This is a genomic window from Nostoc sp., assembly GCF_036917195.1.
Classification (GTDB): Bacteria; Cyanobacteriota; Cyanobacteriia; order Cyanobacteriales; family Nostocaceae; genus Nostoc.
Genome location: NZ_JBALDG010000068.1, coordinates 57,672 through 115,342 on the forward strand (window position 1 = coordinate 57,672; position 57,671 = coordinate 115,342).

Here is a 57,671-nt window from a genome sequence, read left to right on the forward strand (position 1 = left end):
AAAAACCGCAGAAACTCAGAAAAGTCAGGTAGAGAGTGAGCTAAACCAAGCAAGAATTGCCCAAGCAAAAGCACAACAAGACTTGCAGGTAATCAATCAATATTTGCAGGCGGCGAATGCCAAACAACGCCAAACACAAGCTCAGTTGAATCGCACCATTAATCAACAAGCTCAAACCCAAACTCAACTCCAACGGACTCAAGGTCAGCTAGAACAAGTTGTAACTCAGTACCAAAAAGCCATAACTGAACTCCAAAGCGTTTACAATCAGAGAAAGGAGCTACAGGCGGCAGTAGAACTACTGAAGACAGAACGTCAACGATTGTACGCTGAAGCTAAAAAAGCGATTGACGAAGCTAAAACAGCTATTGAAAAACGCGATCGCGAACTTGCTAACCGTCAAGAAGCGATAGAAGTGCGCGATCAAAAAATCGTCCAGCTCGATCAACTAATTCAAAAGCGGAATGTAGAAATTACGGCGCGAGAGCAAGTGATTGCCAAACGGGAATCGCGCCTCAAAGAATTGGAAGCGCAACAGGACCAACTAGAACTGGAAGTTGCAAGGCTGGAAAAATATTATCAGTCCTACCGCGACCTGCGTCTAGGTAAGCTAGCCTTAGTTCGCGGTCAAGTTCTGTCTGCTGGTGTAGTTCGTGTTACCCAACCTGCTGCTGCTCATCAGGCAGTGGTAGAACTTTTACAAGAAGCCAATCGCAACGCCAACCTCGAATTAAGTGAGCCTGGTACAAATCCGGCAAATGTAGAGCTACTACGCGTCACCCAGGAAAGGGTTGAGCAATTGAGCAAGCAGATTGAGGATGGTCGAGAATACGTGGTACGAATTTTCTCGGCTGGTAATTACGTCAGGGGAGAAAAGCAGATAGAATTTTTTGCCGATACAGCCCGGAACCAATTGGTTTTTTCGGGAGGCGCAGTGCTGGCCACAACTACTACCGATTCCAAAACCATGACATCCTATCAGTTACAGCAGCGGCTGGAAATACTGATTTCTGCTTCCCAATTTCGGGCCCGGAATGCCGGAATTGTGGAAAATGTCCAAGTAGAAGGGACTTTTCTGCGCTTTGTAACCCAATTAAGACAGTATAATCAACCATTGGAAGTCAAAGCGATTGCAGCAGAGGACACTTATACAGCCGGGCCATTGAGAGTAAAATTAGTGGCAATAGTAAACGGACAAATCATTTTTAGTACTTAAAAAATAAAAAAATATTTGCACACTGTTATTAGTAAGATTTAAACATATTTGAACAGCAGCTAAAATACTTCCTGTGATTGCATTTCTTCTCTACGAAATGCTATGCAAACGTTTCTAATTCTTAATTTTTAATTTTTAATTTATTATGATTTTCCGTAAATTTTCACCAACGCAACCAGTTATTTTGGGGTTTGATCCAGGTCGAGATAAGTGTGGTTTAGCGGTGATGGGACTGGATCGACAACTGCATTATCATCAGGTCGTACTAGCAAAAGAGGCGATCACTACCATTGAGACACTGCGTCAAAAGTTTCCGATTTCCTTGATGGTCATCGGAGACCAAACTACAGCCAAGCAGTGGAGACAGAAATTATATCAGGAATTGACAGAACCGCTGAATATCATTTTAGTGGATGAGCGCTACACAACCTTAGAAGCACGCGATCGCTATTGGCAAATGTTCCCGCCCAAAGGGCTAATAAAGCTATTGCCGCAGGGTCTGCGACAGCCACCAAGGCCGATAGATGACATTGTTGCCATCCTCCTAATTGAAAGATACTTAAATCGCCTCACGGAATCAGCACTCAGCAGTCAGGAGTGAGGAATTACATCATGAACTCCAAACTCGTAACTTTTAAAGTTCCGCCCGAATAGTAAAGGCATAATCTCCTCCAGGCTCTAACTGATAATCTTGTTGCTCCAAAAATCGACCGAGGGGTTCTTTGATTAAGGCGCGGCCTTGGGAAGGCTTGACGGCAAGTTCTCCCCGGCGAAAATGCCACTGGAAATGCCACTCGAACTCACCTGCACTCACTTCACCCTCAAGGAAGCCGTGTTGCCAGGATTGGCGAGTAATTCTGACATGGGCAATGGTTTCTGGCAGACGTTTTGCACTCACAATGCTTTATAAGAACTTTCAATAGGACTACATCTTTGCTTTGAAAAGACGGGGATGTAGCACCAATGGCAAATTTATTCGTCTGATTTATCTTACCCTGATCACACATCTTATGTAATCTACGGTAACATAATATTGTGCTAAACAAAGGTCGAGCCATGATAGTTTACGAGTTTAAATGCAAAGGGAAAGACAAGCAGTATAGTGCGATTGACAATGCTATTCTGACATCGCAATTTATCCCAAATAAGTGCTTACGTTACTGGATAGATAACAAAAATGTGGGCAGATACGACCTCAATAAATACTGTGCAGTATTAGCTCAGAAATTACTTTTGCCTAATGAACTTAACTCAATGGCTCGACAGTCTGTTGCTTGTCAATTACCAAACATAGCTTAAATAGACATCTCAAAGAAGTCGGTTATCTGTGACTTCAGTCTCAGGGCACAGCGGCACGTCCTGAGAATAATCTTGCTTAATATTTTATGAATGAGTATATCCTAGAAACTGCATATTTGATGCAATTTTCATCAGTGTATTGTGGATTAATTGGGATTTACTTAAATGATTTCAGCACAATTACAGCCCGATAAAGCTTGGAGTATTTATATTGCTTTTCTTGGATATCAAAACGCAGAATATATTCTAATGGATGTTCAATAATTTGGTTACCACGCAGACTTTTTCGTTCGATAAATACCTTATTGATACTCTTATAGAAGGTGCAGATAGTTACAGGTGATGTGACGAAAAAAGTAGCGCTCATCATAATAATCAATGTAAATAAATTTAAGAAAAATAGATAATTTCGCTGATTCTGCTGCACTAATAGGGAAGTTTGCCCAGAGTTGATAAAATCGTTAATTTTAAAGACAACTTCTTGATTCTCTTGATATAACATGTGAGAGCAGAGCAAAGTCTCCAAATAAAGTCACAATCATAACTTGATGAGTTTTCGCTTTTTTGCTACCAGTCTTTGTCAGAATGTATGCTTCCTGGAGATCAAACATTTTGATCTCCATACTTCCCAGCAAATTAAACCGCTTCAATTCACAGTTAATTTGGTTTGGTGAGAAGCGCTCGCAAGTTAGTTTAACTGAAGCAAAATCAAAAACTAAGCAGTAAATCAAAAAGCTTAAACAGATAGTAAAAATGCACCAGCCGCTGAACCAATATCTGAGTGGTCGATGCTTTAGCTGCAATCTGGTACGAGTTTCCTCTACAATTTTCATCAGCGCCTGTGTATAGAATACTTAATCCCTAAGTAGAGTATTCCCTTCGTAGCCCATTCACTTATCGCCAAATCTAAGTACTAGGGAAGATTTCTGATGAATCGCTAAAAAAGCTTTGGCTAGCTGGTAGATAATTGGGGCAGAAAGCTATAGCTAGAAGCATGGAAACCAAACAGCTAGGAAAAACTGGTATCTTTGTGAGTGCGATCGGTTTGGGTGGTATGCCCATGTCAATTTCTAATCGCCCTCCCGAATCGCAATCAATCCAAGTTATTCATCGGGCCTTGGATCTGGGTATTACATTTATTGATACTGCCGACTCTTACTGCAAAGATGAGTCAGAAAAGCACCACAACGAGCAATTAATTCACAAGGCACTTAGTAGTTACAAAGGCGATGTTAGCCAAGTAGTTGTGGCAACTAAGGGCGGTTTGATGCGTCCTAATGGCAACTGGACAAGCAACGGCAACCCAGAACATTTGCGCGAAACAATTCGAGTCAGTTTTGAGGCGTTGGGTGGTGCTAAACCCATCGATGTTTGGCAATACCATTCTCCCGATTCTAATTACACCATTGAAGAATCCCTTACACCAGTTAAAGAAGCAGTGGAGGCTGGTTTGATTCGGTTTGTAGGAGTTTCTAACTTTTCCGTTGAACAAATTAAGCGGGCGCGGGATGTAGTAGATATTGTCTCGGTACAGAATCAATACAGTCCTTGGCAACGACAGCCAGAAAAAGATGGCGTGTTGAAGTATTGCGAACAGCAAGGATTGAGCTTCTTGCCTTGGAGTCCCTTTGGTGGTAGGCGTCGCCATCAGGACTTGCAAGATATCCCCGCGATCGCTCAGTTAGCTAAAGAAAAAGGCGTGTCTGTGTATAATATCGTTTTGGCGTGGTTGCGTTCCAAATCGCCTGCTATTTTGCCAATTCCTGGTGCTAGCAAGATTTCCAGTATCGAAGACTCAGCACAAGCTATAAATGTGAAACTATCTGATCAAGAAGTGCAAAAAATTGATCAGGCAACTTAATCATTCCACTAGCTTACGTAGATTTAACAGGGTGCAAAATGTAAAAGTTAAAATTCTTAGATTGCCTGCACTCAGCGCATAGAGAAAAGACATGATCTTAGAAACACACCGCTTGCTAATGCGTGACTTTATAGAGGCAGACTGGCAGGCGGTTTTTGCATATCAATCTGATCCTTTGTACTTGCGTTACAACGATTGGACGCACCGGACACAAAAGGATGTTTGCGAGTTTATTGAGATATTTATTGATCAGCAAAAAGAGCAACCACGAACAAAGTTTCAGTTAGCTGTTGTCCTTAAGGAAGAAAATCGGCTTATTGGCAATTGTGGTATTCGTGTAAACGACCGGGAAATGCGGGAAGCAAATATCGGCTATGAACTAAATACTCAATATTGGGGACAAGGTTATGCAACAGAAGCAGCACAGGCAATTTTAAAGTTCGGCTTTGAAGAACTGGGAATGCATCGTATCTGGTCTTGGTGTGTTGTGGAGAATATTGCTTCTATAAGGGTATTAGAAAAAATTGGTATGCTTCGTGAGGGTCATCTACGGGAAAAAGAGTTAATTAAAGGTAGATGGTACGACAATTTTATTTATGCTATCCTTGACCACGAGTGGAAAGCATCGCGGCTTTATGTTTAGTTCTAGTTGTCACTGCATGGGAACAAATAAAATTGTAAATGTAGCCTGAGAAAACATTAGAGGATTTACATCCGTGACACTCAAAGACTTAGAACAACAACTTCTTGCCCTCAGTCCTGGTGAAAAAGTGCAGGCTATTCAGTTACTTGCTCAAAGTCTCAGTAGCAATTGGCCAGGAATAGAGAAAACCCCCAGAGTCTGTGGTGGAGATGCTCGCATCATTAAAACTCGTATTCCCGTCTGGGTACTTGTGGAAGCTCGTCGTCTTGGATATAGTGATGCTGACCTTTTGACGAGCTATCCAACCATTACATCTACAGATTTAGCTAATGCTTGGGGATATGCAGAAGCTTATCCCGATGAAATCGAACTAGCCATCGAACGAAATCAGGTAGCCTAGTTAATGGCACGCTTTTATGCAGATGAGCAGTTTCCGCTTCCAGTTGTGGAATTATTACGCACTTTGGGGCATGATGTTTTGACAGTTCAGCAAGCAGGAAATGCACAACGAGGCATACTAGATGAGGAAGTGCTGGGATTTGCAACTAGCCAGGAACGCTCGATTTTAACTATCAACAGGGATGATTTTATTCGCTTGCATCGTCGAAATTACAATCATTTTGGTATTATTGTTTGCACTAACAATCCTAATTGGCAGCAGTTTGCAGCCCGAATAAATGAGGCTGTGACAGCAGAAGAATCGTTGCAAGGAAAACTAATTCGTGTGGTACGTCCAGTCACTTAAAAAGGTTTTACTGGAACCGCGCAAACTTGAGAGATTTATCTGTATTGTCTTGTAGTTTTTTATAAAAATCTAACCGAATTCCTATAGAGCAGATTATTTAATATGTTCAGGTAGTATTGTACCAGAAGCGATCGCATCCAATTTCTCAGCATCAAGGATTATAATCGTCCCACCCCGACGATAGGCAATTACTGACTTCAAACTTTTAATTAACCGCACACATTCTTCGTAAGTAATGCCGCAACTCCGAGCCATGCGATAATAAGATAATTTAACTTTTAAACACTCGCCTTGTGGACTTGATTCAATTCCTGATTCAGCAGCAAAATATTGAATTAATCTGGCAAGACGAACAATAGCTCTTTCAGAAACTAATCCGTGGACTGTTTCATGCAATTGCTGAATCCGACTGTTAAAAACCATCAGCATTCGTAATGCAATTTCTGGATTTTGCCCAATAGCTTTTAATAAAGCATCTCGCTCTACAGTCAGAATCTCACAATCAGATTCAGCAGTCACAGTTGCCGGAGAAATTCCATTTCCTAATAAAGCAGGAGCCGCAAAAATTTCTCCAGCAGTTAAGGCGCGGAGAATCGTTTCTTTGCCCGTTATTGCTGTTTTGGTAACTTGAATTACTCCACTAATAACAGCATAGAGTTTTGCTGGTAAGTGATCGCTCTCATGCAGAATAATCTCTCCTTTGCGATAGAGTTGCACTTGAGTATAAGGTTGCAGATTTATTTTGTCTGCTGTTTCTAAACCTGAAAACACAATAATTTGTGAAAGTTGTTCCAAGGATGCCCGCATAATTAGCCTGATATTGCAAAGGCTGGACGATGATCAATCCAAGGATTAGCCGCTTCTAATTGTGCTGCTAGGCTGATCAGGGTAGCTTCAGCCGCAGGTTTGCCAATTAGCTGCACACTGATGGGTAAACCCTTACTGTCAAAGCCTACAGGAATTGCGATCGCAGGTTGTCCAGTTGCATTAGCAGGTGGACAAGGGGCAACCCATTCAATAATATTTTGGAATGTCTCTTCTGGACTCAGCGAAGCCCATTCCCCAACGCGGATAGGTGAATGTAGATAAACTGGCAATACCAGCACATCCACGGTATCGAAAAACGCCACAATCTGCCGTACCACTATCTGCATTTGGGAAACTGCTTGCAGGTATTCTGCAACAGAACCTGTACGGGCAAATAGCCAGCGATTCACTGGCTGCAAGGCTTCAACAGGAAGTCCTGACGCAGCCACCCCAGCTTGCCAGACGATTTGAAATGGTTCAACTAAACCGCTAAAATCTGGGGATTTCTGTTCGACTTGGTGGCCAAGTTGTTCTAATAACTCGACTGTTTGCCGGACACCTTGCTGACAGTTGGCGTCAGCTTCTCCCAAAGGAGAAATGCTAGTGTCAAAGGCAATTCGCAAAGCACCGAGTTTTGTCTGAGTGGCGGCGAGAAATGATGGTTCGGGATCGGGCAACCAGTAAGGATCGCCTGTGACATAGCCAGATATGGCATCCAAAAGGGCAGCAGCATCAGCGACAGTCCGAGCTATTGGGCCGTTGGCGGCAATTCCAGCCAGGCGCTCGCCTACGGGTGCTTTACTCACTCTGCCCCTGGATGGTTTTAGTCCCACCAAACCACAACAAGCCGCAGGCCCCCGAATTGAACCACCGCCATCAGAACCTTGAGCGATCGCACATAATCCCGCTGCTACCGCCGCTGCTGCGCCACCACTAGAACCGCCAGGGGTGTATTCTAAATTCCACGGATTTCTGGCTGCGGGAAAACCCGTAGGTTCACTGTATGGGAATGAACCTAATTCGGAAGTGGCTGTTTTACCAAGAATAGTAAACCCAGCTTGCTTAATCCGTGTCACAACGCCATCATCATAGTTAGGAATATTGTTCAGTAATGCCGGATTTCCAAAAGTACAGGTAACACCTGCTACAGCATTGAGGTCTTTAATGGAAATCGGTACCCCAAAAAATGGCGGGAGTTCTGAGGTAGTTGTCAATAATTCTGTTTTAGCTTTGGCATCTGCGATCGCTAATTCTGCCGTCACCGTAAAATAACTTCCTAATTGGGGATTTAACTGCCCAATCCGTTCTAAATATATTTCCACCAACTCTAGCGGTGATACTTCCCGGCGACGAATTAATTGCGCCAACTCTAGTGCTGGGGTAAACGCTAAATCAACTTCATTCATAAGTTAGTGAATGGGTAATTTTGGCTTTCTCTGGAATTTTGAAACTTCAATTGTTACTTTAGCAGGATTTCCGGGAACTATACATTTTATAACTCCTGAGATATGTCACTCACTTAGGATGCTCAGATGCAACAGGCGTGGTTATATTGTTACTCAAGCCATTTTAATTGTTTCGTATAAACTTTCAACAAATCCCTAAGGGGTATTTATGGCTAACCTAGAAATACTTGTTAGTGAATTGCCAACACTGATTCCGAGTCTCAAACTGACTATTGGCGATTCTAATGAAATAATGGAGCAAATTATCCTGATTAATAACGCTCAAAAACAACTACGGAATATTCAAAAATTAATTGCTGAAGAATTGAAATTTGAGAACATCAACAATTCTGCGATCGCTACACTTCCTCGAATAGGTACTGTAACTAGTTTGTTTATACCTAGTGCTGGGTTAGTAGATCCAGCTATAGCAGCAAAATTTGGCAACTCAAAAACTAAAATTTCATTAACTGATTTACAATCAAAAATTGATGGTTGGATTGAATGGGGTTATTTTTTGCAGGCAATAGCCACTGATATTCTCAGTGATGTTCAGTTGGTCAATCAACTAAATTATGATATTAATCATCTCAGCCTTCGCGCCAATTTTCAGGTAATTGCTGAAAGCTTAAAGATTAACTTATATTTGGAAAATTCTCAGTTGTTAGAGCATCAAATTCAAAATATAAACAATTCTCTCAATGAATTATTACAGTTGCAACAGAAGTTAAATTATATTTTTAATACTATTATAAATAGTTGTAGCTTATTAAATATTTTATTAGGGGTGTCTGCTTTTTGTGGTAAATCGGGCTTCGTCTTAGAGTGGTTAGATGATGACCACGAATTAATTATATCGAGTGATGGCAAATTTCAAGAATTGACAGATATTCTGAATGATTGTGATTTTTTCCAAGAACAAATTGTTGCTTTAATTATTCAGGGCGACACTTTAAGGAAACAGGCAGAACAAGCCCTAAAAAAGATTGAACAGGAAAGTAGTAAACAAGCAATTATTAGCCAGCATGTAGAAATAGTACCATCTTCGACACAAAAAATAGTTCGTTCGGCTTTGCTCGTCGCCTCAAGTTTATTAATCTTAGGTTTTGCTAGTTGGAAAATTCAAAAGCAAAGTCTAAGTTTAACTCAAGAAGGAAGTGCGATCGTCCCAGAGGTTGGCGCAGCCATTGCTAACTTTAAATCTGCTCAAAAACTCGGTATGGAGGCTGCTTCTCTGGTTCAAAATCCACCGCATCCTCTAAAAGTATGGCAACAAGCACAAAACAAATGGCGTCAGGCAATAAATTTGTTAGATAGTATTCCTGATGAAACATCAGTTTATGACCAGGCAAAGAATAAATTGGCTTACTATCGGATTAACTATAAATTTATCAGTCAAAGAGTCTTAATTGAAAAGAAAGCCTTAGCAAACTTAGAATCGGCTCAAAAACTAGCAATAGAAGCTAATTTATTTGGACAAAATTCATCTCATTCGCTACTAATTCGGCAGCAAGCACAAGATAAATGGCAACAAGCAATCAATTTATTAGAAACTATTCCAGAGAATACGTCTGTCTCTATACAAGCTAAAGAAACACTTAGTATTTATAAAACTAACTATGCAGCTATCAGTCAAATAAGTAGGTAGGCGGGAAAATTTATAACTATGTGATTGCGTTGGCGTAATACCATTTCTTTGTGAGGCTGTGCCAAATTTTCTTGGCTTCTTATTTCTTTCTTTCTTTGTGTTTTTTGCGTCCTTTGCGGTTCGTTCCTCATGTAGTTTGGCGCATCTTCATACAGAATTGGTATAAGCCTTCCCGTCGGGTACGTTATGAAATGAAGTGAAGCAATCACAAGAGCTTCTAGCTTTTTACATTTTGTTATATAGGACTTACGCAAAATTATGAAAAAACGAACCGCAAAGGACACAAAGGACACAAAGTAAAGAGGGTTTTAGAGAGTTCTTGCGTAAGTCCTAACATAGTTAGGTTTATTTGTGCTTATCTACTTAATCCAAAATTAAAAAATAGACTATAGTAATCTTATTTTATTTGTAAGAATTGCAAGTTGCAGATCCCCAACTTCGTAAAAGTTGTCGGGGATCTGGTTTCTCGTAATACTGACACGACTACAGCTTAGAACGGTCAGTCAAAATCTCATAACCAGTCTCTGTAACCAGCACTGTATGCTCAAACTGAGCCGACAAAGAATTATCCACAGTGACTGCTGTCCAACGGTCAGATAATGTCCGGGTGTGTCTAGAACCCGCATTTAAAATTGGCTCAATTGCCAGCGTCATCCCCGCACGGAGTTTAACATTTGGCATCTCGCGGGTACGGTAGTTGAATACTGAAGGTTCTTCATGCAGGTTACGACCGACACCGTGTCCAGTGAATTCTTCGACTATACTAAAGCCGTTAACTTTCACATGGTCTTCAATTGCTCCAGCTAGGTCAAGCAGGTAGACGCCAGCCTTTACTTGTTCAATGCCTTTATATAATGCTTCTTCTGCTACACGAATTAATTTAGCAGCTTCTTGCGTCACTTCACCGACAGCAATTGAAATGCAAGAATCACCATGAAAGCCTTGATAATAAGCGCCCGTATCTACTTTTAATACATCCCCCACACGAATCACTTTCTTCTGACTAGGAATGCCATGCACTGCTTCATTGTTAATACTGGAGCAGATAGAACCTGGAAAACCGTGATATCCTTTAAAACTTGGTGTTGCACCCATTTGGCGGATGCGTTTTTCTGCATAAGCATCCAAATCAGCCGTGGTCATTCCTGGCTTTACTAGCTGAGAAATTTCTTTGAGGACAGTTGCCACAATTGTCGCTGATTGCCGCATGATTTCAATTTCACGCGGCGATTTAATTTCAATTCCTCGGCGCTGTTTTTTCGATGTTGTAGGCTGAGTTGTTTGAGGAAGTAAGTTACTGAAAATGTTCATAGGAAATTAATAATTACTGGTGGTTTTGCCGCTGAAGTATCAATGCTTTCTCTTTCTTTATTATCCATGCTTAGTGCCCATTTCTACCTAATGCTTTTTTCTGCCAACACAGATGGCCCAGCAGTAACGACTACGATTTGATCTGGGTGGAGTAACTCACGAGCCGTTTGATTAACTTGGTCAAGAGTGACTTTCTGGATTTTATCGGTAAAGGAGTGTAATTCTCCTTTATCTAGTCTATACACCTCATTCATCAAAATCTTATCTGTTAATTCTTCTGGGTTTGCCAGAGAAACATTGTAGTTGCTGATGAGGGTGCGTTTAGCTGTTTCTACTTCCAGTGCAGTGACACCTTGTTGATGGATTTGCTGTAATATTTGGCGGGTACTAGCGATCGCTTTGATGCTATCTCCTGGACTAGTTTGCATCTCAATCACAAATGTCCCTGCATTTTTCCCGGCTTGGAAAGAGCTATAAATTCCATAACTCAAACCTTGGCGATCGCGCACTTCTGCACCTAGTCTACTAGATAGGGTATCGCCTCCCAAAATTTGGTTCAATACTAAGGCTGCGTCAAACCGAGGATCATAACGGTTAATACCTGTGTAACCCATATAAGTAACAGCTTGGGTTTTACCTGATAAAATTGGGTTGACACTGACTATTTTCTCCGGCATTGATACCGGAGGATATTCTAATGTGGGTGCTTGGCCGCGAACTTCCCAATCACCAAACTCATTTTTAATCAGCGATCGCACAATGTCTAGATCAAAATCTCCCACCAGCGCTAGCACTGTCGTGTCTGGACGGTAATGTTTGGCTTTGAAATCAATCACATCTCGGCGCTGAATCTGCTGTAAACTCTCCTCTGTAGGAAAAGTATGTAAGGGATGTTTTTTCGGGTAAATTGACTGAACAAATATTCTTCTAGCTACTTCTGATGGCTCATCTAATTCCTGTTGCAGATCAGTTAAAGTTTGTTGGCGATGCAATTCCAATTCTTGGACTGGAAAGGTACTATTTTTTACAACATCAGCCAATATCTCCAGGATTATCGGCAAATCAAGAGCTAAACTATCACCTTCGATATGTACACCTTCGCGGTAGGTTTGAAAGTTTAGACTCACTCCTCGTTCTCCCAAGACTTTGGCAATAGTCAAGACATCCTTGCTCTTAGTACCATTGAGCAAATTATCTGCTACAAAAGCAGCCAGTCCAGCTTTATTCTCTGGATCAAATTCCGTCCCAGCTTGAATGTATCCGCTCAGGGTAACGGTGGGAGTACTATTATCGGGTAACAGTAATATCCGCAGTCCGTTAGTAAATTTGAATTCTTGTGGTAATACTCGTGAGATTGTATCTGTTACTAAATCCACAGGTGGTAAGTATTTCGCTACCTCAGAAGGAAGCACGGGTACGCCAGGAGAGAAATTCTCTTTAGTTTGGGCTGAGTCTGGTTTGTCACCAACTCCTGTTGTCCGCTTCTGGGTTGGTTCAAAAAAGCCTGCTATCCGGGCTTCTTTTGTCAGGTATTTGTTAATAACAGCAACAACATCCGTCGGCTTCACCAGACGGACAGCTGCCAAATAGCGGTCTGTGTAGCGATAATCACCAGCAGTTGTCTGATCATTGCCCAATCGCATTGCTTGAGAAGTGATATCACGGTTACTCAAAATTACGTCTGCTGTTAATTGAGTTTTAGCTCGTTTTACTTCTTCTGAGGTCACACCTTTTTCTGCTACATTAGCGATCGCACTACTCAACACTGAGTCAATTTTTTTCAAATCTTGTTTAGAACCAGCCGTCACCACCACCTCATACCAGCCAGATTCTCGCAAACTGGTAACCGATGCTGTGACTTCACTAGCTAAACCTGATTCCACTAATGCCTGATAAAGCCGAGAATTTCGTCCCTCTGTCAAGATGTAATCCATTACATCTAGCGCCGGCACATCCGGTTGATTTGCATCCGGTAGCGGATACACTGCTTGCAATAGCCTCCCTGCTCCCGGTTCTCGCAATACTATGGGAGTGCTATTAGCGGGGCGTTTAGCCCGTGCTGTTAGCGGGGCGTTTAGCCCGTGCTGAGTGCTAAGTGTTGGGAGGGTTGAGTGTTGAGTGTTGAGTGAGGCTTTTGACTCAGCACTGTTCTTTGCTAGTTTGCCAAATACTTCTTTAATTGTTTCCAGGGTATTTGCGGTTTGAAAATCTCCAACAATCACTAAGACGGCATTATCAGGACTATAAAAATTGCGGTAATATTTTTGTACCTGCTCAACTTCAAATTTCTCGACATCAGCTTTGGTACCACCTACAGGCAACCCATAGGCGTGATTGGGAAACACCGCCTGCATGACGGCACGGTTGAGGCGATATTCTGGACTATTTTCGTAACCCTGCAACTCGGAAATTACTACCCGCTTTTCATTCGCTAATTGCTCTGGCTCAATCTGGGAATTTTGCATTCTGTCTGCTTCTAGCACCAAGAGCGCTTTCAGCTTGTTTCGTTCTACAGTACCGTAATATGCAGTTTGGTCATAGCTGGTGAAAGCATTAGAATCACTACCTAAAGCACTAAACAAACGTCCAAATTGAATCGGACGATTTTTTGTACCTTTAAACATCATGTGTTCCAACTGGTGGGCAATGCCATTCACGCCCGGTTCTTCGTTGCGTGAGCCAACCTTGTACCACACCTGCACCGTCACTACTGGCGCAGTATGTACTTCCTTTGTCAGAACAGTTAAACCATTCTCCAGCACTGTCTTGCGGACGTTTTCTGTCAGTGTTGAGGGCATTATTGTTTTTGCTAGCAAGGTTGACTGGTATTTTTCTTTGTTAGATATAGCTGCATGTTGGCTATGAGCAGGTTGATCGCTTAACAAAAAAACTGCTACTAGCCATAAGCTTAAAAGTAATAGCGGCAAGGGATATTTATAAAATCTGGAAAATCCATACATTTATTTAGCAGATATATCTGTAAATTAAGTTACATAATTATTTTGGAGAGTGACCATAGTTTAATCTGACAACAAAATCTGTTACTTCGGTAACAATACAGAAAAACAGTATATTAGCAATAAAGGTAATAAAAAAGCTAAATCATGGGAGTTTTGCTAAAACCCGAATGAATTCCAGAGGTAAACCATCGGTATCGGCGATGAAAGCCACTTCGTAAATGCGATCGCCTATTTGCTGTTGTGTCGGTTCTAAAAGTACCTTCAACGGTTCTAATACTTCGGGTTGACTCTCAGCGGTTAGTGCTACACGTTCTTGTAAATTTGTCAACCAGCTAGGTAAATCTGGTGTAATCTCAGTTAAATCGAACGAGAGATGATAGTATCCCACATAATGTTCGTCAGCAAAAGCATCTGGGGCTGGCTTTGGTTCGGGTATTTGGATCAGTTCAATTCTGCCGCCTAATCCTTGCATCCAGCAAGCTAAGGTGTAGCCTGTAGTAAAGCGTTCCGAAATTGTAAACCCTAAATGTTCGTAGAAAGCGATCGCTCGATGAATATTTGCAGTCCGAATAGAAACGTGGTGCATAACAAAAGTTAGGAGTTGTGAGTAAAGTTATGAGTTATGAGTTATGAATTGAATTTAACTCCTAACAGACGCGATTAATCGCGTCTCTACTCCTAACTCCTAACTTTTAACCCCTAACTTTACTCAAATAACCTGAAATAGGGGTAGCGTACAGGGACGCCAGGCTCTTTTTCCAAGTCAAAATTAATCACTTCCCAACAGGCATCTTCTGAGGTATCAGGGCTAAACTCCACGGGTAAGCCGTATAGTCGAGCAGCAGTAGCTTCCGGTTGTCCAGAACGCCAAGGTGTACTGCGTTCCAAGTAGCCACTCATCAATTCCTGATAGCGTTGAGCAATTATCACTTTTGTTGCTCGATAGCCTTGGGTATAAAGCTTGTCTAATGCTTCGTGAATTTCAAAGCGAATACCATCGGGATGAGTATGCTGTCTATACCATTCATTATTCCACCTTCGCCAATGACGTCCCGATTGCAAATGGATTAACTCTCCATTTTTAGGATTAGCTTCAAACGCGCCATGACGCGGACACAAATAGGTATCTGTTAATGTCAGCGCCGGAATAGTCTGGCGACAATGGGGACACTGTATTTCAGGTCCAAACATCGGGTACTGCAAGCCTGGATTCATCATCAAGTGCGTACAAACATAATTTTGTCTTCACCAGCACTAGTAGGTTGGATTATACACTTCGGCTTCGCCACTTTGGGTTACTTGCTCACTTCTGCAAAGACACGGGCTTGCAGCAGTAACATTGCTAACTAGTGTTTTCCTCAGCGTAGAGGCTTGACGCTGTGATATCCTGGTTGTGAAACTAGCCTCAAAAGTTGGATTTTCTCCAGTATTCCTGGGTACCATATTCATATTCTATCGTGTCTACCGCTTCTTACTGGACATCTGTCGATTTTTCTCAAGCTGCTTTTATCGCAGCCAATGCTGTTGTTATGGGTTCGGTAAATATAGCAGCAGGGGCGAGCATCTGGTATGGAGCAGTGGTTAGAGGAGATGTAGAACGGATTGAAATTGGCGAATGTACAAATATTCAAGATGGGGCAATTCTACATGGTGATCCTGGTTTTCCGACAATTTTAGAAGATCATGTTACCGTAGGGCATCGCGCTGTGATACATTCCGCTTACATTGAGCGTGGAAGTTTGATTGGCATTGGCGCGGTGATTTTAGACGGGGTACGAGTGGGTGCTGGTAGCATTATCGGTGCTGGCGCAGTCGTAACTAAGGATGTACCTCCGTTGTCCCTAGTTGTGGGCATTCCTGGCAAAGTGTTACGGCAAGTAACAGAAGCTGAAGCCGCAGAACTCATTGAACACGCTAAACGTTACCAAAAGTTAGCTTTAGTTCATGCTGGTAAGGGTACTGATATCGGGTTTAAGAAGTCTTAGGGAGTGGGGAGAAATCAATTCAAAATTCAAAATGACGCTCGCGGACTCGCTAACGCTGCGCTAACAAAATTCAAAATTGTTCGCGCAGCGTCTCGTAAACAAGAAAAGACTGGGGCAGAGGTAGCTAGAATTTAAACATTCTTTACATATGTAGTTGGAAAAGTTGCCCACTTCAGCTAAAAATAAAAATGAGAGCAGTTGACAAAACTTTAATTTTTACTTAAAAGAGGGGTTCTAGATATGGATATCGATTTCCGTATAGCGATCGTTTTAGCACCAATTGCCATTGCCGCTGGCTGGGCAGTGTTTAATATTGGCGCTGCGGCTTTAAGACAAATTCAAGGCTTTTTTGATCGGGAAGCTTAAATTCGGCTCAATATCATCACTCTTCAACCGACTGTTTCTCTTCACAGGGGCAGTCAGTTCCTCTTTTCCGAGTTCTGAGTAAAGAATAGGACTTAGGCACACTCTCCGAATTCTTCTCTGCCAGACGCTGTGCGATCGCAAAGTGTCTGGTAGAGTTGGCTCTATTGGCGTCTTTTCTGTGAGACTAGAGGCGTTCGCGTAGTGTCTGGTAGAGTTGGCGGTAGCCTGCGGCAAGCCACCACATGTCTACGATAAATTAAGCTTTTTAGCAATTCTTGCGTAAGTCCTAAACAAGTAAGATTCCCGACTCCCCACTCCCCCTTCCTTGAATATCGATTCTGTAATACAACCCCTTCAACGCTTTGGTGTCCATTTGGGACTTGATCGCATTGTCAACCTATTGGCAAATCTCGGTAATCCTCATTACCAAATGCCAGTAATTCACGTTGCTGGTACCAATGGCAAAGGTTCGGTCTGTGCCTATCTTTCCTCAGTACTTACTGAGGCTGGTTATCGTACAGGACGCTACACTTCCCCCCATTTAGTTGATTGGACGGAACGTATTTGTTTAAATGAACAGCCAATTTCCTCTGAGGAATTGAGCCAATTATTAGAAAGAGTCCAAGCTGCTATTCGTCCTCAGGAAGAATCGGCAACTCAGTTTGAGGTAATTACGGCGGCTGCTTGGTTGTATTTTGCCCAGCAGCAAGTGGATGTGGCTGTGGTAGAAGTCGGATTAGGAGGGCGCTTGGATGCTACCAATGTTTGCTTGGAACCGCTGGTTACGATTATCACTTCCATCAGCCGGGAACACTGGCAGCAACTTGGTCCCACCGTCGCCGATATTGCTAGAGAAAAAGCAGGTATTCTCAAACCTGGATGTCCGGTTGTGGTTGGGCCATTGCCACCGGATGCAGAGAAAGTTGTGCGATCGCGTGCTTTAGAATTACAATGTCCGATTTTTACGCCTCAACCCGCCCGTCAACTAGCGTCAGGATGGGTAGAATATCAAACTATTCAAAATTCTAAATCAATTAAATATCCTTTACCATTAGCCGGACAAATTCAATTAACTAATTCAGTTTTGGCTTTAACTGCTTTAGAAATTCTCCAACAACAGAGTTGGCAGATTTCAAACGAAGCCATAATTAACGGCATGGCAAAAACTAAGTGGCCGGGGCGGATGCAATGGACTACCTGGAACAACCATAAATTATTAATTGATGGTGCTCATAATACAGCTGCTGCCCAAGTTCTTCGTCAGTATGTTGATAGCTTAGACGCAGTTAACCACAAGCCCGTTAATTGGGTTATGGGAATGTTTTCCGATAAGGATCATGCAGATATTTTTGCCGCCCTGCTGCAACCAGGCGATCGCCTTTATTTAGTACCAATACCAGTAGAACCTTGGCCCGGTAGAACTTCCGCTGACCTAGACTACTTATCAAACCTAGCTTACAGCCTCTGTCCCCAATTAAGCGATCGCCAAATCTATCCAGATTTATTCACAGCATTAGAAGCAGCAACCTCAACTGCTACCACAGACAATTTAATCGTTTTGTGTGGTTCCCTTTATTTAGTAGGCGATTTTTTATCTACAACCAATATAATTCGTAAATCATAATTACGAATTACAAAATTTATCTTTGATTCCACTGTTGTGCCGCATCTTCTACAGCTTTATCCACACTCTTCTCGCCTAACATTGCTGCTTGCAAGTTTTCATAAACTGCTTTTTGCAAAAGGTTGAAATCCTTCAAAGTCGGGGTTAATATTTCTGCTTGTTGTAGTTCTTTAGCACTAATAACTCGCGCTTTTTCTACTGTTGAAGCATTAGGTGGAATATCTTTAAAGTAACTATCAGACAATGCTTTGACTGTAGAAGGTAGGACATTTGCAGCTTTAGCAAAGACTAACTGATTTTCGTCATTGGTAACAAATAAAGCAAACTTCACAGCACCGTCTGGTTGTTTAGTGTCGCGGGGAATAACTATGTTCATCACCGCGACATTTTTCTTGCCTGTCTCACCAGTGAGTTGAGGGGCTATTCCCGAAGCTTGAGCAATTTTCGGGGCATTATTAGCGATCGTTTTCAGAAACTCTGGTCCAGAAGCAAGAAACACAGTCTCTCCAGATTGGTATAAATCGATCGCGTGGCGATGTCCTTGCGTCAAAGCTTCTTTTGGAAGCAACCCTTTTTTATACAAGTCTACCCAATACTGAAACGCTGCTTTACCTTGTGCTGAATTAAACGCTGCTTTCCCCTCAGCATCAACTAGGGTGACTCCCATTTGCACAAAAGATTCCAGCACTTCACCAGAATCTTGTGGTACAAAAGTCACAAAAAAGGCATATTTGCCAGTCTTATCTTTAATTTGTTGAGCTGCTTGTGCCAATTCTCTGTAGGTTGCAGGTGGTTTATTGATACCTGCCTGTTTTAATAAATCGGTGTTATAAATGGTTAACCGTGTGGTGAGATACCAGGGAATCCCAAAACTCTTGCCATTAAGCGTGCTTGCTTTCCAGATATTTGGTAGATAGGAGGAACGTACATCGTTTGAGACTTTTGCATCTAAATCTAACCAGGCATTTCGTCCCGCAAGTTGGGAAGCGAAACCCGGATTGAGGTTAACTACATCAGGTGGCGTTTTTGCTGAGACAGCAGTTAAAATTTTGTTCTCCATCGCCGCCCAAGGTACATCAACCCAGTTAATCTTTATACCTGGATTTTGCGATTCAAAACTCGCAATTAGGCTTTTGAAGTAGTCGGTAAATTGAGGTTGGAGTTGCATCGTCCAAAACTCAACAGTTGCCGCTCCTGAACTAGCTTGTTTTGTACTTGTACTAACATTACCTGTGCTGCAACTTACAATCCAACTGGTTAATAAGCCAAGCAGTACAAAAGCAACAAGTTGTTTAAATTTTCGCAATTGAATCATTTTCCCAGTATTTTTACGCTTGCTCAGTGTGAAAAGCTTAGACAAAATTGTCGAGATTATAGGCTAAATAAATTACCTAGAACACCAATTCAGTAATCCTGGAAGAACTTTTCCCCTAACCCCTCTTTGCTTTGGAGAGTGGAGTTTAGCTCCCCCAACCCTTGTAGGGAAGGGGGCTGGGGGCTTAGGTTTTTCATTAATGACTCTAGCACCAAGTCCGTTTTTAGTATCATTTAAATTTTCAATTTAGCAGTCCAGCGGGCACAACTGTGGTACAAAGCTTCAATCGTCTGTTTGGCAAATCGAATAAAGGGGTCGGTATTGAACTTGCTCCCGAACGGGTAAATGTAGTTCAGCTACGCAAGCAGCGTCAAGTCTTGAAACTAGAAACCTTTACATCAGTAGCAGTTCCAGAAGGCGTAGTTACCGATGGTCAAATCACCGACCCCGCAGCAATGCCGCAATTAATCCAGCAGGCGCTAGCTGAGAGCAAAATCAAAACTTCTCGCGTCGCCACTGGTGTACCAGGGCGAGATTCCATCGTTCGGATCATCCCTGTGCCAGCAGAGTTAGATGACAAAGAATTGCGGGAAATGGTGCTAAACCATGAAGCAGGTTTATATTTACCCTATCCTCGGGAAGAGGCTGATGTAGATTATCAGAAACTTGGGTACTTTGTAGATGAAGATGGCATTGAAAAAGTACATGTACTCCTAGTAGCCACCCGCAAAGAGATAACGGATACCTATATAAGTACATTCGAGCAAGCAGGATTAGAAATCGATGTTTTAGAAATTAACAGTTTTGCTCTGATTCGGACTATTCGCGAGCAATTGCGACAGTTTGGGCCGCAAGAAGCAGCAGTATTAGTTGATATAGAGTTCGACAGTACAGAAATCGCCATCATCGTTAACGGAGTGCCGCAATTTTCACGCACAGTCCCAATCGGGACTTATCAAATGCAAACTGCCTTAGCAAGGACAATGAGCTTACCCACATCACGAGATATGGAACTCTTACACGGAATGATTATTCCCCCAACTCCCATAGACGGTGGGAAAACCGGCGTGACCGAACTCGATCCTGGGATGGCAGCCATATTGAGAGTATTGGGAGAACTAACGGATGAACTGCGCCGTTCCATCGATTTTTACCTTAATCAAAGTGAAAATTTGGAGGTAGCGCAGATTTTATTAGCTGGCCCAGGAGGTGGACTGCAACAGCTAGATGAATTCTTTACCCAACGATTGAGCTTACCAACTACCCAAATAGATCCAATTGGGGCTTTGTCCTTGGAAGTTGACACTGATAAATATCCACAGGTGCAACGCTCTGGCTTGGCGATTGTACTTGGTCTAGGAATGCGGGAGGTGTAATACCAATTTTAGATTTTGGATTTTAAATTTTGGTGAAGCAGCGCGCTCTTCTCCCTACAGCCCTTTTCCTAAAGGAGACGCACTCGCGTTTGGGCATCCTACGGCAGGCGATCGCCTCTCCCTTTGAGAGAAGGGGAGCCACTCGCTCAGAGGGGTTTCCCCAAGTAGAGGAGCCAGCCGTGTGGTGTTAGCGCAGCGTTAGCGTTAGCGAAGCGGTAGCGAGGAACGAGCGTCCGTAGGAGCGTCGGCAGTCCGGTCTTCTCCTAAAGGGAGACGCCAAGGGCGATGGGGGTTTCCCCCAGGAGGAACTGCCGTGCATGGTCTCCCGACTTGAGCGGACTGGCGTCAAGTGGCGTGAGACGATGCCGCGCATAGCGCAGCGTTAAAGTCCGCGTCCCTTGCGCGTCTGGTAGAGAGCGTGTGGGGGTTTCCACGCCACTTGACGGCAGTTGCTTCTCCTAAGGGAGACGCGCAAGGGACAAGTCGGGAAACCGCTTGGGCGCACTGCCTCCTTTATGCCTCTTAACCCGTCCACCACAGTGGCTCCTCATGAGCGACTGCACCAAGCCGAAGGGATTGTCTGTTTTGACTAATCACGCTGTTTGAGAATTCTCAAACCATAATATTTATCTCTAGTTGGTGTGAGAAAATGTATAGTTTGGATGTTAACTTTCTTAAAGACCGCCCAGCATACCAGGAAAAGCCTCAGAGAAAGGGAGGTATATCCCTAAACCTGCCTACGGGGAATTTAACACCAGTATATGTGGGAGTTGCAGTGTGTCTAGGTCTTCCAGCTTTATTGGGAGTTGGTTGGTGGTTTTTGCAAGGGAAGATTGTTGAATTAGATGGTCAGATTGCACAACTTGACCAAGAAAGCAAGAGATTAGATACAGAAATAGGAAATATTAACAAAATCAAAGCCGAGACGAATGCAATTAAAGGGGAAACCCAAGCTTTGGTCAGTGTATTTGACCAGATTCGACCTTGGTCAGCAATGCTGCAAGATTTGCGCGATCGCACCCCAGCAGCAGTGCAAATCGAGAATATCAAGCAAATCCCACCAATTGCAGCAGCGGTAGGTCAGCCAGCAAACAATCCCGCCGGAGGATTAGAAATTACTGGATTGGCTCGTTCTTTTAACGATGTCAATGATTTCTTATTAATTTTACAACAGTCTCAGTTCTTGAAGTCCACAGAAAGCAGAATTCTGACGGCAACGTTAGTAGATGCTCCCTTAACACCAGGTGTGGATCAACCTATTACTAGTGTAATAATTAAGCCACCCCAACTAGTTAAATACACTATTCAATCGAGCATGAACGATGTTCCAGCTTCGGAATTAATCCGGGAGTTAGAAAAAAAAGGCACAGTGGGGTTAGTGACTCGAATTCGTAGTATGCAACAAACAGGAGTCATTTCAAAATGACGCTGAGTGATGATTTAAATTTTGCCGAACATGGTGGGGAATTTGATTCTGCAGCGCCAGCATCCCTCGTGATCTTTGGCGTTACCTTCACACCACAAATTATTGGGATCTTGCTGGGGGTAATTGGTTTAGCGGGAGCAGCTTATATATTGTTAAACCTGCTAATGCCAGCTTGGGAAAGCTATCAGCAGCAGCAAGCAAAAAGCTTGGAACTGCAAGCGCAAGTTGCCCAAAAAAAAGCCAATATCAAACAGATTGACAAAGTTAAAGACGAACTAGCACAGGCAAAACAGCAAAAAGTTCAAGTTTTAGGTTTATTTGCTAACGAAAAAACTTCGGATACATTGCTGTTGGATATGAACCGTTTAGTTGAGTCTGGCAATACTCCAACTTCTATAAATGCAGTAAGAGCTAAACTGAATAAATTTGTACCAGTTTCTCAAAAACCAGAACCAATTATCGATGGAAGTCTAGGACCACTGGTTGACGGCAAGCTGCAACGTAGCAGCATCAATGCCGAAATTACAGGAACTTATGAACAAACGCAATCAATAATCCGTAACATTGAGCGTTTACAGCCTTTGTTAATAATTAAAGATTATCAAGCAACTTTGGCTCCAGTAGAGTCAAGATCCCCATTAGATAAAACGCCTGTGCAGGTAGGCCCAGCAGCGATTAATACATCATTCCAGTTACAGATATTGATGCCACTTAGTCCAGAAGAAATAGCAGCGGCTGCGGCTGCGGCTGCTAAAACTGCCCCGAAAAAGTAATTAGGAGTTAGGAGACGCGATTAATCGCGTCTGTACAGGAGTTAGGAATTATGAGTTATCATTCCTGACTATTTACTCCTCACTCCTAACTATTCACAATTGTTTGTAAACAAGGTTTTATTAAGTGAGGAATGAACTGTGAAACAGCTTCACGGTAATAGCTTTATATTAGGTACTGCCGCTTTTGTATTTTTGGCAGCTCAACCAGTTTGGGCACAAATTAGTCAAGTTACTAATGTACAGTTAAATCCAGTTAATGGTGGAATTAGTGTTGCTTTGAAAACTTCTTCAGGGTCGCGCTCGCAAGTTTTCACGACAAAAAGAGGTAAGGCTTTAGTCGCAGATGTTATCAATACTCAATTACGATTACCACAAGGCAATAGTTTTCGTCAAGATAGCCCAGCACCAGGAATTGCCTCCGTGGAGGTTAGTCAGCTTGATGCCAATAGCATCCGGGTGACGGTAACTGGCAGCAACAACGTACCTAGCAGTCAACCTGTGGTGCGATCGCCAAATGGAATTACACTCAGGTTTAGCCCATCCGCAGGCACTATAGCATCAGCACCAACGCCAACAGCGCCAACATCCACAGCACCGCCTGCTACTACTCCAGTCCAACCGGGTCAAAAGCCAGGTGTTCTGGTTCCCAACCCGGAAATCACCATTGACGGAAAACCTGCACAAGCTTCTGGGACAGGTCAACCTGTGAGTCAGGCGCCACCTTTTTTACCGAGAGCCGTTGCCCCACCTGTAGGAGATATTGCCATCTCCAATACTGATGCTTCTCCTAGTGCCATTGACTTAGGAACTCAGGAACGTGTACCCCGCCTAGTACTGCGAGATGCGCCGGTGCGTGAGGTTTTGTCACTGCTTGCTCGTGCTGCTAATTTGAACCTGGCTTATGTTGGAGGTGAGCAAGCTGCTGGTGCTGGAAGTCAGGCAACTTCTCAAACAATCTCCCTGGATATAGAAAACGAGCCAGTGCAAGATGTGTTTAATTACGTCTTGCGCTTGAGTGGTTTGGAAGCTAACCGCAGTAATCGCACAATTTTTGTTGGACCTAAACTACCTAATTCCACCCGTGACATGGTTATGCGTAGCCTGCGACTCAATCAGGTAACAGTGGGAGTTGCTTTGAATTTTTTGGTCGGCTTGGGAGCAGAAAGTGCCGTCAGCCGCGAACGACAAGTTACTAGCGTTAATGCTGTACCCGTGGGTACTGGAGTTGCGCCTATCACCCAAACTCAGACGACCACAGAAACCAGAGTTGAAACTCAACGCGTTACTTTTACAGACTCTAACCCATTACTGAGAGGTTTACAGGCATTAGGAGATGAGCGCACTAATTCTCTAACCTTGATTGGCCCTCCCCGGCTAGTTGAGATGGCGATGGCTCAACTAACTCAGCTTGATATCCGTCGTCGTCAAGTGGTAGTCAATGTCAAGATTGTCGATGTTAACCTCTTGAACACCCAGGACTACAACACCAGCTTTTCTTTTGGCATCGGCAACAACTACTTTACAAATGATGGCGGTGCAGCATCTCTGAATTTTGGCGGTTCCAGACCAGCTACAAGAGCTGAAGCATCAACTAGTGTGACTAGTACACCTACAACTGCTAATCCACTTCAAAGCTCAAATGTTTTTCTTAACCCAAATGCAGGAACAGCTAGCGCTGGCGTAAACTCTAATCCAGTACAACCAGGTATAACAGCATTTACACCAGGAACAAGTACAACTTCAATTGTGCCAACTGCGATTGATCCTGCTACTGGTACACCGACTCAGTTTCAGCAGCAAACCACGACAACCCCTTCAACAACCACATACAGCTTGCCCAGCATATTCCAGTTTCCTAAGCGTCTTCTCGCTAGCTTGCAGGCTCAAGTGCAAAATGGTAACGCCAAGATTTTGACAGACCCGACCTTAATTGTCCAAGAAGGTCAAACCGCTAATGTCAACCTGACTCAGGAAGTGGTAGGCAATATTAAAAGGGAAATCGTTCGCGATACGAATCTTGCTACAGAAACGATTTCAGCGGAAAAAGACCGAGTAGGTTTAACCCTAGCTGTCAAAATTGAGCGGATTGACGATAACGGTTTTGTCTCTCTATCGGTAGCTCCCGTTGTCAAAGCACCCCAAGCTCCAGCTACCATCAATGTTGGCGGGGGTGGTAGCCAACAAATATTCTTGGTATCTGAACGCTCTCTTAATTCTGGCTCGATTCGCCTGCGAGATGGTCAAACGTTAATTCTCTCAGGCATCATTCAAGATGCAGACCGGACAACTGTTTCCAAGATTCCTATTTTGGGTGATCTTCCGCTGATTGGTTCACTCTTTAGAAGTACAAACAGACAGAATCAGCGCAATGAGGTGATTGTGTTACTCACACCTCAAATCATGGACGACTCTGAAAACTCCTCCTACGGCTATAACTACACCCCCAGTCCAGAAGTGCGCCAAATCCTTGAGCGTCGGGGATTGAAGCTTCCTAGTAAGTAATAAAGATAATGGGTAGGTGAGTCACCTCTGGCTCAAATCCTCAAACCTCTCCCTGCCTTGAACTAAAGTTCAAGTCTGTCCCTCTCCGAGTCGGAGAGGGACGATTTTGCGTAGTAAAACCTCTTAGAGGTCTTTTGTATTTAGCTAAAAAGTCAGGACAGGGAGAGGCTTTGATTTTTCCAGATGAGGTGAAAAGTCAACAAGATCCCCGACTTCGTAAAAGTTGTCGGGGATCTAAGGCTTCGATTTTCAATAACTCTTCAAATCCTTAATTAATCTCAACAAATACTAAGCATCTCCTACCTTCCCACTCCCCTGCTCCCTTAGCGAACGCAGTTTTAATAAGTATTTTTTCCTAGTTTTGGGGTGGTTTTTAGTGAAATAAGTACCCTAAAATGACAAAACATCCTGAAATCTATATAAATTAATGGTTTCATCTATCCACATCAGGCTACAACACCTTAGAATGATTCATTGAAAAGTCGAGCCGATGGGATGTACAGCCATTTTGAGTAAAAATACTCCCAAAGGATGATTTTTGTATTTCTGCGAACAAAGATTTTAGTACAGATGCACCAGGGTGCATCTGTAAAGAATCTCAAGTAAACCTTCAGGAGTTTGACATGAACAAAGGTGAATTAGTTGATGCCGTAGCTGAAAAGGCTAGTGTTACCAAGAAACAAGCGGATGCAGTCTTAACTGCCGCTTTGGAAACGATTATTGAAGCAGTTTCCTCTGGTGATAAGGTAACGCTGGTAGGATTTGGCTCATTTGAATCACGGGAACGTAAAGCCCGCGAAGGTCGCAACCCGAAAACAAATGAAAAAATGGAAATTCCAGCGACGAGGGTTCCTGCTTTCTCGGCAGGAAAACTGTTTAGAGAAAAGGTAGCACCCCCAAAATCATAGGTTCTATCTTCTGGAACCCTTTTTTAATGCGGCAACCTGCACACGGGGGAAATTTAGCCTGGGCAGCAGCACTGGCTGGCTGTCCCCCTGACGCTATTCTGGATTTTTCTGCTAGTATCAGCCCGTTGGGGCCTCCAAACAGCGCGATCGCTGCTATCCTGTCCCAAATTGGTAATCTTAAGCACTATCCAGACCCAAACTATAGTGAACTGAGACTAGCTCTCAGTCACTTCCATCAATTGCCGCCTGAGTGGATTCTGCCGGGTAACGGCTCCGCAGAATTACTCACTTTAGTAGGTAGGGAATTAGCTCAATTAGCCGCAACAATTTTAATCACTCCAGCCTTTGGCGACTATTACCGAACCCTGAGAGCATACAACGCTAAAGTGCTGGAGTGTCCGCTGATTAGTTCTGAGCAACCAGTCCTGAGGAGCCAGTGCGTTGCTAACTTTCCTAAAGTTGTAGCAACTGGTGTTGCTGAGTTAAAAGCTCTACTCAAGACTCAGCACTCAGGACTTGGATCTACTGACTGCGCCTTACTGCTAAACAACCCCCACAACCCAACCGGAAAACTATTTTCGCGGGACTCTATTTTGCCCTACCTGGAGCAATTTGCTTTGGTTGTGGTGGATGAAGCATTTATGGATTTTGTGCCGCCCAATGAGGAAGAAAGCCTGATTGGGGTGGTGCAGGAATATGCAAATTTAGTAGTATTGCGATCGCTGACCAAATTTTACAGTCTCCCAGGACTGCGATTGGGATATGTGATCGCACACCCCAACTGGCTGGCTAAATGGCAGCTATGGCGTGACCCCTGGCCCGTAAATACACTAGCGGCAGCCGCAGCAATTGCAGCCCTCCAGGATACGGAGTTTCAACAGCAAACCTGGGCATGGTTATCACCTGCACGAAACCAACTCTTTCAGGGTTTAGCTAAAATCCCAGGATTGCAACCCCAAGCAAGTGCTGCTAACTTTTTACTAGTTGAGTCCCAACAGTCTACTTCGCAGTTACAGCAACAATTACTCCAGCATCACCAGATTTTAATCCGCGATTGCCTTAGTTTTAAAGAACTAGGCGATCGCTTTTTCCGGGTTGCTGTACGTGAAGAGTCCGATAACCAACGCTTACTAACAGCGCTAAAAGAGAGTTAGGAGTTATAAGTTATAAGTTATGAGTTATGAGTTTATAGCGAGCGATCGTTTGTATGCAATCCACTCTAACCTCACTTCCATTCCTTTCTCCTTTTAGGAGAGAGGCTTTGAATCTTACTCCCCTTTCCTTGCAGGGAAGGGGCTGGGGGCTAGGTCTGTATTGAACTCAACGCAGAAACCCTATAAGAAGGGTTTTAACTCCTAACTCCTAACTCCTGTACAGACGCGATTAATCGCGTCTCCTAACTCCTAATTCCTAACTCCTAACTTTAAATTCGCGTGACCGTTGACTACGATGTTGTAATTATTGGTGGTAGTCTTGCTGGATACTACGCTGCCCTTGCTGCCACCCAACTACGTGCTACAGTTGCCCTGGTGGAACCCAAAGTAGACTACGGGTTTACTGATCACCATGCTCTTACCGAAATCGGTAAACTGGCGCAGAAGTTGAATGATGCCGCTAGTTTTGGTATTCATGCTACACACGCTGATATCTCAGAAGAATGCCACATATCTATGGCATGGCAAGAGGCGATGCTGTATGCTCAATGCATCGTCTCAAATCTCAAAGAACAGCATTCTCTAGGCATCCTAGCCGCGCTGGGGGTAGATGTCATCGTTGGTAGTGGTCAATTTCAATCTTCACCCCAACTCGCTTTTGCTGTTAACAATCGCCTACTACGCGCCCGTACCTATTTGCTGGCCAGTGGTTCGCGTCCAGAAATTCCAGAGATTGAAGGATTGCAAGCCACTGGCTACTTTACCCTATCTAATATTTGGCAATCCTTAAAGGGAGCGACATTACCCAAAAATTGGGTAATTATTGGCGGGATTCCCCAAAGCATTGAAATCGCTCAAACTTTAGCGCGGTTTGGTTGCAGTGTGACGCTGGTAGTCAAGCATCCTTATGTTCTACCCCATCTTGACCCTGAGATAGCCATATTGCTTCAGGCACAGTTGGAAGTTGAAGGTGTATGTGTCCTCACTGATAAACCAGTAACTCAGGTGAGGCTAATTGAGAATAAAAAGTGGATTCAAGCAGGAGATAAAGCCATTGAAACTGATGAAATTTTAGTGGCGACTGGACAACAGCCGAATTTTGAATCCCTAAATTTGGCAACGGTAGGCGTGAAATGGCATCGGCGTAGCTTAGTAGTGAATGATAAACTACAAACTACTAACCACCGCATTTACGCTTGTGGTGATGTAATTGGTGGTTACGACTTTGCCAATATCGCTAATTATGAAGCAAAAATTGCCCTGAACAATGCACTCTTTTTCCCCAGGTTAAAAGTAAATTATCACTCCATTCCTTGGGCAATGTTTTCTGTACCGATGGTGGCGCAAGTGGGTTTGACAGAGGCGCAGGCAAAACGCCAATTTGGTCGAGATAAAGTCTTAGTTTTGCGACAGTATTTTAAAACAGTGGCAGCAGCCCAACTTAGGGACGAAACTACTGGTATGTATAAATTAATTGTGCTAGGCAACGGTGAAATTTTGGGAGCTTCGATATTGGGGAAAGAAGCTGGAGAGTTGATTAATTTGATTGCTTTGGCAATTTCCCAAAAAATTAAAGTCAAAGATTTAGCAAATCTATCTCCTGTCTATCCCAGTTTCTCAGAAATTCTGGAACAAACTGCAAGAGAGTGGAGTAAGCAGAGATTAAATAGCAATATTGCTTTGCAAGAGTTTTTAGAAGGCTTTTTCCATTTTCGCCGCAATTGGAATTTGTGAGTGGGGTGGGAGTTGTCATTAAAATAACTCCACAAATTGGGCTTTCTTGGATAATTGTTATTTGAGCATTACCTCTACCGGGAGGTAAATCTATCAATAAATAATCCAATTCGCCCCATTCCACATCTACTGCTAGGGTTGCGATTGCAGTTGGTGCTATACATTACTGTTACTAACCAAAACGATACTATTTCTGGCACTCCAGGTGATGATGCGATCGCTGATGGTAATAGCAATGACACCATCTCTGGGGGCTAACTGTGAGGTGGTGTCAATGGCTAGTGTAATTATATGTATATTGTTACTATTATTAATGACTGAAATTCCAGCCGGAGACTGGGAACGAGGTAATTGGGAGTGCCTTAAAATCCCTGCATCACTACCCACACTACCCCCGCAGCTACCAGAGGCACACTGAGGTTATCTGTACCGTGGGGTGAGACTGCCTCTACTAGGGTGGTGAAAGTAGCGGTTATTACTGCGGTCAAAAAGACCCATGCCAAACTAAAAGGTTTTGCTAGGGGACTTAGTGACGAACCAGGTAGCAGCAACAGCACTAAGAAAATGACCACTGTACTCGCTACAAACATTGCTGCCGAACCTTCCCAGGAACGCACAGAATTTCCCACTTGGTATTTATGCTGTCCGAAGCGTCTACCTATTAATGCTGCTAGTGCATCCCCCCAGGTCATCGCCATTATCCCGGCTACAGCGATTGGGGCGCTATCTACTGGCCCGTCTGGTCGCCACAGTAGCCCGAAAAGCAGTGTCACTGAGATAGCGAAATAAACTGTGCCCGGTGAGCTATCCTGGGTATCCATTGCGCCGATGATTCGGTAGCGGTAAAACAGGTAGTTAAGTCCGATAAAGGTAGCAAAAGGTATAATTCCGATTTCCCAGTGCTTAAATAGCAGCAGGACGCCGAAGACCCACATCCCTGCACCAATATGGATCACTTTGCGAGTCAAATCCGGTTTCACAGCAAACAGCCTACGCAGTCCCTCGCCAATCACAAGCAGACTAATCGCGTAAATATAAGAAATTGCTAGCCCGATAAAATCATTGTTAGTCATTTGTCATTTGTCATAGGGGATTGGGCACTTGTACTGAGTGTTGCCGTAAAGCCTGCGGCATAGCTACGCTTAGGGCGCAGCCTCTCCAAGAGTTGTATGGGGCATTGGTCAATTATCAATAGTATTCCTTCCCCTGCTTCTTCATTTTGACCGATCGCTATTTCGTTTAAAGTTCTTTTCTACTAATGAAACACTACCAATACCTTGAAGAATACCACGACCGATTAAACCTAAACCCTGACCGATTACTTGGGTGAGGATGAAGACTATACCACTACCTAAAAAAGCTAATAGTGATTTTAAACGCGGTGCGATTGCATCACTAAATTCTAGGAGTAACGTCACTACTAAAGGAATATTAGAAAGTTTTACTAACTCCTGATTTCGAGGGGCATAAACTGAAGTATTGGCAATGCCACGAGGCGTAATTACAAATAGCTCATACCGACTTTCAAAAACGGCTTTTGGCTCATTTATATAAATAGCTAAACGATATTTCCACGATAAATCATTTCTAAATCGTTCAATCTCTCGTGTGGAAATTAATTGGCGTCCATAAAATCTTTTTTTAATCGCTTCTACATCTGCTAAAGAGTTTAGCAGTGGTTGCACTACCCCATTCGCTACCTGAATCAACAAGTTCTCTAAAATCATTAATGCTTGGGACTTGGCTTCAGCGCTCACTACTGGATAAGAAGTATTCTCAATGTTTAATTCTGTTTGAAATAGCAGATAAGAATAAAACTCACAATATAGGGGAATTTTATTGAGAATATCTCTTTGCACAACCTCTGTATTTGTGAGCAAAAAATTAACAATTTCTATATTTTTATTTCCTAATTTTATCCGAGAAAATTTCCCAAAAAAATCTGTAATTGCTGCTTGCCATAAATCACGTAATAAGATAAATTTTACCTCATATAATTGATTTATCTCTATTTGAGAAGCACGCAGTTCATCTAACTGTTCAGCCAATTTTTGCAGGATAAGATAAAGTAATTCCCGTTTTTTATCTTCACGAAAGATGTCAATTTCTAAAGGGATATCAGTGACATTTAGTAAAGAAAATTGAAGTTTGGTAACGCAAGATGCAAACAACTCAGATTGTAGTGTTCCCGGACTAAGTAAAGGTGACACAGTTTGCCTTTGTTGAATGGCACTACTCAATGAAGGAACCAGAGGCGGCTGATCAGCAACGGGGATATGTTCCTCTTGCCTTTCTTGTGATGAAACCAACAACCGATTTATTAACCAACGAGCCGCTAGCAGTTCTCGCCGCTGTCCAGCCAGAATTGCTCGATCTAATACTGGTAGTCCGGGAACTTGTAATTGTGCTGTTACTGCGGCTAGGGTAGCGTCAATGTAAGCAATTCCTGACAAACGTAAATTATTTCGTAGTCGAAAAAAGGGAAGTGGGGAGTGGGGAACTCGCAGCCCCCTCTGGGGATTAGGAGCAATAAGGAGTGAGGAATTAGGAGTGATTATTGCTTCCGTGTCCTGAAACCAATAGGAACCACCATCTGCAACTTCTTGCATGGCGGCGACTAACTCAGGAAGTGGTGTGCCTTTGGGGCAGTAGCCATTAATACCAACAGATTTCGCAGCTAAGAGTAGTCCTTGTTCTTGAACAGAACTGAGGAGTAAAATTGGCAGGTTGGGATATAAGGCTCTGAGTTGCCGACAGAATTGTAAACCTAGCTGCTGACTGGTGGTGGAGCGGCCATTACCGAATTCCAAAACCACCAAATTTACCTGATTAGGGTTCTCTTGGGCAATTTCTGCTAAAATTTGCAAGGCAGCAGTATCAGTTTCTACCACTCCTGTAACTTGCAGGTTACTAATTGCTTCCAGAGCTACCCGTAATCCCAGACGAAAAATTGGGTCTTGGTCGATTAACAATAATTTTAGAGGGCGATCGCTCATACTCTACTCAATTACTCAAGTACTGTTTTTTACCAATCAGAAAACAGCTTTGATACAAAACTTTGTCTTCCCGATTGTTACCTGTTTTCGCAAACTGATAAATCGATCATAGTTGGCATAGGCAGCCGTCACTGTGTAATTAAATGAACCTGAGTATTCGGCACTGGTTGACAGAACCCTATATCGCAATCAATCAAATCAGAGGATTTCCAGTGGGGCGATCGCTCAAAATTTCTTTACATTCTGAAAAAACACAGGCTTATTTGCCAGCCAATCAAAGTTAAGAGAATTATCTGCCCTTGTCCATCAACCCCTAATGCTGCATTTGTTGAGCATTTTGTACTACGATGGACTACTAGATAATGAACTATTGCAGTTAGCTGCTAATACTTAAAAGTCTTATCTGTTATGGGAAATTTATCATCTCTTGAGTCGATGGTTGTTGGGCTATCCGCTAATTGGTGGGATTAAGACAATGCTACTGCGCTCAGGATCGGCTTATATCTACCAGACTCCAAAAGCGCGCGATCGCTAATTTACTCGCTGGTCGTCATCCCCAAGATTTACTTGAGCAGATCCAAGATTACGCTCTCAAAATCTTGCACTCGCAACGTCATCAAATTAATTTAGCTGAGGAATCTATAGCGCTCGCTCGTACCATGCGGGAAGCCCTCCGGCTTGGTGCAGTCGCTCATGGGGGAAACTCCTTGGCGCTAGCCTCTCACGAATGGGAGAAGACCGCGCTGCTTCATCGCTACGCGTCTATGGATGCAATACACTCTGATCTCACTTCCATTCCTCTCTCCTAAAAGGAGGAACCACTGCGTTGGGCGGTAGTTACAGTGCTAAACTCAGTAAATAAATAGTATAATTAATGATGTAAAATTTGGTATCGGCGTTCAATATTTCTAATCGTTAAGCCATAAAGTATTGATAGTTAAACAACTCAAACAAGTTATTTGCAAAAGCTAAAAATAATACTGAAACTCAATAAACAATTCACCGCCAGGGCACTAATTTAGCTTAAATGTAAATCTTTGTTAATGTGTAAGTATAGATTGTTTCTCAAGTTAGAGATAGAATGCGCTGTAAATCACCTTAAAAAATTGGCAAACATATGAAGAAAAGAATTCAAAAAATAGTATTTTCTGGTACTAGTATTACTTTAATAAGTGCCATGTCCTTGTTTCTCAAAACACCTTTAGCTAACGCTCAAAAATTTGCAAAGGGTGTTGTTTTCGACCCACCATCAAATGTTAGGGTGAAACCCAATACCAATAGTAGAGTTCTTTGTAGGATAACCTCAGTAAAGACTATAGATATTTATCCTGAAGGAGAGTGGTATCATACTTATAGTTGCGGTCATCATCAAGAAGGTTATATCCATAAAAGTCAAGTTAGACTAATAAAAAGTAGTATCCCATCTGGAGCACCTCAGTAAAGACTCGCACCGCTCTCACTCACATAAGCCTGGTATACATATTTGCCACTCTCCAGCATTGCCTAAAAGTTTCACTGCTATGAAGTTAAAAAAGCGATTTCTTCAATTCTTTTTTAACTCAGGTAGTTTATAGACTTATCGGCAAATGCGAAATGCCTACTAGACAATGGTTTTAGCGATTCTAATGCAAGTGTGATCGTAAGCACTTAATAGACGGAACAATAAGGCTTTCGGGAAATAAGTCGGGTTAAATCATCAGTTAGGATAGAAAAGATAGAAAAAATAAAATTTTATTTTCTACAGACAAACTCAAGTATTAACAGATAAAAAACATGAGCAATTAAATCGCAATCTGACAAGTCCGCAAACTGCCATTATTAAACCTCCAACAGGCAAACCTCATGGGGACCTTAATTCAGGAAATCTCACCAACGCCTGCTTATTTGATGCCATCCTCGCTAAGACTGAATAATTAGCCATCGAGAATGGTGCTTTATTCTCTAAAGACTGCTTTCAAATATTGAAACATTTGCGTAGTTTACCGCCGCAGGCATCGCAATAGCCCTTTTTAAACACCGTGAAAATTACGACAAACACAGATAACAAATGGAACAAACTTCCTACGAGCAGACTAATTGAAAGCTGCGAAGGCACAATTATTACTAGTAGATTTAGATGATCATGCCGATGATGACGAAACAGTTTTTGGCAATAACCCCATTGATGAGACTAATGGTTATTAGGTTTTATTAGCTAGGAAAGCTAGAATCCAGACTTTTAACTCCTAACTCCTGTACAGACGCGATTAATCGCGTCTCCCACTTTCTAACTCTCATTAGCTTTCTTGTGGGTTGCGGTAGCCAAAAAAGTTAATACTGTAGTTAGTAATCCGTACTCCTGTTTGTTCTTCAATTTTGCGGATAAAATCTTCTGACAGTTCCACATGAACATCAAGAATTTGATTTGTATCTATACAGTTGACATGACTGTGAGAGTCACTGATATTGCCGTATAAACGCCCATCACAGCGTTCAATACACTCAATGATGCTCTGACTAGATAATGCTTCTAAATTTTGATAAACAGAGGTATGACCGATTTCTTTTCCTTGTTGGTTCAAGCGATCGTAAATCTCTCTAGCAGAAAGATGTTCATTTGCTTGCCAAAGTAATTCCAGAATAAAGCGACGCTGACGACTAACGCGCATACCCAAGATTTGACACTGCTCAAGGGCATCTTCTAGAGAACGAATTGGTTTTGTAGGAATTGTTTGTTTTTGCATATTACAGCTTCTTAACTGTTAGGAAAATTTTTTCATTTCAACGTTTATTTGGTTATTTAATATATGCAATCATATTGCACAGCAGATTTTTACCTGTACTTGTGTTTTGGCTTTTGATGCTGCGGAAGTGACAGGTGGTGATAATGATTTTTTTGGTTGTTGACGGCTACTTTGTCAGACCTTTATATAAAACAAACTCATTACAACTTTAACTTAAAATTGCTGCAAATGTCTACCTTGGGGCAGGCGTTGCCTTTTTTAAGTAGGCTAATTCTAATCACATACTATGTTAATGGTGTAGCAATTTCTATTGAAATATAAGTAATTATTGTAATTCTAAAAGTAATATTCAAGTGTAGCCAAATCCGGTGTATGTGAATTGCGTAGGCGTAGCCCGCCGCAGGCATCGCCAGCGGTTCGTATCAAGGCTTGCAACTAGATGTATATTTGTTGTAACGAGCGAAAACTAAGCAAAAGTATCAAAGTTGTTGGAGTAAACTCTTGCAATATCCCAGCTTCTATCGTCTGATAGTGATCGAGGTGTTTGCTCAATTTCGCCAGAAAATTTGCTCCTTCGCCACCCGGAGCGATCGCAAACTGCAAAATTGAATCGACATAAGCCTTAACTTTGGGGTTTTTAACTCCCTCTGTAGCTGAGGTATAGAGCAATTCACCTGATAGATATTCAAAATCTGGTACATATAGGCGATCGCCAACTACTTCAAATATCTGCATTTCTTTCGCTGGTCTAACTGTTAACTTCTCACGCCTGACTCGATCAGCCGCCTTCTCAAGCAGTGTTTCTACCTCTTCTAATTCCCCGTCTATACATCCCAATTCGGATTTTGAAAGCTAAATCTCCTAAACTACCCAAGGTGGTAACAGTTAGTTGGGCGCTTGGTTGCTGTCGCTCGTCTTGATGGCTACCTAGAACATCGAAAAAACACCAACTGGCATCCAGGTCTTGTGACGAGGCTGGTTAAAATTGCATGACCTCTGTGTTTGCCTTGGTCTGGTAAAGACGACTGGCAGCGATTTTAAGAGACTTAACGCGAAAAGTCAAAGTCATCACATGCTTGATTGTAAATTCAACTACTTAAAGAACAAAGTCAAAGTGAGTGAAGGTCAATCTAGCGTCAATCCCTGAAAGCTGCTACTGTAGATTGTCGATCCTACAGTTGAGCATCAAGAAAGTGACTGCTGAATCAATGACAATCGCGATCGCACTCAATAATGACTTCATTAACAATCTGGATCTGTCGCCTGCGTCAACGGTGATTGAACAATTGCTGCAAGATGGGGTAGCATCCCATGAACAGCAGCTACGTTTTGATATCAATTACGATCTTGAACCTGGCGATCCACGGGAACTCTCAGAAATTCCAGAGGTGCGGCTGTGGTTTGTGCGCCTAGATGCCAAATACCCCTGGTTAGCATTTTTACTAGATTGGAAAGCTGGAGAGTTTGTTCGTTATGCCGCCATGCTTGTACCACACCAGTTCAGTTCTCAAGAAGGCATTCAGTATAATCCTGAAGCCTTAGAAATATTTTTGATGCATAAAATCTTTATTTTAGGTGATTGGCTCAAACAACAGGGCATCCCCAGCCTATCGCGGCTGAAGTCTATGGCCCAAATGCTGGGTTATGAATTAGATGATGCTTTTTTTGAGATATTTTAAATTGCTAAATCGCTAAGTGCAACGACTACTGTATTTAAATCGTGGATTGCTTAAGATAAAACGTTACCCTTCTATTCATCAATCATGACCTCCATCCTCGTCCTCGGCGCAGGTGAACTTGGCCTCTCTATGCTGCACAATCTCGCGCGACTCGCCCCAACAGACACAACCATCACCGTTCTCCTCCGCCAAAGCACAATAAACTCTCCTAGCACACCGACAAAGCAGACCGAATTAGACAAACTGAAAGCTCTTGGCATCAGGTTTCTCCCTGGAGATGTTGTTAATAGCTCTAGTTCCGACCTATCTGCCCTTTTCAGACCCTATCATACTGTCATTAGTTGTGTGGGCTTTGTAGCTGGAAGTAGTATCCAACTGAAAATCGCCCATGCAGTCCTAGATGCGGGCGTGGCGAGGTATTTCCCGTGGCAATTTGGGATGGACTATGATGTTATTGGCCGAGGTTCAGCCCAAGATTTATTCGACGTGCAATTAGACATACGAGATTTATTGCGAGGCCAAAGCAAAACGGAATGGGTGATAGTGTCTACGGGGATGTTTACGAGTTTTCTCTTTGAGAGATCCTTTGGGGTTGTTGATTTAGATGAATCCGTTGTGCGAGCGCTAGGAAGCTGGGAGACGGCTGTAACGGTGACAACACCAGAGGATATAGGGGCACTGACGGCGGAAATTGTCTTTATGGAGAATCCGAGGTTCAGGAATGAGGTAGTGTTTACAGCTGGGGATACAGTGACGTATGGGCGGGTGGCGGATATTGTAGAGAGCGTTCTCGGTAGGGAGGTGAGGAGAGAAAAGTGGAGTGTGGAGTTTTTAAAGAGGGAGTTGGCGAAAGATCCAGAGAATTCGCTTAAGAAGTATAGGGTCGTGTTTGCAGAAGGGAGGGGTGTGAGTTGGGATTTGGAGAAAAGCTTTAATTGGAAGGATGGGAAGGAGGTTGTGGATGTTGAGAGGTGGTCAAGGGAGAATTTGAAGAGATGAGTGCATGGTTACGATCAATTCCGCTGTCCGAAATACGGAGACCGTCAAAAACCTGGGAGCCTCTTGAAGAAATTTAATCTAAAATCTCAAATCTCAAATTGGCACAGTCAACTTTGATTTAATAAGTTCGTAGTTTGCGCTGTCTTCGCTAAAACGCAAACTACGAACAATCCTTAACCATCAATTATTTCTTTACAAACTACTAATGGGACATGGATTTAGTCCTCTCCGGCATAAATGCAGAGAAAAATCTAGTTTTCTAGCGTATTTTTTAATACTGAATGACCGCAAAATTTAGTTATCATGTCCAGTTTTGCGGTCATTTAATAAACGCATAACTACATTGGATATCCAATAGACTGATTGCAGAAATTGGGACAAACTGCTGGTTCAGCCACCCCAAATTTTCTCCAAAACTGCGTTTGGTGAAACATCCGCCGTTTTTCCCGTGGGGGATTCAATGGCCAGGAATTTATCGTTTTTCGGCAACAACTTAGCTGGATCGCTGGGCCCAAATAGGGCAATGGTATAGGTTTGGACTGCAACGCTCAGTTGTAGTGCCGCACTATCAGTAGACAACATCAAATTAGCCCCGCCAATTATAGCAGTTAACTTGCCAATATCATCTGGGGCAGTCACCTTGATATCTGGAGAAGACTCCAGAAGCGATCGCATAAACTGCTGATCATCAAGTCCCTTAATAACCACCACAGGCAGATCCGGCTGCTTATGTTGGAAGGCTTGAATAATTTGATGCCACTTCTCGACAGGGTAGATTTTATCCGGTTCTTTAGCCTGGGATAACTGACCAGAACCGCCATGAATCAAGATATAGCCTGTTTCATGTACCCCTAAGCGTTTTTGTTCCTTTTGTGCCCACTCAATATCTGGTTTTGGCACATTTACTGCTAGCTCTGGGACAGGGCTATTTATTTCCAATGGTTGGAGCAAATCATGATATACCGCCGCCGCATACTGGGATGGTTTGAATGGCACAGTGTGGCTCAGAAAAACCGAACCTTTGCCTTGGTAGCCAATGCGTATGGGAATTCCTGTCAACCAGAGCAAAAGACCCAGCAACCAACTTTGCTTCACAGCAATGACAACATCGTATTCGCGATCGCGAATTATGCCTACCAGGTTACCCCAATCTGCCAAACTGTTACGGTCTTGAAAATCAAAGTTCAGCACCTCGTGAACTGACTTGCTCACTCGGTAGGCAGCCTTTGACTGGGGTTCAACAACGACATCTATCTGAGCATCAGGGTAATGGCGCTTCAGGTCATCTAGAGTCGGAAAGAAGAGAATTTGGTCGCCAATTCCGCCAGGTACAAGGGCTACTACTCGCATAATATTTATTGACGCTTACTCGCTCCCTATTTTAGGGGAAAATATATAGCTTAAAGATTGAGGAATTCTGTGTATTTACTAATTCCAGCTGCGGGAATCGGAAAAAGAATGGGGAGTAACCGCAATAAACTCCTACTGCTCGTGCGATCGCAACCAATTATTGCTTGGACTCTATTAGCCGCAGAAGCCGCAAGTACAATTAATTGGATCGGGATTATTTACCAGCCTGCTGATTGGTCTGACTTGAAAGCAATTATCGCCGATCTGAAGCTGACTAAACCAGTGGAATTGATTCAAGGTGGCTCCACCCGCCAAGAATCTGTTTACAATGGCTTGCAGTCCCTCCCAGTAGCCGCAGAACAAGTGTTGATTCATGATGGTGCTAGATGCCTTGTCACATCAGATTTATTTAACTCTTGTGCCGAGGCGATTCGCCACTGTCCCGGTTTAATTGCTGGTGTACCCGTCAAAGATACGATCAAAGTTGTCGATCAACAAGGCATAATTCAAGAAACACCCGATAGACGACAATTGTGGGCGGCACAAACTCCCCAAGGATTTGATGTCAAGTTGTTGAAACAGTGCCATGCTGAAGGTGTGCGTCAAGGTTGGGAAGTAACTGACGATGCCGCTTTGTTTGAAAGGTGCGGTATTGAAGTCCGAATTGTCGAGGGAGAGGAGACAAATTTAAAAGTGACCACTCGACAAGATTTAGCGATCGCAGAATTTATTCTCACAAGTAGAGGCTTTTGATGAAAATGAACAGGTAGAGGGGAAACTTTCTCTAGGTTTTTTCCCATGCCCCATGCCCAATTTAAGAGTTTCAACAATAATTTTGATAATTTAGGATATAATGCCACACACTTGTTGATTGTTAGTTGTCATCTGCTAATGACTAGTAACTAATGACTAGTAACTAATGACCAATGACTGATGATTAAATGATTATAGCCACAGCGACGAAGATAGAAGCAATTCTCTATTTAAAGGGTAAACCCTTGTCGCTCGGCGAAATCGCCGAGTATGCCGCGTGTGATCGCGCCACTGTCAAAGAAGGCATAATTGAACTAATGGACAACTATGCCCACCGAGATAGCGCTTTAGAGGTAATAGAAACCCCAGATGGTTACAGTTTGCAACTACGGTCTGACTTTCATGATTTAGTGCAAACGATGATACCAGTAGAATTGGGAGTAGGTGCATTGCGGACTTTGGCAGCGATCGCCCTCAATAGTCCCATACTCCAGAGCGACTTGATTAACCTGCGCGGTTCAGGAGTATATCAACACGTTCCAGAACTCGTCGAACTTGGTTTCATCCGAAAGCGCCGAGACAGCGATTCTCGCTCCTACTCGCTCCAAGTAACGCCGAAATTTCACCAGTATTTTCAAATCGAACAACTTCCGCAAATACTTTCCACCAGCCAGAAGGAAGAACAACTAGAACTAGAACTAGAACTGAAGGGAGTAGGGAGTGGGGAGTAGGGAATGAGGGGGATGAGGAAAATAACCAATATGCCCCATTCCCAATCCCCAATGCCCTCTGCTTTTAAAGGCTTATACCCGTGGTGAATGCGCTACCCTTGTACAATGGTTTAAAGTAGAGTTAGCAATTAAGCTAAATAAAACTGCCAATGGTGTTTAATCCTGACTTTTTGAATGACAACTCTGAGGAACACCCTAATCAACTTCTTTCCGATCACTCTGAGGAATACCCCAATCAGTTACTCAAATATCTACAACATCAGTCTCCTGATGTTTTAGCGAGGATTGCTCAGTCCGCCAGCCCTGAAATTAAACAAATCATTTCCCAAAATGTCCAAGGGCTAGTGGGAATGCTCCCTGTAGAAAATTTCAACGTGCAAATCACTACAGATCGGGAGAACTTAGCTGGGCTTTTAGCGTCGGCCATGATGACAGGGTATTTTCTGCGCCAAATGGAACAAAGAATGCAGTTAGAGCATTTGTCTAATGGTCAATAATCAATAGTCAGTAGTCAAATATTCTGAGACTATTGACCAAATAATTACTGATTCGTAATTCGTAATTAAGAGGGTACACAGCTACCACCAAAATCTCTAATTTGGTGGTCAACAAGACAGTGAGGGTACAAAGCAAGCACTGATCACAACTACGAATTACGAAAGCATTGCGGTAGGAATAGCGCAGCGTAAAGCCTTCTCTTCTCCTAAGGGGAGACGCTGTTCGCCTTCGCCAACGGCATGGCAACTCTTAAAGACGCCGTTCGCTTAAAGCGAGTAATTGAGAGTCGGAATGAGCGTTAGTTATCAATTACGAATTACCTTGACTACTTCCTTTCAGGATAAGCACCTGATTGCACTTTAAAGGTTTGAATTTTACCACTGCGGTTGACTTCGATCACTAAAATGTCCCCAACTTTGCTGGCCTCTACCAACTTCTGAACTTGGGCTGAGGTTTTGACTGGTTTACCGTTAACTTTTTGAATCACGTCTCCAGGAAACAGTCCTCCGCGCTTGGCTGGGGAATCGTCTGTGACTCCTCTAATCACAATTCCAGCGTCCTGCTGAATGTTCAATTGATTTTCTTGATTAATCTGCTGTTTTTTGATCGGAGAAAGGTCTGCCATTTCAATACCTAAGAAGGGATGTTCCACACGCCCTTTGGTAAAAAGTTCATTGGCGATGCGGGCGGCGGTTTCAATGGGAATGGCGAAACCGAGTCCTTGAGCATCAGCGCGGATGGCAGTGTTAACACCAATCACTTCGCCTTGGGCGTTTAACAAGGGGCCACCAGAATTACCAGGGTTAATTGCGGCATCAGTTTGGATAAAGCTGACTCGCTTATCTGGGATACCTACCTGAGTGCTGGTGCGATCTGTAGCGCTGATGATGCCAATAGTAACAGTATTATCTAAACCCAGAGGATTGCCAATAGCGATCGCCCATTCTCCTGGTATTAAATTTTGCGAATTGCCCAGCTTCACTGTCGGTAAATAATTCGCTTTTATTTTCACCACTGCGACATCTGTCACAGGATCAACTCCTACCACCTTCCCCTCTAGACTCCGACCATCTTTGAGGGTTACTAGTACTGTATCTGTATCTGCTACCACATGAGCGTTGGTGAGTAATTCTCCATCTTCGCTCAAAATAAATCCCGATCCTGTACCGCGCTCAATACGCTCTTGAGGAATTGGTTGTTCATCCTCTCCAAAGAATCGCCGCAAGAGGGGATTTTTCAAAGCGTCAGAGATCGGATTGGCTACTTTGCGGGTGGCATTAATTCGCACCACAGCCGGGCCAACTTTTTGTACTGCCGTCGCAATAAAATTCACATTCTCGCCCCCAGTAGCCCCAATAGCTGCGTTAGGAGAATTTGGAACTATGGATTCTGGAGGCAAAGCCATTGTCACATTTCTTAACTGTTGGAACGAGGGATTTTGTAGCAAGAGATAGCGACTCCCAAACAAACCTGCACCACAGCCGAACACCAGTAAAAATACATAAACGCCCAGTTGCTTTAAAGATAACTTCATAATCATTCTGCTTAAGGACAGCAATGCAGTTGCTAATTTCTAAGTGTAGTCAAGCTAACGGCAAGTGGACAGATCAATTTATAAGGAATTGGGCATGGGGCATTAGTTATTCTCCCTGTCTGTATTGTCCTCCTCATCTCCCTCTGCTTCCCCTGCTCCCTCATCTCCCCACTCCCCACTCTTCCCATCTAAAATCTAAAGTTAATGCGCTCCTGACCTATATACATGACTTTACCCTTTCGTCAACTGTTTCTCTGTAGCTTAGTTAGCGCCTTGGGTCTAGTATCCATAGTGCCAAACACTAACAGTGCTAATGCTGCTGTAGGTGGTTGCCCAACTCCAGCCCTATCTCGCTTCCAACGCCATAAAGTTGTTCGTGGCGAAACTTTGGAGAGCATAGCGCAGCGCTACAATCTGATTCCCACAACTATTATCGGCATGAATCCAGCTTTGCAGAACGATGCGATCGCAGTCGTTGGTAGTGTACTTCAAATTCCTCCCTACAATGGGGTTGTAGTTGAAGTGCCTCGCGGTGAAACTTGGCGACAAGTGGCGGCAAAATACAAAGTTCGTGCTGATAGCCTTTTTGAAGTGAATGGTTGCCAAGAAGACCCCAGAATTGTGTTTGTTCCGGGGGTAAATTGGTCGCCCAATGGTGTTGTAACTAAGTCCGTTTTACCTACTGATACAGGAACGCCAAACCGTGCATCTCTGTCTGGATATCCTTTGGCACAAGTGGCAACTGTAGCATTAGCTTATGGCTGGCAAATTAATCCTGCGACAGGTCAAGTTTTCTTTCATAGTGGTGTTGACTTATTAGCAGCAATGGGTGCTAATGTGCTGGCGATCGCTCCTGGAACCGTAGCCTTTGCTAACGATCAAGGTACTTATGGCAAGTTGGTCATTATTAACCACAGTGGCGGACTCCAAAGCCGTTATGCCCAGCTTGACAGTATCAAAGTTACTGTCGGTCAGCAAGTGAAAAAAGGAGATTTAGTGGGAACAGTAGGCACTAGTGGACAACCAAGTTCTAGCCAACCGCATCTCCATTTTGAAGTGCGTTCTAGCTCATCTTTGGGTTGGGTAGCAGAAGATCCAAAGGGTTATTTGAAGAAATAAGGTTCGTTTTGAAACGCATAGGCGCTTCGCCTTCTTGCAGGGTAGGAACGCAGAATAAATCTCTGTGTTCCTCTACCGAACCTTTACGATTCTTTGCGTTAAAAAAAGGATGCTATATTTTCGCTAGATTTTACGATGTGCATTCCTGCCTCTGCAAACCTTGCAAATGCTGCATCTGCCTGTTCTGTGTAGTCCACAATACCGGGAACAACAACAGGAGAAGTGCAATCTTCTAAGAGATAGATTTTTTGAGCAAGGCTAGCATCTACCTGTTTAATTTCTGTTAATAAATCGTCAATTGTCCAGGCGACGCAATGACTTTTGGCTTGACCACCAATAATTACTGCATCAAATTCTAAAAGTTGCTGAATCAGGTGCGTGTTCTTTTGAGCAAGTGGACGCTGCTCAAAATCTTCTAACACTTCTGGGCGTAAGATGGAATAGTTTTCTGTTAAAGGATTTTCACCTTTGATTTCAAATTGCGTCTGACTTTGACGAGCAATGCCGTGGAAAAATATTGCTTCTTCTACCGATGAGACTAGAGCATGACCAATACCGCCCAACATAGAATGATAAGGCCAAACAGTGAGCGGATATTTACCGTCTTGACTAAGTTGCTTAAGGTAATGGTAAGCGTGTTTTTCTAATAATTTATAATCCCCATTAGTAACACTGTTAGCAACTGCTGGGTTAACTTTCCAGATACCTTGTTGAATATCTGCTGGTGTGATGCTAGTTGCTGCTGGGGTGGGATGTTCTCCGGCGGCGTTCACCCAAAAGATGGGATGAAAAATTTGTGTTGCTGTGTGGGTGTCTAAGGTGGGTACAATTTTGGTAATTACTCCCAAGTTGCGATAAATAAACTCACATAATCTGACATTATCATCCACCGCCGCACTCCCAGATTTTCCACCTACAAATAATTCAAAGCCGGGGATGCAGAAGGTGTTTTGGACATCAATTGATAGTAAGCAAATCCGGGTTTTATCTAAAGATGCAGGTTTGATATCATGTTGTTTTGCCCAGATTTCAGCTTCGGTGGCACGTTCTTGGTAAGGTACGCGCCAGACTTCGCCCACTTCTTCAGGGTTAAAGTGTGGGGGAATTGGTAGTTGGGTTGTTGTTTGGGTGTTCATATAATTCTGCACTTATGTTGTAATTATTAAGCTTGTCTCAGTTCAATATAATGCTTTATTCAGTAGACCTCATCGTGGAAACCTAAAGTTAGCAACAAAATTTCTTCCTCTCCTAATTCAGGATTTCTCGCAAATTTCAATAAAATGTGATCAGTTCATCACTACCAACGAATTCTATATTACTAACATTTAGGTAATTGTAGTAATAAGTAATAAATGAAGCTATAGCATTGGTTTTGCATTGACAGTATAGAATAATGTGATGACTACAATATTCCCCGTCCTTCTTTACTGTGCAAAAATGCAGCAATTTGCGCTGCTGACTTTAATTTAACAAGCTGCTGACATCCAAAATGCGGACATTGCAGGTAAAACATATCTATAACAACATCTGAGTGATTGCGTTTTTCACGTAAGACCATAGGCATATGATGTATGGGGCATAGTACATTGCTATTTTCTACTTTCAAATGCTGTCTTACACGATCAACTACTGTAATTTGGATATGTTTAGGTGTAAAGCTCTGACTTAGCTCGGCATTTGATAACTTAAGTTCAAAGACATTTGCTTTGTGCATTAAACCAATATCCTGCGTAGAAAATTTCTGTATACCTCTACATTGGGTATTTGCATGATTGTAATAGCCAATGCATGACCAGAAAAAGTCATTTAACATCAATAAACTGCCGTCAGGGCGATTTTTATGTTGTAAAAACATTGGTCTGCCGCACCCACATTGCTTTTCAAGGACAACTTGCCCCATGTGAAACTGAAGTATGTGAGCTTTATCATTGTTCAAGAATGATGTTTCATATGCATCAGGGTTTTTTGCTTGTTCGGCTACGACTTCCTGAGTTTTAGCCTTTTGCCACTGCTCAAACTTATCCTCACGTTGTTTTTTTAACTCTTGGAGTTTCTCTAGCTCAGTTCGCTTTAGTAGTCCATCACGCGCCCGCTTTTTCTCAAGTTCCGTTTCCTCAAGGTCAATATTCTTGATGTCAATTTGAATATTTACAGTAACAGGCATTGGACTAGGCGTAGCCTGGTTTTCTTTGGCTCTCTCTTGCAAAACTTCATTAACAACTCTAGCAATATAGTTTTTGGTTACTTGATTGACAGTGCGGATTGTTTTTATAACAGTAGCTCCAGCAGCAAAAATTGCTTCGAGAAATCCCATATTCCTACTTTTTCAATAGATTTTCCATTTACTAGGGTTCCCCAAAGCCGAAGAGGATTTTTACTTTACTCTATTTTTTTTCTATGTAATCGTCCAAAAGAGCCACTACCTGTGGCAATCTGAGAAACAGAGATTTATCAAATCTGATATTTTAGCTACAGGAAATTTACCTGATAGGGTTATGCAAACTCTGCCAACTCTTACAACTTCTAACACCACAGTAGATCAACCCACTTTTGATACAACTATCAAGCGGCGTAAAACCCGTCCTGTAAAAGTGGGAAATGTCACCATTGGGGGCGGCTACCCCGTTGTGGTGCAGTCAATGATTAACGAAGATACTCTTGATATTGATGGCTCCGTGGCTGCTATTCGTCGTCTGCACGAAATTGGCTGCGAAATTGTCCGTGTCACAGTTCCGAGTATGGCTCATGCTAAAGCTTTAGCAGAAATTAAACAAAAATTAATAAAAACTTACCAAGACGTGCCAGTTGTGGCTGATGTCCATCACAATGGGCTGAAAATCGCTCTGGAAGTCTCCAAGCACATAGAGAAAGTACGGATTAATCCAGGCTTGTATGTGTTTGAAAAGCCAAACCTTAATCGAACTGAGTATACTAAAACTGAATTTGACGAAATTGGGGATAAAATCCGCGAAACCTTAGAACCTCTGGTAGTTTCTTTGCGTGAGCAAGGTAAATCGATGCGAATTGGGGTAAATCACGGTTCCCTCGCTGAAAGGATGCTATTTACCTACGGTGACACTCCAGAAGGCATGGTGGAATCTGCCATAGAATTTATCCGCATCTGTGAATCTTTGGATTTCCGCAACTTGGTAATTTCCATGAAAGCCTCACGAGTACCAGTGATGCTAGCCGCCTATCGCCTCATTGCCAAGCGCATGGATCAACTGGGTATGGATTATCCGCTACATTTAGGCGTTACGGAAGCCGGTGATGGCGAATACGGACGAATTAAATCTACGGCTGGTATTGCTACCTTACTTGCTGATGGCATTGGCGATACAATTCGCGTCTCACTTACAGAAGCACCAGAAAAAGAAATTCCCGTCTGCTACAGCATTCTCCAAGCTTTGGGATTGCGAAAAACGATGGTGGAATACGTCGCTTGTCCTTCCTGTGGACGCACTTTGTTTAACCTAGAGGAAGTGCTGCACAAAGTCCGGGAAGCCACTAAACACCTGACTGGGTTAGACGTGGCAGTTATGGGTTGCATTGTCAATGGCCCCGGAGAAATGGCAGATGCTGACTATGGCTATGTTGGCAAAACACCTGGTTACATTTCTTTGTATCGTGGCCGGGAAGAAATTAAAAAAGTCTCAGAAGATAAAGGTGTAGAGGAATTAATTAACCTTATTAAAGCAGATGATCGCTGGGTAGAACCGTAAGGGAAGTGGGGAGTGCTGAGTGCTGAGTGAAGAATTTCACTTCTTTACTCAGAACTCAGAAAAGAGAAATTGTTTTGCCCCATTCCCAAAAATTTTGTATCTTTAGACCATCAAGGTCACCGGATTGTCAAGTATTTTGTTGAAATTAGGAATACATCCTCCATCTGTACAGTGGTAGCCTGTGTTAGATTGAGCATACTGACTATATTTTCCCTCTGACGCAGCTGTCATTATGGTGATTACAAAAAGTAGGCTTGTTTTGGGTGCTACGGTAGTGACACTCTCCACGATCGCTGTTACTAGCCTTGGCATTCACTCGCGAGGTGAGGCTTTATTTAAAGCAAGTCCCAAAGAATTGGTAGATGAAGTTTGGCAAATTGTTCAGCGCCAATATGTAGACGGTACTTTTAATCAGGTAGATTGGCAGGCTGTTCGTAAGGAGTACTTGAGCAAGTCCTACAGTAATCCGCAGGAAGCGTATAAGTCCATTCGGGAAATGCTGAAAAAGCTAGAAGACCCCTACACCCGATTTATGAACCCAGAGGAATTCAAGAGTATGCAAGTGGAGACCTCTGGAAAACTCACAGGGATTGGGATCACGATCAGTCAGGATGAAAAAACGAAGCAACTGGTTGTAATTGCGCCAATCGAAGATACACCAGCCTTTAAAGCTGGTATTTTGGCAAAAGATGTCATCCTCAAAATCGACGGCAAAAATACCAAGGGGATGGATATTAATCAGGCAGTATCCCTAATTCGAGGTGAAGCCGGAACACAAGTCAGTCTAACGATTCAGCGCGACGATCAAACAAAAGAATTTGACATCAAGCGCGCGGAAATTGAAATCCATTCAGTTAAGTATTCCCAAAAGAAAACTCCAGCAGGTAACCTTGGGTACATTCGCTTGAATCAGTTCAGCGCCAATGCTGGTCAAGAAATGCAAATCGCTATCAAAGATTTAGAAAGCAAGCAAGTAGCTGGATATATTCTGGATCTGCGTGGTAATCCAGGTGGCTTACTCTTCTCCAGTGTAGACATTGCCCGGATGTGGATAGATAAAGGTAAGATAGTCTCCACCGTTGAACGCCAAGGAGAGGCATCAAAAGAAGAGGCAAACGGACGCGCCTTGACGAATAAACCGTTGGTGGTTCTGGTAGATAAAGGTTCAGCTAGTGCAAGTGAAATCCTCTCAGGGGCTTTGCAGGACAATAAGCGTGCTACTTTGGTTGGTACTCAAACCTTTGGTAAGGGACTAGTGCAATCGGTGCGTCCCTTGGAAGATGGCTCAGGATTAGCGGTAACAATTGCTCATTACTATACCCCCAACGGTACAGATATTAATCATAAAGGTATTGCTCCAGATGTGAAGGTAGATTTGACCAAACAGCAGATGGAAGAGTTATGGCTTCATGAACGTGACAAACTTGCTACCCTAGAAGATCCCCAATTCGCTAAAGCAGTGGAAGTGATAGGTAAAAAAATTGCTGCTAAGAGCACAGCTTCAGCAGAAAAATGAACAGTTAGAAATAAGGTTAGGAGTCAATAGTGAGGAGTTAGGAATAAAAACCATGATTGTCAACTGATAACTTCTAACTCCAAACTCCTAACTTTTAATTTAAACTGGTTGGCACTTCCCAGCTCTAATAAGTCCGACACGCCGAGCGATCGCTTCTTCTTGCGAAGTAAAAGGCCCCCACTGTTCTATAATCTCTAGATTATCGTCGCCAAGTTTATCGCTGGGGAGAATTTCGCAATTACCAACAGAACGCTTGACAATATACCAAGTTTGTGAATTATTCATACTTGAAATAAAAACTTTGTTTTTTACAGTAAGGATTCTAAGGCATACAGAAAATATTCTCCCGTGTATGCGATTGTATCGGATCTGATTTAGCTATAGACTACACTTACAACCAATTCCTTACAGCCAGAATGCTATTTGGCCTTAGCTAACCACTGAAGAATTTTAATAAAAATATAAAGTGTACTTAAATAAGTAGATAAATTAATATATATTACATGTGTAATACTTTTGAAATTCAATAGATTGATATGCGTTTACCTATCATTATCAGTGCGGGGTTATTGCTATCTTTCGGACTGAACCTACCAGTAATGTCCAAATCTCCCATAGAGATAGCACAAGCACAATCGCCAGCGAGTAATAACTGGAATTTAAGGCGATCACAAAGGCGATTAGAATTTAATCGCCGTTTCTGGGATCGGCAAAATATTTCCAACTATGACTATACATTGAGCAATAGTTGCTTTTGTATAGCCGACGCTAGGGGACCAGTAGTCATTAAAGTACGTAATGGTCAAACAATTTCCGTCACTTCTGTAGCTACAGGTAAACCAGTTAATCCAGAATTTTTTCAAAACTACAACACAATTCATAAGTTGTTTGATGTAATTCAAGATGCTATCAACCGTAAAGCCTTCAGCCTGAATGTGGAATACAGTGCTAGATTCGGCTATCCAACCAAAATTAATATCGATTACAACAGTCAGATAGCTGATGAAGAAAAATATCTTACAATTGAGAATTTTAAGATAATTAAATAGCTGCTGCTGCAAACAGAAATAGAACTTACGCACAAGCAACGGAAAATCGAACCACAGAGGACGCAGAGGACACGGAGGAATAAGAGTTTGAGAGGTTTTTTGCGTAAGTCCTAAGAAAATTAGATATTAAGGCAATAGGTATGCTTACCTTGATCATTAGACCTCTTGCATAAATGCTTAAATTGTCATGTCGAGCGGAGTTAAACAGAGTAGTGAGATTTTTCTCTTCACTGCGTTCCGCTCAAAATGACATTCCTGATTTTTTGACTTTTGTAAGAGGTCTATTAACTGCTGGCGTTCAAGTTTCTAGGTGCTGCTGTGCAAATGTCTCACAGTTAAAGGCGATCCAGTGCGTAGCTTGCTGCACAACTCTTGGAGACGCTCTTGCTAGCTAGCTTAGTACAAGTCAGTGACCACCGTAGGCATCGCCTTTATTTATCCTATTAATTAAATTTCCTCTAATAAAAAAGATTAGCATTGCTGATTAGATGTATAAATCTTGGTCTAGAAATGCGAAAGTTCGAGCGATCGCTCATCACCAAAGTAAGCGGGCAGAAAAATTTCCCCTTTTTGGCTAGATATACAAGATCAGCTTGTCAGGGACATTACTCCTATTCGGGAATAACTGCTAATAAAAATACAAGCCAGATCCAACATATATCAAATGAACTATCTAATTTTTTGAGAGGGGTATTGAAAGTAGAACTGAATATTAACCATTTTATTTGTTACCCTTCTGGCAATTTAGCAAACGCCTGCTCAACTAACTCTTTTGCTTTAGCATCCAAACGTAGCCAATCCACTTCACCCAGTTCATCAATTAAATTAGTATCAATATCAGCACTTTCCTTCTCTGGGCTGTATTCCAGAAAACACACTTGATAACATAGTTCCCACAAATCGATACTCGCTTCTTGCTGTTGACGCTGCAAACGTAGATGATATCCTGGATGGGGCATCGGTAGACGAGTAAGAGTCTCTCTGATTTCATCTGCTTCTTGGGGCGTTGCAGTTTCCATTGCTTGCAACAACTCAGTCACCAATGCCTTGATTTCATCAGTGGTGTTAGACGGCCAAATCAGGACATCGTTATAAGTTCCCGTCCAGGAGGATTCATCAAGCAACTTGCGGATATTGTCGATAACGCGAATGAAAGCAGGTTGCATGAGAATTTCAGCCTGCTGCCATGCAACTGAGTTTGTTATTTTAGGTGGCATTGGTAGTAAACAGGGGCACTAAAAGAAAAAAAAACGGTCTGCGTTTATTAAAAAGCTGCGTTTTTAATCTAAATCTTTTCTCAAGATAGCGGATTTCATTGAAGAAAATTTGGAGATATTTATTACCAGCTGGAAAATTAGGTAATAACTCTGGGGAGGGAATATGATCGGCAAGCTACTAGACCATCGTTACCAAGTAATTCGAGTCCTCGCAATGGGAGGATTTGGTCAAACTTACATTGCCCAAGATACTAGGCGGCCCGGCAATCCCATCTGCGTTGTCAAGCACCTCAAACCCGGAACTGACCCCAGAGTTTTTGATACTGCTAAACGCCTGTTCCACAGCGAAGCCGAAACTTTAGAAAAACTGGGCAATCATGACCAAATACCCAGGCTGCTAGCATATTTTGACGAAAATCAAGAATTTTATTTAGTACAAGAATATATTGAAGGACATACCCTAGCTGAGGAACTTATACCTGGTAAGCGTTGGAGTGAAAGCCAAGTAGTTCAACTGTTACAAGAAGTTCTGGAAATTCTCGAATTTGTCCACCGCCAAGGCGTGATTCACCGCGACATAAAACCAGATAATATCATCCGTCGTGCCTCAGATAATAAGTTAGTTTTAGTGGACTTTGGGGCAGTGAAGCAACTGCGTACACAACTGGTGACAGTGGGCGGACAACCCTCTCCCACAGTAGTTATTGGCACTCCTGGCTATATGCCCACAGAACAAGGGCAAGGTAAACCGCGCCCCAACAGTGATATTTATTCTCTTGGCATCATCGCTATTCAAGCACTAACAGGATTATCAGCAACAGAACTGCAAGAAGACCCAGAAACGGGCGAAATCATTTGGCAGCAATCTGTAATTGTGAACTACCGACTGGCGGCAGTGTTGTCCAAGATGGTACATTATCACTTCAAAGACCGCTACCAAAACGCCACGGAAGCACTGCAAGCATGTAAAGACGCGATTAATCCTGTAGCTGCACTTTCTACACCTCAAGAATCTGCCAAAAATTCTAGTTACCAAGTAGCCAAATCTCAGTCTCAAGTATCTCGGCTGCAAACTGTTGCAGTTGCACCAGCAAATCCTGTCAAACCTGCCCGTCAAGACTCTAGCAAATCTGATCCATGGCCGATATTAATTGGCATATTATTGGCAGGTGGTGCGGCTGCTTTGGTAACAAATGTATATCCAAATGTGAAAAATTTAGCTTCTAATCTTACAGGTAACGATACCGCCTTAGCAAACAAATGCTCGGCTGTTGTCGTCGGAAATTCCAATATCCGTTCTGAACCTAGTTCGATAAATTCTGATAATGTTTTGCAAATAGTTGCCGATAACACCAATTTCGAGGTGACTGGCAAGCGTACAAAACGAGGTTGGGTAGAAGTTAAACTTAAATCTGGCCGTTTGGCTTGGGCCCACTCGGATGTGATAACCAATAATGAAGAATGGGGTTCTTGCCTGCGCGAAAAGGGCATTGCAACTAAGATTGTAGATGATAGTCTCCTGATTGCGACTCGACCGACTCCCAAGCCAAAAGCAAAATCGAGGGATGTAGTAACTCCATTACCAGAAAAATCGAAGCAGTCAACTTCCGACACTGGGAAATCAGATCAATCGCAGCCTAGTGATAACAGTGCCAATATTGTAGAACAAGCAAGACAAAAGTATGAATCAGGAGATATAGTTGGAGCGATCGCACTTTTGAGATCAATTCCGGCAAATGCTGCTTCTAGTATCCAAGAGACACGCAAAATGATTGCCCAGTGGCAGGAAGATTGGGCTAAAGCAGAGATGTTATCTAATGAAATCAACAAAGCAATAGATGATGGTAAATGGGATAAAGTTTTAGATTATAGAAACCATCCAGAAAAGTTGCCTAATACTCAATATTGGCGAAATAGAATAGAGCCATTATTTAAACAAGCAGCTGAAAATCTGGCAAAACAGGCACTAACTAAACTAGAAAATCGAGGTAATCAAAAGACTACCCAACATCAACTTCCCGATACTAACCAATCTGCCACTAAAGAGAGTCCTAATACTACAGAAACTCCTAAAGGCGGTTTATGAAATCAAAGTTTGTTAATTATTATAATGTTTCAGCATCTATTGATAATAAGTAATAGATAATCTTATTAGCTTTACCTATGGATGTTGAACTAATTTGTCTTTTATTGATGTATATTTTCAGCGATTTGAAGGGCTTGTGCTAATAATTGCTCGCTTTTATCTTTTTGTTTTAATTGTGTGTACCCAATAGCGATCGCAGTTATCACTTTAACTTTCTTATCACGGCTTTTAATAGTCTTAGCAACTTCAAGTGCTTGGGATAATACCTGCTCTGCTTTAGCAGATGGTTCTGATTGAGTAGCCTCAACAATTTTAGGCAAAGCTGAGACTTTGACATATTCAGAATCATAAAAAAGCAACTTTTTCATAGAGTCAGACTCTGACGAAAGGAAGGCTTTTTTATAGTCAGACTCAGCATCCTCTTTAAGTAGTTGAAAAGCCTGCTCGTATTGACTCTTTTTTGTGTACTCAACAGCAAGTACACTCAATGCTTCCCTTTTATTGTAAGAGTACTTTGTTTCCTTGATCGCTTACAGGGCTTGCTCATATTGCTCTACTGCTGCACACGTCATAGCAATTTCAGCAAATACATCTAAAGAACCACCAATAATTAAACCATCATGAGTGATATAAGCGTCTTTAAATAATTCATAATTAGGGTAATCCTTTATTGATTTGGCAATCACAATAGATTGGTTGCATTGCCCCAGTTCTGCATAATCAACAGCAATATCAGCTAAATAAAAATTTTTTATGCTATCATATTTTTCCTTTTTAATACTTTGAAGGGCTTGGGCTAACAGCTGTTCTCCCTTAGCCTGTTGTCCTACTTGTGCATACTTAACAGCCACTTTAGCCACTTTAGCCACTTCAGCGTTATTATCTGGATATTGTACATTTTGTGGGGCTTGCGTTAGCAGTTGCAATGCCTTTGCTTTTTGTCCAACTTGTGCATATTTGAGTGCAATTTCAACCATCTCATCACTGGTTTTAGCTTTTTGAAGTGCTTGTACTAATATCTGTTCTGCTTGAGCCTTTTGCCCAGTTTGTGCATACTTAAGTGCAACTTCAGACATTACTATAGATTGAGAAATAATATAATCTTTTCCATTTAAAGACCCACTTGTCACATTTATTGATATTAATTTGGCAACTTGAAGGGCTTTTTCGTATTGCTCCACTTGTACTAGGCGATCAGTAATATGTTTTAACCTAATATCTATGGAACCTATTTCTGCTGTTGGTTCGCGTGAATGAAAAGATTTTGCTATTTCCTGATAAGCTCGTGCAATTTCCTGAAGAGATTTTGCTACTTGAAGTGCTTTGTCGTATTGTCCCATTTCTACATAAATAGTTCCCAACTGCTCCAATAAGTCTTGTGTAATGTTAATATCCTTAGATATTTTGGCAGTTTGAATAGCTGGGGCTAATAACCTCGAGGCTTTATCCTCTTGTCCTAATTTTGCATATCCGACAGCAATTTTAGCTAAAAGTTCTGCCTGGAGTGGTTGCTTACCATTATTTTTCTCATAAATGGCAACCTTATCCACAGGTTGACAAGCTACACCAAATATGATTAGTAATACCGCGTGAGCGCAGGTCGCCGTACTATTACGGAGAAGCAAGCTACGCGTAGCGTCTGGCAGAGAAGACATCGCCAGTTGTTTGAGTTTCATCCGCTTTTTGAGCTTGATTAATCACTCATATACAAAAAAAGCATCTAGGCAGTATTTTAACAGTGTTACCCTGTATATCTCTTACCTAGATGTTTTATCTGATATTTTTTGTTGTTACTGCATTTCGTCGTATTCTGGGGCTTCAACTCGTCTTGCTTCCATCCGCGAAGCAGGTAGAAACTCAGCGCGGCGGACTGGAACCAAAGGCGGTGTATTTCCTTGGTAAGGGTGAATCACTTGTACAGTACGGGCTGGGCGCTGCCGTGGTGAGAATAAAGCTAATACCCCAGCGACGACAACACCACCACCAATAGTGAGAGCCGCACCTCCCACAGCCCAGAGCATGGATGAAGACCACCAAGGATTTTGCGGCTGGAATGCTGCTGCTTTTTGTTGGTTATTCTGCTGGGCTAATTGCCACTGTTGCTGAGTATTGAAATTTTGAACTTGGCCTTGGAGTTGTTGATTTTGCAACTTCAGCTGTTCATTGTCGTTTTTTAAACGCTCCAACTGCATCTGCGTGTTCAGCTTTTCCATCTCTTGGCGCTGGTCAGAAGTAGGAGCAGTCGGTGGCTGACTGGGATACATTGGTTGCCCATAAGGCCCGTAAGGATATATTTGTGGCTGTACTCCCGGCGCTACTACAGTCCCTGGCATTTGCGAAGCAACGGCAAAATTAGGTTGTAGGGGGGTATTTGTCCCTTTGAGCAATACCAGAGCTGCCAGCCCAGCTACGGCGACCCCGCCGATAAACGCCATACTCTCACTCATCGCCTTTGCCCCTCAATTGCGACGTAACTATAACCATTTGTGACTGACTCCCTCTCACACACATAATTTATACCTACTTAGCTTCACATAATACTCAAACTATAAGCGACCGAATCAGCTAGTTTTTTTAGATCATGATATCTGATGTTAATATTCAAAACCATAACGGTCAAATTGTCTACCAAATAAGAAGAGAAAAACTGCGTTGTTATACTTTTTAATCTACTTTCCCCGTCTAATCAAGAGGAGTATTTGTACTGTTGTTAGTGGTCTTGATGGCTGCCTTGAGACTTTGGCAAAATTCGGCGATCGCATTTAGTCCCTGCTCTGGTGTCCCTTCGGCTAACCGTTTGACAACAGCGCTACCCACGATCGCTGCATCTGCGCCCCATTCCCTTACCTGTCGGGCTTGGGCCGCTTCAGAGATGCCAAAGCCGACTCCGATGGGTTTATCAGTAACACTACGAATTTGTTTGAGTAAATCGGACACGCGGATTTCCAGTTGCGATCGCACCCCTGTAACCCCAGTGACGCTGACTAAATAAATAAATCCTTGGGATGAACGAGCGATCGCTTCTATCCGTTGGGCAGAACTGGTGGGAGCTACCAACAAAATGACATCAATTCCCATCTCACTAGCTGGTTGGAGCAAGCCTGCTGCTTCCTCTAAGGGTAAGTCAGGTATTACCAATCCTACGACCCCAGCAGCAGCAATTTGCCCAAGAAATTTTTTAATCCCCCGGTGCAGAATTGAATTGTAATAGATAAATAGAACAATGGGCGATCGCAGTTTAGGAGTAATCCCTTGCAACATTTCCAGCACCTGCTCTAATTTCGTTCCCCTTTGCAGGGCGCGGGTAGCAGCAGCTTGAATTACTGGCCCATCCGCCAGAGGATCGGAGTAGGGTATGCCCAGTTCTATAATGTCGGCTCCACTGCGATCTAGAACCTGCAACGCTTTTGCTGTTGTTTCTAAATCTGGATCGCCAGCAGTAATAAACGGAATCAGAGCGCACTCACGATTCCGTCTAAGGGTTTCAAAGCAATGAGAAATCGCAGTCATTTAAGTGTCAAGAGTCAAAGGTCAAGAGTCAAGAGTCAAAATTGGGACTTTGGACTCTGGACTCATCAATGATAACTTTACACCTGAGATTGCTCTTCTTGTTCTATTTCAGCTTGAATTCGTGCTAGTTCTTCAGGAGTAAGCTCATCTAGCCGCTTTTGCAGAAAGTCTTGCTCATACTGTTCCCGCTGTTGGTGGTAGGTCATTTTTTGTCCCACCGCACGGAAAAAATAGCTGGCTAACCAGCCAACTAACCCACTGATTAGTAAGACTTGGCTCCATATACCAGCTTTCTGATTATCCAAACCGACTAGCTGCAATCCTACATATGCCAAGCCGCCGGCAATAAAAACACCCAAGCCAATTCCAATAGCGTCAATCCGTCGCATGAGAGTTATGACCTACCAATCTTGTTAAACTTCAATTTGTCGCCGTCGGGGTCGAAAATTTACAAACGGCGATAGAACCAACAAACCCGGAAAGAAGAAAAATACCAAAAAGTACATAAAGGTACGCTCGATGGAGGTAGCTACATACCAACGCTGCTTCAGGTACAGCAAGATAACAATCGGGATTACCAGAAGGTAAGCTCCAGCCAAAATCAGATACAGCAGGGCGACAATCATAACTTTCAAGTCTTAAGCTTCTGTTTTCCATCATAGGCTGAAGAGCCAGACTGAGGAAAGTAGAGTCATGACGCTTTCAACATAAACTACGCCAGAATTCCTCGTCTATGTCCAGATTAGACTGATAAAAGGTAGTATTATGCTGTAATCGTAAATCCACTAGCAAACGAATGCTCTAGTCAGACAAGAAAGAAAACTCATCCAGATTGATTCCGAGGAAACAAGGAAGATTTCCAACTCTGGAACACAATCGCCCTATCTGGAAAAAATATTTTCAATCTAGTTGGACAAAAAACACAATTGATGGTGGAATAGATGAGGAGGTATTTACTGCCCCCACCAAATAACTAGTTATACTAGTTGCCAAACACCTGCGGGGGTGTGGCGGAATGGTAGACGCTACGGACTTAGATAACTGAGCCTTGAAGGAGAAATCCCTCAAGTGGAAGCTCTCAAACTCAGGGA

The 57,671-nt window shown here is 42.7% G+C and carries 54 protein-coding genes and 2 pseudogenes (1 of these 56 only partly in view); 30 read left to right on the forward strand and 26 right to left on the reverse strand.

What is annotated here, in order from left to right; all coding sequences use genetic code 11:
• Nucleotides 1-1,216: the 3' portion of a DUF3084 domain-containing protein gene (locus tag V7K40_RS22550; RefSeq protein ID WP_334963636.1), read on the forward strand. It extends 275 nt beyond the left edge of the window; 1,216 of the gene's 1,491 nt are visible here — the last part of the coding sequence; its start codon lies off the left edge, out of view; it ends in the stop codon at nt 1,214-1,216.
• Nucleotides 1,217-1,361: 145 nt separating this feature from the next.
• The gene (locus V7K40_RS22555; protein ID WP_334963638.1) at nt 1,362-1,817 is read left to right on the forward strand and encodes a pre-16S rRNA-processing nuclease YqgF; all 456 of its coding nucleotides are present in this window, start codon (nt 1,362-1,364) and stop codon (nt 1,815-1,817) included.
• Between the two features lie 33 nt (nt 1,818-1,850).
• Here the strand turns inward: V7K40_RS22555 and V7K40_RS22560 are convergent, their stop codons facing one another.
• Nucleotides 1,851-2,114 carry a DUF3146 family protein gene (locus V7K40_RS22560; protein ID WP_069070640.1) on the reverse strand — a complete coding sequence of 88 codons (264 nt, stop codon included), beginning with the start codon at nt 2,112-2,114 and terminating at the stop codon, nt 1,851-1,853.
• A 158-nt stretch (nt 2,115-2,272) separates the two neighbouring features.
• Between V7K40_RS22560 and V7K40_RS22565 the strand changes: the two are divergent.
• Nucleotides 2,273-2,491: pseudogene (locus V7K40_RS22565) on the forward strand (transposase); the annotation flags it as partial.
• A 181-nt stretch (nt 2,492-2,672) separates the two neighbouring features.
• Here the strand turns inward: V7K40_RS22565 and V7K40_RS22570 are convergent.
• Nucleotides 2,673-3,017, reverse strand: coding sequence for a hypothetical protein (locus tag V7K40_RS22570; RefSeq protein ID WP_334963640.1), 345 nt, complete (start codon nt 3,015-3,017; stop codon nt 2,673-2,675).
• 492 nt (nt 3,018-3,509) lie between these two features.
• Between V7K40_RS22570 and V7K40_RS22575 the strand changes: the two genes are divergently transcribed.
• From V7K40_RS22575 to V7K40_RS22590, 4 genes are all read left to right on the forward strand, one after another.
• Nucleotides 3,510-4,376 carry an aldo/keto reductase gene (locus tag V7K40_RS22575; protein WP_334963642.1) on the forward strand — a complete coding sequence of 289 codons (867 nt, stop codon included), beginning with the start codon at nt 3,510-3,512 and terminating at the stop codon, nt 4,374-4,376.
• Between the two features lie 91 nt (nt 4,377-4,467).
• On the forward strand, nt 4,468-5,019 hold the full coding sequence (locus tag V7K40_RS22580; RefSeq protein ID WP_334963644.1) for a GNAT family protein: 552 nt from the start codon (nt 4,468-4,470) through the stop codon (nt 5,017-5,019).
• Nucleotides 5,020-5,092: 73 nt separating this feature from the next.
• A complete protein-coding gene (locus V7K40_RS22585) occupies nt 5,093-5,419 on the forward strand; it encodes a DUF433 domain-containing protein (protein ID WP_334963646.1) in 327 nt (108 codons plus the stop codon).
• 3 nt (nt 5,420-5,422) lie between these two features.
• The gene (locus V7K40_RS22590) at nt 5,423-5,764 is read left to right on the forward strand and encodes a DUF5615 family PIN-like protein (RefSeq protein ID WP_334963648.1); all 342 of its coding nucleotides are present in this window, start codon (nt 5,423-5,425) and stop codon (nt 5,762-5,764) included.
• A gap of 93 nt (nt 5,765-5,857) precedes the next feature.
• Here the strand turns inward: V7K40_RS22590 and V7K40_RS22595 are convergent, their stop codons facing one another.
• The gene (locus V7K40_RS22595; RefSeq protein ID WP_334963649.1) at nt 5,858-6,571 is read right to left on the reverse strand and encodes a Crp/Fnr family transcriptional regulator; all 714 of its coding nucleotides are present in this window, start codon (nt 6,569-6,571) and stop codon (nt 5,858-5,860) included.
• A gap of 2 nt (nt 6,572-6,573) precedes the next feature.
• On the reverse strand, nt 6,574-7,977 hold the full coding sequence (locus tag V7K40_RS22600; RefSeq protein WP_334963651.1) for an amidase: 1,404 nt from the start codon (nt 7,975-7,977) through the stop codon (nt 6,574-6,576).
• Nucleotides 7,978-8,185: 208 nt separating this feature from the next.
• Here V7K40_RS22600 and V7K40_RS22605 point away from each other — a divergent pair, with 208 nt between their 5' ends.
• Nucleotides 8,186-9,664 (forward strand): hypothetical protein, encoded by a 1,479-nt coding sequence (locus V7K40_RS22605; RefSeq protein WP_334963653.1) that lies wholly within the window; start codon nt 8,186-8,188, stop codon nt 9,662-9,664.
• Between the two features lie 483 nt (nt 9,665-10,147).
• Here the strand turns inward: V7K40_RS22605 and map are convergent, their stop codons facing one another.
• The 4 genes from map to V7K40_RS22625 form a co-directional block, all read right to left on the reverse strand.
• Complete coding sequence (map, locus tag V7K40_RS22610) at nt 10,148-10,975, reverse strand: type I methionyl aminopeptidase (RefSeq protein WP_334963655.1); 828 nt, start codon at nt 10,973-10,975, stop codon at nt 10,148-10,150.
• 83 nt (nt 10,976-11,058) lie between these two features.
• Nucleotides 11,059-13,935 carry a pitrilysin family protein gene (locus V7K40_RS22615; RefSeq protein ID WP_334963657.1) on the reverse strand — a complete coding sequence of 959 codons (2,877 nt, stop codon included), beginning with the start codon at nt 13,933-13,935 and terminating at the stop codon, nt 11,059-11,061.
• Between the two features lie 142 nt (nt 13,936-14,077).
• The gene (locus tag V7K40_RS22620; protein WP_334963659.1) at nt 14,078-14,521 is read right to left on the reverse strand and encodes a VOC family protein; all 444 of its coding nucleotides are present in this window, start codon (nt 14,519-14,521) and stop codon (nt 14,078-14,080) included.
• A gap of 119 nt (nt 14,522-14,640) precedes the next feature.
• The gene (locus tag V7K40_RS22625; RefSeq protein ID WP_273764540.1) at nt 14,641-15,153 is read right to left on the reverse strand and encodes a TIGR02652 family protein; all 513 of its coding nucleotides are present in this window, start codon (nt 15,151-15,153) and stop codon (nt 14,641-14,643) included.
• Nucleotides 15,154-15,392: 239 nt separating this feature from the next.
• On the opposite strand from V7K40_RS22625, the gene V7K40_RS22630 reads away from it, so the two are divergent.
• The 3 genes from V7K40_RS22630 (at nt 15,393) to V7K40_RS22640 (ending at nt 17,910) form a co-directional block, all read left to right on the forward strand.
• The gene (locus V7K40_RS22630) at nt 15,393-15,920 is read left to right on the forward strand and encodes a gamma carbonic anhydrase family protein (RefSeq protein ID WP_334726248.1); all 528 of its coding nucleotides are present in this window, start codon (nt 15,393-15,395) and stop codon (nt 15,918-15,920) included.
• Between the two features lie 240 nt (nt 15,921-16,160).
• Nucleotides 16,161-16,286: a photosystem II protein Y gene (locus V7K40_RS22635; protein WP_273764542.1), complete on the forward strand. Its 126-nt coding sequence runs from the start codon at nt 16,161-16,163 to the stop codon at nt 16,284-16,286.
• Nucleotides 16,287-16,611: 325 nt separating this feature from the next.
• Entirely contained in the window at nt 16,612-17,910 is a 1,299-nt protein-coding gene (locus tag V7K40_RS22640) for a folylpolyglutamate synthase/dihydrofolate synthase family protein (RefSeq protein WP_334963661.1), read from the forward strand.
• A 16-nt stretch (nt 17,911-17,926) separates the two neighbouring features.
• Here the strand turns inward: V7K40_RS22640 and V7K40_RS22645 are convergent, their stop codons facing one another.
• A complete protein-coding gene (locus V7K40_RS22645) occupies nt 17,927-19,225 on the reverse strand; it encodes a sugar ABC transporter substrate-binding protein (RefSeq protein WP_334963663.1) in 1,299 nt (432 codons plus the stop codon).
• A gap of 269 nt (nt 19,226-19,494) precedes the next feature.
• Between V7K40_RS22645 and V7K40_RS22650 the strand changes: the two genes are divergently transcribed.
• The 7 genes from V7K40_RS22650 to V7K40_RS22680 all read left to right on the forward strand — a co-directional run bounded on the left by V7K40_RS22650 (nt 19,495) and on the right by V7K40_RS22680 (nt 29,098).
• Nucleotides 19,495-20,601, forward strand: coding sequence for a type IV pilus biogenesis protein PilM (locus V7K40_RS22650; RefSeq protein ID WP_334963665.1), 1,107 nt, complete (start codon nt 19,495-19,497; stop codon nt 20,599-20,601).
• Between the two features lie 649 nt (nt 20,602-21,250).
• Complete coding sequence (locus V7K40_RS22655) at nt 21,251-22,027, forward strand: PilN domain-containing protein (RefSeq protein WP_334963667.1); 777 nt, start codon at nt 21,251-21,253, stop codon at nt 22,025-22,027.
• Nucleotides 22,024-22,800, forward strand: a complete 777-nt coding sequence (locus V7K40_RS22660; RefSeq protein WP_334963669.1) for a pilus assembly protein PilO — start codon at nt 22,024-22,026, stop codon at nt 22,798-22,800. Before V7K40_RS22655 ends, V7K40_RS22660 begins: the two co-directional genes overlap by 4 nt.
• A 138-nt stretch (nt 22,801-22,938) precedes the next feature.
• A complete protein-coding gene (locus tag V7K40_RS22665; RefSeq protein WP_334963671.1) occupies nt 22,939-25,302 on the forward strand; it encodes an AMIN domain-containing protein in 2,364 nt (787 codons plus the stop codon).
• A gap of 623 nt (nt 25,303-25,925) precedes the next feature.
• Nucleotides 25,926-26,210, forward strand: coding sequence for an HU family DNA-binding protein (locus V7K40_RS22670; protein ID WP_103137906.1), 285 nt, complete (start codon nt 25,926-25,928; stop codon nt 26,208-26,210).
• Between the two features lie 26 nt (nt 26,211-26,236).
• Nucleotides 26,237-27,364: a threonine-phosphate decarboxylase CobD gene (cobD, locus tag V7K40_RS22675; RefSeq protein ID WP_334963673.1), complete on the forward strand. Its 1,128-nt coding sequence runs from the start codon at nt 26,237-26,239 to the stop codon at nt 27,362-27,364.
• Nucleotides 27,365-27,643: 279 nt separating this feature from the next.
• Nucleotides 27,644-29,098, forward strand: coding sequence for an NAD(P)/FAD-dependent oxidoreductase (locus V7K40_RS22680; RefSeq protein ID WP_334963675.1), 1,455 nt, complete (start codon nt 27,644-27,646; stop codon nt 29,096-29,098).
• 7 nt (nt 29,099-29,105) lie between these two features.
• Here V7K40_RS22680 and V7K40_RS22685 read toward each other — a convergent pair.
• From V7K40_RS22685 to V7K40_RS22695, 3 genes and pseudogenes are all read right to left on the reverse strand, one after another.
• A pseudogene (locus tag V7K40_RS22685) lies at nt 29,106-29,225 on the reverse strand (P-loop NTPase); the annotation flags it as partial.
• A 235-nt stretch (nt 29,226-29,460) separates the two neighbouring features.
• Complete coding sequence (locus V7K40_RS22690) at nt 29,461-30,171, reverse strand: phosphatidate cytidylyltransferase (RefSeq protein WP_334963677.1); 711 nt, start codon at nt 30,169-30,171, stop codon at nt 29,461-29,463.
• 141 nt (nt 30,172-30,312) lie between these two features.
• Nucleotides 30,313-32,094 (reverse strand): DUF3685 domain-containing protein, encoded by a 1,782-nt coding sequence (locus tag V7K40_RS22695; RefSeq protein WP_334963679.1) that lies wholly within the window; start codon nt 32,092-32,094, stop codon nt 30,313-30,315.
• A 143-nt stretch (nt 32,095-32,237) separates the two neighbouring features.
• Here V7K40_RS22695 and V7K40_RS22700 point away from each other — a divergent pair, with 143 nt between their 5' ends.
• Together V7K40_RS22700 and V7K40_RS22705 are read left to right on the forward strand one after the other, a co-directional pair.
• Nucleotides 32,238-32,378 (forward strand): hypothetical protein, encoded by a 141-nt coding sequence (locus V7K40_RS22700; RefSeq protein ID WP_334963681.1) that lies wholly within the window; start codon nt 32,238-32,240, stop codon nt 32,376-32,378.
• Between the two features lie 174 nt (nt 32,379-32,552).
• Entirely contained in the window at nt 32,553-32,903 is a 351-nt protein-coding gene (locus tag V7K40_RS22705; RefSeq protein ID WP_334963683.1) for a hypothetical protein, read from the forward strand.
• Nucleotides 32,904-34,370: 1,467 nt separating this feature from the next.
• Here V7K40_RS22705 and V7K40_RS22710 read toward each other — a convergent pair.
• Nucleotides 34,371-34,817 (reverse strand): Fur family transcriptional regulator, encoded by a 447-nt coding sequence (locus V7K40_RS22710; RefSeq protein WP_334963684.1) that lies wholly within the window; start codon nt 34,815-34,817, stop codon nt 34,371-34,373.
• Between the two features lie 435 nt (nt 34,818-35,252).
• Complete coding sequence (locus V7K40_RS22715) at nt 35,253-35,654, reverse strand: hypothetical protein (RefSeq protein ID WP_334963686.1); 402 nt, start codon at nt 35,652-35,654, stop codon at nt 35,253-35,255.
• Between the two features lie 371 nt (nt 35,655-36,025).
• Between V7K40_RS22715 and V7K40_RS22720 the strand changes: the two genes are divergently transcribed.
• A complete protein-coding gene (locus V7K40_RS22720; protein WP_334963739.1) occupies nt 36,026-36,496 on the forward strand; it encodes a CRR6 family NdhI maturation factor in 471 nt (156 codons plus the stop codon).
• Nucleotides 36,497-36,580: 84 nt separating this feature from the next.
• The gene (locus V7K40_RS22725; protein WP_334963688.1) at nt 36,581-37,495 is read left to right on the forward strand and encodes an aromatic alcohol reductase; all 915 of its coding nucleotides are present in this window, start codon (nt 36,581-36,583) and stop codon (nt 37,493-37,495) included.
• A gap of 390 nt (nt 37,496-37,885) precedes the next feature.
• Here the strand turns inward: V7K40_RS22725 and V7K40_RS22730 are convergent, their stop codons facing one another.
• Entirely contained in the window at nt 37,886-38,845 is a 960-nt protein-coding gene (locus V7K40_RS22730) for a glycosyltransferase family 9 protein (protein WP_334963690.1), read from the reverse strand.
• Nucleotides 38,846-38,914: 69 nt separating this feature from the next.
• On the opposite strand from V7K40_RS22730, the gene ispD reads away from it, so the two are divergent.
• From ispD to V7K40_RS22745, 3 genes are all read left to right on the forward strand, one after another.
• The gene (gene ispD, locus V7K40_RS22735) at nt 38,915-39,598 is read left to right on the forward strand and encodes a 2-C-methyl-D-erythritol 4-phosphate cytidylyltransferase (RefSeq protein WP_334963692.1); all 684 of its coding nucleotides are present in this window, start codon (nt 38,915-38,917) and stop codon (nt 39,596-39,598) included.
• Between the two features lie 188 nt (nt 39,599-39,786).
• Nucleotides 39,787-40,329 carry an SMC-Scp complex subunit ScpB gene (scpB, locus tag V7K40_RS22740; RefSeq protein ID WP_273764561.1) on the forward strand — a complete coding sequence of 181 codons (543 nt, stop codon included), beginning with the start codon at nt 39,787-39,789 and terminating at the stop codon, nt 40,327-40,329.
• 149 nt (nt 40,330-40,478) lie between these two features.
• A complete protein-coding gene (locus tag V7K40_RS22745; RefSeq protein ID WP_273764562.1) occupies nt 40,479-40,826 on the forward strand; it encodes a DUF760 domain-containing protein in 348 nt (115 codons plus the stop codon).
• A gap of 326 nt (nt 40,827-41,152) precedes the next feature.
• Here V7K40_RS22745 and V7K40_RS22750 read toward each other — a convergent pair whose 3' ends face one another.
• Nucleotides 41,153-42,361, reverse strand: coding sequence for an HhoA/HhoB/HtrA family serine endopeptidase (locus V7K40_RS22750; protein WP_334963694.1), 1,209 nt, complete (start codon nt 42,359-42,361; stop codon nt 41,153-41,155).
• 225 nt (nt 42,362-42,586) lie between these two features.
• Between V7K40_RS22750 and V7K40_RS22755 the strand changes: the two genes are divergently transcribed.
• A complete protein-coding gene (locus V7K40_RS22755) occupies nt 42,587-43,480 on the forward strand; it encodes a M23 family metallopeptidase (RefSeq protein WP_334963697.1) in 894 nt (297 codons plus the stop codon).
• 98 nt (nt 43,481-43,578) lie between these two features.
• On the opposite strand, the gene V7K40_RS22760 is transcribed toward V7K40_RS22755, so the two are convergent.
• Together V7K40_RS22760 and V7K40_RS22765 are read right to left on the reverse strand one after the other, a co-directional pair.
• Nucleotides 43,579-44,616 (reverse strand): isochorismatase, encoded by a 1,038-nt coding sequence (locus tag V7K40_RS22760; RefSeq protein ID WP_334963699.1) that lies wholly within the window; start codon nt 44,614-44,616, stop codon nt 43,579-43,581.
• A 266-nt stretch (nt 44,617-44,882) separates the two neighbouring features.
• Nucleotides 44,883-45,794, reverse strand: a complete 912-nt coding sequence (locus V7K40_RS22765; protein WP_334963701.1) for a hypothetical protein — start codon at nt 45,792-45,794, stop codon at nt 44,883-44,885.
• Nucleotides 45,795-45,975: 181 nt separating this feature from the next.
• Here V7K40_RS22765 and ispG point away from each other — a divergent pair, with 181 nt between their 5' ends.
• Both ispG and ctpC read left to right on the forward strand, forming a co-directional pair.
• Nucleotides 45,976-47,202 (forward strand): (E)-4-hydroxy-3-methylbut-2-enyl-diphosphate synthase, encoded by a 1,227-nt coding sequence (gene ispG / locus V7K40_RS22770; protein ID WP_334963703.1) that lies wholly within the window; start codon nt 45,976-45,978, stop codon nt 47,200-47,202.
• Nucleotides 47,203-47,434: 232 nt separating this feature from the next.
• Nucleotides 47,435-48,718 carry a carboxyl-terminal processing protease CtpC gene (gene ctpC / locus V7K40_RS22775; protein ID WP_334963705.1) on the forward strand — a complete coding sequence of 428 codons (1,284 nt, stop codon included), beginning with the start codon at nt 47,435-47,437 and terminating at the stop codon, nt 48,716-48,718.
• A 99-nt stretch (nt 48,719-48,817) separates the two neighbouring features.
• Here the strand turns inward: ctpC and V7K40_RS22780 are convergent, their stop codons facing one another.
• Nucleotides 48,818-49,003 carry a DDE transposase family protein gene (locus V7K40_RS22780; RefSeq protein WP_334963707.1) on the reverse strand — a complete coding sequence of 62 codons (186 nt, stop codon included), beginning with the start codon at nt 49,001-49,003 and terminating at the stop codon, nt 48,818-48,820.
• Nucleotides 49,004-49,254: 251 nt separating this feature from the next.
• Between V7K40_RS22780 and V7K40_RS22785 the strand changes: the two genes are divergently transcribed.
• Entirely contained in the window at nt 49,255-49,767 is a 513-nt protein-coding gene (locus tag V7K40_RS22785; protein ID WP_334963708.1) for a DUF6174 domain-containing protein, read from the forward strand.
• A gap of 728 nt (nt 49,768-50,495) precedes the next feature.
• On the opposite strand, the gene V7K40_RS22790 is transcribed toward V7K40_RS22785, so the two are convergent.
• Nucleotides 50,496-50,984, reverse strand: coding sequence for a hypothetical protein (locus V7K40_RS22790; protein ID WP_334963710.1), 489 nt, complete (start codon nt 50,982-50,984; stop codon nt 50,496-50,498).
• A gap of 163 nt (nt 50,985-51,147) precedes the next feature.
• On the opposite strand from V7K40_RS22790, the gene V7K40_RS22795 reads away from it, so the two are divergent.
• Entirely contained in the window at nt 51,148-53,070 is a 1,923-nt protein-coding gene (locus tag V7K40_RS22795; protein ID WP_334963712.1) for a serine/threonine protein kinase, read from the forward strand.
• 101 nt (nt 53,071-53,171) lie between these two features.
• Here the strand turns inward: V7K40_RS22795 and V7K40_RS22800 are convergent, their stop codons facing one another.
• The 6 genes from V7K40_RS22800 to ndhL form a co-directional block, all read right to left on the reverse strand.
• Entirely contained in the window at nt 53,172-53,558 is a 387-nt protein-coding gene (locus tag V7K40_RS22800) for a hypothetical protein (protein ID WP_334963713.1), read from the reverse strand.
• 42 nt (nt 53,559-53,600) lie between these two features.
• Nucleotides 53,601-54,746, reverse strand: coding sequence for a hypothetical protein (locus tag V7K40_RS22805; protein ID WP_334963715.1), 1,146 nt, complete (start codon nt 54,744-54,746; stop codon nt 53,601-53,603).
• A gap of 114 nt (nt 54,747-54,860) precedes the next feature.
• On the reverse strand, nt 54,861-55,517 hold the full coding sequence (locus tag V7K40_RS22810; RefSeq protein ID WP_334963717.1) for a heterocyst differentiation related protein: 657 nt from the start codon (nt 55,515-55,517) through the stop codon (nt 54,861-54,863).
• 235 nt (nt 55,518-55,752) lie between these two features.
• The gene (gene trpA / locus V7K40_RS22815) at nt 55,753-56,580 is read right to left on the reverse strand and encodes a tryptophan synthase subunit alpha (protein WP_334963719.1); all 828 of its coding nucleotides are present in this window, start codon (nt 56,578-56,580) and stop codon (nt 55,753-55,755) included.
• Between the two features lie 77 nt (nt 56,581-56,657).
• Nucleotides 56,658-56,969 carry a DUF3007 family protein gene (locus V7K40_RS22820; RefSeq protein ID WP_334963721.1) on the reverse strand — a complete coding sequence of 104 codons (312 nt, stop codon included), beginning with the start codon at nt 56,967-56,969 and terminating at the stop codon, nt 56,658-56,660.
• A 24-nt stretch (nt 56,970-56,993) separates the two neighbouring features.
• The gene (gene ndhL, locus V7K40_RS22825) at nt 56,994-57,206 is read right to left on the reverse strand and encodes an NAD(P)H-quinone oxidoreductase subunit L (protein ID WP_334963741.1); all 213 of its coding nucleotides are present in this window, start codon (nt 57,204-57,206) and stop codon (nt 56,994-56,996) included.
• Nucleotides 57,207-57,671: the final 465 nt, after the last annotated feature.

Coding starts and splice junctions, on each gene's coding strand:
- V7K40_RS22700 (WP_334963681.1), top strand. CDS start 32,238: ATGAACCTGAGTATTCGGCACTGGTTGACAGAACCCTATATCGCAATC.
- V7K40_RS22780 (WP_334963707.1), bottom strand. CDS start 49,003: ATGAATAATTCACAAACTTGGTATATTGTCAAGCGTTCTGTTGGTAAT.
- V7K40_RS22810 (WP_334963717.1), bottom strand. CDS start 55,517: ATGAGTGAGAGTATGGCGTTTATCGGCGGGGTCGCCGTAGCTGGGCTG.
- V7K40_RS22660 (WP_334963669.1), top strand. CDS start 22,024: ATGACGCTGAGTGATGATTTAAATTTTGCCGAACATGGTGGGGAATTT.
- V7K40_RS22575 (WP_334963642.1), top strand. CDS start 3,510: ATGGAAACCAAACAGCTAGGAAAAACTGGTATCTTTGTGAGTGCGATC.
- V7K40_RS22805 (WP_334963715.1), bottom strand. CDS start 54,746: ATGAAACTCAAACAACTGGCGATGTCTTCTCTGCCAGACGCTACGCGT.
- cobD (WP_334963673.1), top strand. CDS start 26,237: ATGCGGCAACCTGCACACGGGGGAAATTTAGCCTGGGCAGCAGCACTG.
- V7K40_RS22795 (WP_334963712.1), top strand. CDS start 51,148: ATGATCGGCAAGCTACTAGACCATCGTTACCAAGTAATTCGAGTCCTC.
- V7K40_RS22635 (WP_273764542.1), top strand. CDS start 16,161: ATGGATATCGATTTCCGTATAGCGATCGTTTTAGCACCAATTGCCATT.
- V7K40_RS22595 (WP_334963649.1), bottom strand. CDS start 6,571: ATGCGGGCATCCTTGGAACAACTTTCACAAATTATTGTGTTTTCAGGT.
- V7K40_RS22745 (WP_273764562.1), top strand. CDS start 40,479: ATGGTGTTTAATCCTGACTTTTTGAATGACAACTCTGAGGAACACCCT.
- V7K40_RS22725 (WP_334963688.1), top strand. CDS start 36,581: ATGACCTCCATCCTCGTCCTCGGCGCAGGTGAACTTGGCCTCTCTATG.
- V7K40_RS22790 (WP_334963710.1), bottom strand. CDS start 50,984: ATGCCACCTAAAATAACAAACTCAGTTGCATGGCAGCAGGCTGAAATT.
- ndhL (WP_334963741.1), bottom strand. CDS start 57,206: ATGATTGTCGCCCTGCTGTATCTGATTTTGGCTGGAGCTTACCTTCTG.
- trpA (WP_334963719.1), bottom strand. CDS start 56,580: ATGACTGCGATTTCTCATTGCTTTGAAACCCTTAGACGGAATCGTGAG.
- V7K40_RS22690 (WP_334963677.1), bottom strand. CDS start 30,171: ATGACTAACAATGATTTTATCGGGCTAGCAATTTCTTATATTTACGCG.
- ctpC (WP_334963705.1), top strand. CDS start 47,435: ATGGTGATTACAAAAAGTAGGCTTGTTTTGGGTGCTACGGTAGTGACA.
- V7K40_RS22580 (WP_334963644.1), top strand. CDS start 4,468: ATGATCTTAGAAACACACCGCTTGCTAATGCGTGACTTTATAGAGGCA.
- V7K40_RS22755 (WP_334963697.1), top strand. CDS start 42,587: ATGACTTTACCCTTTCGTCAACTGTTTCTCTGTAGCTTAGTTAGCGCC.
- V7K40_RS22765 (WP_334963701.1), bottom strand. CDS start 45,794: ATGGGATTTCTCGAAGCAATTTTTGCTGCTGGAGCTACTGTTATAAAA.
- V7K40_RS22645 (WP_334963663.1), bottom strand. CDS start 19,225: ATGATTCAATTGCGAAAATTTAAACAACTTGTTGCTTTTGTACTGCTT.
- scpB (WP_273764561.1), top strand. CDS start 39,787: ATGATTATAGCCACAGCGACGAAGATAGAAGCAATTCTCTATTTAAAG.
- V7K40_RS22750 (WP_334963694.1), bottom strand. CDS start 42,361: ATGAAGTTATCTTTAAAGCAACTGGGCGTTTATGTATTTTTACTGGTG.
- V7K40_RS22695 (WP_334963679.1), bottom strand. CDS start 32,094: ATGAGCGATCGCCCTCTAAAATTATTGTTAATCGACCAAGACCCAATT.
- V7K40_RS22760 (WP_334963699.1), bottom strand. CDS start 44,616: ATGAACACCCAAACAACAACCCAACTACCAATTCCCCCACACTTTAAC.
- ispG (WP_334963703.1), top strand. CDS start 45,976: ATGCAAACTCTGCCAACTCTTACAACTTCTAACACCACAGTAGATCAA.
- V7K40_RS22820 (WP_334963721.1), bottom strand. CDS start 56,969: ATGCGACGGATTGACGCTATTGGAATTGGCTTGGGTGTTTTTATTGCC.
- map (WP_334963655.1), bottom strand. CDS start 10,975: ATGAACATTTTCAGTAACTTACTTCCTCAAACAACTCAGCCTACAACA.
- V7K40_RS22720 (WP_334963739.1), top strand. CDS start 36,026: ATGACAATCGCGATCGCACTCAATAATGACTTCATTAACAATCTGGAT.
- V7K40_RS22670 (WP_103137906.1), top strand. CDS start 25,926: ATGAACAAAGGTGAATTAGTTGATGCCGTAGCTGAAAAGGCTAGTGTT.
- V7K40_RS22600 (WP_334963651.1), bottom strand. CDS start 7,977: ATGAATGAAGTTGATTTAGCGTTTACCCCAGCACTAGAGTTGGCGCAA.
- V7K40_RS22730 (WP_334963690.1), bottom strand. CDS start 38,845: ATGCGAGTAGTAGCCCTTGTACCTGGCGGAATTGGCGACCAAATTCTC.
- V7K40_RS22785 (WP_334963708.1), top strand. CDS start 49,255: ATGCGTTTACCTATCATTATCAGTGCGGGGTTATTGCTATCTTTCGGA.
- V7K40_RS22620 (WP_334963659.1), bottom strand. CDS start 14,521: ATGCACCACGTTTCTATTCGGACTGCAAATATTCATCGAGCGATCGCT.
- V7K40_RS22625 (WP_273764540.1), bottom strand. CDS start 15,153: ATGATGAATCCAGGCTTGCAGTACCCGATGTTTGGACCTGAAATACAG.
- V7K40_RS22605 (WP_334963653.1), top strand. CDS start 8,186: ATGGCTAACCTAGAAATACTTGTTAGTGAATTGCCAACACTGATTCCG.
- V7K40_RS22590 (WP_334963648.1), top strand. CDS start 5,423: ATGGCACGCTTTTATGCAGATGAGCAGTTTCCGCTTCCAGTTGTGGAA.
- V7K40_RS22710 (WP_334963684.1), bottom strand. CDS start 34,817: ATGCAAAAACAAACAATTCCTACAAAACCAATTCGTTCTCTAGAAGAT.
- V7K40_RS22570 (WP_334963640.1), bottom strand. CDS start 3,017: ATGTTATATCAAGAGAATCAAGAAGTTGTCTTTAAAATTAACGATTTT.
- V7K40_RS22555 (WP_334963638.1), top strand. CDS start 1,362: ATGATTTTCCGTAAATTTTCACCAACGCAACCAGTTATTTTGGGGTTT.
- V7K40_RS22615 (WP_334963657.1), bottom strand. CDS start 13,935: ATGTATGGATTTTCCAGATTTTATAAATATCCCTTGCCGCTATTACTT.
- V7K40_RS22655 (WP_334963667.1), top strand. CDS start 21,251: ATGTATAGTTTGGATGTTAACTTTCTTAAAGACCGCCCAGCATACCAG.